46 protein-coding genes, 1 tRNA gene and 6 pseudogenes (2 of these 53 running past the window's edge) are annotated in these 56,940 nt (G+C 59.4%); 28 read left to right on the plus strand and 25 right to left on the minus strand.

The genetic code is table 11. The features are described 5' to 3' along the window. A protein-coding gene (locus QCBJ_RS13585) for a DUF1615 domain-containing protein (RefSeq protein WP_046035917.1) crosses the window boundary here: on the plus strand, positions 1-173 show its final stretch. It extends 913 nt beyond the left edge of the window; 173 of the gene's 1,086 nt are visible here — the last part of the coding sequence; its start codon lies off the left edge, out of view; its stop codon occupies positions 171-173. 125 nt (positions 174-298) lie between these two features. Here QCBJ_RS13585 and QCBJ_RS13590 read toward each other — a convergent pair whose 3' ends face one another. The 4 genes from QCBJ_RS13590 to QCBJ_RS13605 form a co-directional block, all read right to left on the minus strand. Then, positions 299-1,153, minus strand: a complete 855-nt coding sequence (locus QCBJ_RS13590; protein ID WP_102061019.1) for a DUF4349 domain-containing protein — start codon at positions 1,151-1,153, stop codon at positions 299-301. A 281-nt stretch (positions 1,154-1,434) separates the two neighbouring features. Continuing rightward, complete coding sequence (locus QCBJ_RS13595) at positions 1,435-2,616, minus strand: acetyl-CoA C-acetyltransferase (RefSeq protein ID WP_102061020.1); 1,182 nt, start codon at positions 2,614-2,616, stop codon at positions 1,435-1,437. 11 nt (positions 2,617-2,627) lie between these two features. Further along, entirely contained in the window at positions 2,628-3,287 is a 660-nt protein-coding gene (locus tag QCBJ_RS13600; protein ID WP_032886654.1) for a CoA transferase subunit B, read from the minus strand. Between the two features lie 34 nt (positions 3,288-3,321). Then, positions 3,322-4,020, minus strand: coding sequence for a CoA transferase subunit A (locus QCBJ_RS13605; RefSeq protein WP_010211319.1), 699 nt, complete (start codon positions 4,018-4,020; stop codon positions 3,322-3,324). 134 nt (positions 4,021-4,154) lie between these two features. On the opposite strand from QCBJ_RS13605, the gene QCBJ_RS13610 reads away from it, so the two are divergent. Continuing rightward, positions 4,155-5,054, plus strand: a complete 900-nt coding sequence (locus QCBJ_RS13610; RefSeq protein ID WP_102061021.1) for a LysR family transcriptional regulator — start codon at positions 4,155-4,157, stop codon at positions 5,052-5,054. 100 nt (positions 5,055-5,154) lie between these two features. Here the strand turns inward: QCBJ_RS13610 and QCBJ_RS13615 are convergent, their stop codons facing one another. The 6 genes from QCBJ_RS13615 to QCBJ_RS13640 all read right to left on the minus strand — a co-directional run bounded on the left by QCBJ_RS13615 (position 5,155) and on the right by QCBJ_RS13640 (position 12,876). After that, on the minus strand, positions 5,155-5,484 hold the full coding sequence (locus QCBJ_RS13615) for a hypothetical protein (protein ID WP_012723392.1): 330 nt from the start codon (positions 5,482-5,484) through the stop codon (positions 5,155-5,157). A 505-nt stretch (positions 5,485-5,989) separates the two neighbouring features. Continuing rightward, the gene (locus QCBJ_RS13620) at positions 5,990-6,835 is read right to left on the minus strand and encodes an NAD-dependent protein deacetylase (RefSeq protein WP_102061022.1); all 846 of its coding nucleotides are present in this window, start codon (positions 6,833-6,835) and stop codon (positions 5,990-5,992) included. A gap of 8 nt (positions 6,836-6,843) precedes the next feature. Next, a complete protein-coding gene (locus tag QCBJ_RS13625; RefSeq protein WP_012723394.1) occupies positions 6,844-7,284 on the minus strand; it encodes a CBS domain-containing protein in 441 nt (146 codons plus the stop codon). A gap of 131 nt (positions 7,285-7,415) precedes the next feature. Further along, positions 7,416-9,365 (minus strand): DNA topoisomerase III, encoded by a 1,950-nt coding sequence (locus QCBJ_RS13630; protein WP_102061061.1) that lies wholly within the window; start codon positions 9,363-9,365, stop codon positions 7,416-7,418. Between the two features lie 176 nt (positions 9,366-9,541). Then, positions 9,542-11,164, minus strand: a complete 1,623-nt coding sequence (locus tag QCBJ_RS13635) for an MFS transporter (protein WP_012723397.1) — start codon at positions 11,162-11,164, stop codon at positions 9,542-9,544. Positions 11,165-11,229: 65 nt separating this feature from the next. After that, positions 11,230-12,876 carry a GMC family oxidoreductase gene (locus QCBJ_RS13640; RefSeq protein ID WP_102061023.1) on the minus strand — a complete coding sequence of 549 codons (1,647 nt, stop codon included), beginning with the start codon at positions 12,874-12,876 and terminating at the stop codon, positions 11,230-11,232. Positions 12,877-13,005: 129 nt separating this feature from the next. On the opposite strand from QCBJ_RS13640, the gene QCBJ_RS13645 reads away from it, so the two are divergent. After that, positions 13,006-13,899, plus strand: coding sequence for a LysR family transcriptional regulator (locus tag QCBJ_RS13645; protein WP_046035923.1), 894 nt, complete (start codon positions 13,006-13,008; stop codon positions 13,897-13,899). 56 nt (positions 13,900-13,955) lie between these two features. Here QCBJ_RS13645 and QCBJ_RS13650 read toward each other — a convergent pair whose 3' ends face one another. Genes QCBJ_RS13650 through QCBJ_RS13660 form a run of 3 tightly spaced genes read right to left on the minus strand, consistent with a single transcriptional unit; the run spans position 13,956 to position 16,987 of the window. Then, complete coding sequence (locus QCBJ_RS13650) at positions 13,956-15,053, minus strand: DNA alkylation repair protein (protein ID WP_102061024.1); 1,098 nt, start codon at positions 15,051-15,053, stop codon at positions 13,956-13,958. Between the two features lie 18 nt (positions 15,054-15,071). Continuing rightward, entirely contained in the window at positions 15,072-16,418 is a 1,347-nt protein-coding gene (locus tag QCBJ_RS13655; RefSeq protein WP_102061025.1) for a glutamine synthetase family protein, read from the minus strand. An 11-nt stretch (positions 16,419-16,429) separates the two neighbouring features. Beyond that, complete coding sequence (locus tag QCBJ_RS13660) at positions 16,430-16,987, minus strand: helix-turn-helix domain-containing protein (RefSeq protein ID WP_102061026.1); 558 nt, start codon at positions 16,985-16,987, stop codon at positions 16,430-16,432. Between the two features lie 312 nt (positions 16,988-17,299). Between QCBJ_RS13660 and QCBJ_RS13665 the strand changes: the two genes are divergently transcribed. Both QCBJ_RS13665 and QCBJ_RS13685 read left to right on the plus strand, forming a co-directional pair. After that, positions 17,300-17,758: a transposase gene (locus tag QCBJ_RS13665; RefSeq protein ID WP_102061027.1), complete on the plus strand. Its 459-nt coding sequence runs from the start codon at positions 17,300-17,302 to the stop codon at positions 17,756-17,758. 911 nt (positions 17,759-18,669) lie between these two features. Further along, on the plus strand, positions 18,670-18,978 hold the full coding sequence (locus tag QCBJ_RS13685; RefSeq protein ID WP_012723404.1) for an RcnB family protein: 309 nt from the start codon (positions 18,670-18,672) through the stop codon (positions 18,976-18,978). Positions 18,979-19,096: 118 nt separating this feature from the next. Here QCBJ_RS13685 and QCBJ_RS13690 read toward each other — a convergent pair whose 3' ends face one another. Continuing rightward, on the minus strand, positions 19,097-19,369 hold the full coding sequence (locus QCBJ_RS13690; protein WP_012723405.1) for a DUF1652 domain-containing protein: 273 nt from the start codon (positions 19,367-19,369) through the stop codon (positions 19,097-19,099). Positions 19,370-19,478: 109 nt separating this feature from the next. After that, positions 19,479-20,969 carry a helix-turn-helix transcriptional regulator gene (locus QCBJ_RS13695; RefSeq protein ID WP_064055491.1) on the minus strand — a complete coding sequence of 497 codons (1,491 nt, stop codon included), beginning with the start codon at positions 20,967-20,969 and terminating at the stop codon, positions 19,479-19,481. Positions 20,970-21,165: 196 nt separating this feature from the next. Here QCBJ_RS13695 and QCBJ_RS13700 point away from each other — a divergent pair, with 196 nt between their 5' ends. Both QCBJ_RS13700 and QCBJ_RS13705 read left to right on the plus strand, forming a co-directional pair. Then, positions 21,166-22,134, plus strand: coding sequence for a hypothetical protein (locus QCBJ_RS13700; RefSeq protein ID WP_102061028.1), 969 nt, complete (start codon positions 21,166-21,168; stop codon positions 22,132-22,134). A 111-nt stretch (positions 22,135-22,245) separates the two neighbouring features. Next, positions 22,246-22,866 carry a hypothetical protein gene (locus QCBJ_RS13705; RefSeq protein ID WP_012723408.1) on the plus strand — a complete coding sequence of 207 codons (621 nt, stop codon included), beginning with the start codon at positions 22,246-22,248 and terminating at the stop codon, positions 22,864-22,866. 52 nt (positions 22,867-22,918) lie between these two features. Here the strand turns inward: QCBJ_RS13705 and QCBJ_RS13710 are convergent, their stop codons facing one another. The 5 genes and pseudogenes from QCBJ_RS13710 to QCBJ_RS13730 all read right to left on the minus strand — a co-directional run bounded on the left by QCBJ_RS13710 (position 22,919) and on the right by QCBJ_RS13730 (position 27,475). Beyond that, entirely contained in the window at positions 22,919-24,091 is a 1,173-nt protein-coding gene (locus QCBJ_RS13710) for a hypothetical protein (protein WP_177410662.1), read from the minus strand. A 14-nt stretch (positions 24,092-24,105) separates the two neighbouring features. Further along, the gene (locus QCBJ_RS13715; protein WP_102061029.1) at positions 24,106-24,993 is read right to left on the minus strand and encodes a nitrilase family protein; all 888 of its coding nucleotides are present in this window, start codon (positions 24,991-24,993) and stop codon (positions 24,106-24,108) included. A 112-nt stretch (positions 24,994-25,105) separates the two neighbouring features. Continuing rightward, a pseudogene (locus QCBJ_RS13720) lies at positions 25,106-25,525 on the minus strand (FAD-dependent oxidoreductase); the annotation flags it as partial. 355 nt (positions 25,526-25,880) lie between these two features. Continuing rightward, positions 25,881-26,756, minus strand: coding sequence for a DUF2971 domain-containing protein (locus QCBJ_RS13725; RefSeq protein ID WP_102061030.1), 876 nt, complete (start codon positions 26,754-26,756; stop codon positions 25,881-25,883). A 59-nt stretch (positions 26,757-26,815) separates the two neighbouring features. Continuing rightward, complete coding sequence (locus QCBJ_RS13730; protein WP_102061031.1) at positions 26,816-27,475, minus strand: hypothetical protein; 660 nt, start codon at positions 27,473-27,475, stop codon at positions 26,816-26,818. A 126-nt stretch (positions 27,476-27,601) separates the two neighbouring features. On the opposite strand from QCBJ_RS13730, the pseudogene QCBJ_RS13735 reads away from it, so the two are divergent. The 7 genes and pseudogenes from QCBJ_RS13735 to QCBJ_RS13765 all read left to right on the plus strand — a co-directional run. Then, a pseudogene (locus QCBJ_RS13735) lies at positions 27,602-27,769 on the plus strand (FKBP-type peptidyl-prolyl cis-trans isomerase); the annotation flags it as partial. Positions 27,770-27,781: 12 nt separating this feature from the next. After that, complete coding sequence (locus QCBJ_RS13740) at positions 27,782-28,387, plus strand: GNAT family N-acetyltransferase (RefSeq protein ID WP_102061063.1); 606 nt, start codon at positions 27,782-27,784, stop codon at positions 28,385-28,387. A gap of 497 nt (positions 28,388-28,884) precedes the next feature. After that, positions 28,885-31,590, plus strand: coding sequence for a magnesium-translocating P-type ATPase (gene mgtA / locus QCBJ_RS13745; RefSeq protein ID WP_102061032.1), 2,706 nt, complete (start codon positions 28,885-28,887; stop codon positions 31,588-31,590). Positions 31,591-31,606: 16 nt separating this feature from the next. Next, positions 31,607-32,323, plus strand: coding sequence for an MgtC/SapB family protein (locus QCBJ_RS13750; RefSeq protein ID WP_012723416.1), 717 nt, complete (start codon positions 31,607-31,609; stop codon positions 32,321-32,323). A gap of 290 nt (positions 32,324-32,613) precedes the next feature. Next, positions 32,614-33,240, plus strand: a complete 627-nt coding sequence (locus QCBJ_RS13755; RefSeq protein ID WP_012723417.1) for a response regulator transcription factor — start codon at positions 32,614-32,616, stop codon at positions 33,238-33,240. Positions 33,241-33,246: 6 nt separating this feature from the next. Next, entirely contained in the window at positions 33,247-36,867 is a 3,621-nt protein-coding gene (locus tag QCBJ_RS13760; protein WP_102061033.1) for a transporter substrate-binding domain-containing protein, read from the plus strand. Between the two features lie 124 nt (positions 36,868-36,991). Next, a complete protein-coding gene (locus tag QCBJ_RS13765) occupies positions 36,992-37,414 on the plus strand; it encodes a chemotaxis protein CheY (protein WP_043206182.1) in 423 nt (140 codons plus the stop codon). Here QCBJ_RS13765 and dkgB read toward each other — a convergent pair. Further along, a complete protein-coding gene (gene dkgB, locus QCBJ_RS13770) occupies positions 37,411-38,229 on the minus strand; it encodes a 2,5-didehydrogluconate reductase DkgB (RefSeq protein ID WP_102061034.1) in 819 nt (272 codons plus the stop codon). The genes QCBJ_RS13765 and dkgB overlap by 4 nt on opposite strands. Positions 38,230-38,474: 245 nt before the next feature. After that, positions 38,475-39,557: a 3-deoxy-7-phosphoheptulonate synthase gene (locus QCBJ_RS13775; protein WP_102061035.1), complete on the minus strand. Its 1,083-nt coding sequence runs from the start codon at positions 39,555-39,557 to the stop codon at positions 38,475-38,477. A gap of 607 nt (positions 39,558-40,164) precedes the next feature. Between QCBJ_RS13775 and QCBJ_RS13780 the strand changes: the two genes are divergently transcribed. Both QCBJ_RS13780 and QCBJ_RS13785 read left to right on the plus strand, forming a co-directional pair. Then, positions 40,165-40,914, plus strand: a complete 750-nt coding sequence (locus QCBJ_RS13780; protein ID WP_102061036.1) for a carbon-nitrogen hydrolase family protein — start codon at positions 40,165-40,167, stop codon at positions 40,912-40,914. Next, positions 40,915-41,340 carry a GNAT family N-acetyltransferase gene (locus QCBJ_RS13785; protein WP_102061037.1) on the plus strand — a complete coding sequence of 142 codons (426 nt, stop codon included), beginning with the start codon at positions 40,915-40,917 and terminating at the stop codon, positions 41,338-41,340. It begins immediately after the preceding gene. 41 nt (positions 41,341-41,381) lie between these two features. Here QCBJ_RS13785 and QCBJ_RS13790 read toward each other — a convergent pair whose 3' ends face one another. Continuing rightward, complete coding sequence (locus QCBJ_RS13790) at positions 41,382-41,621, minus strand: DNA-binding protein (protein WP_080567175.1); 240 nt, start codon at positions 41,619-41,621, stop codon at positions 41,382-41,384. Positions 41,622-41,703: 82 nt separating this feature from the next. Here QCBJ_RS13790 and QCBJ_RS13795 point away from each other — a divergent pair, with 82 nt between their 5' ends. From QCBJ_RS13795 to QCBJ_RS13815, 5 genes are all read left to right on the plus strand, one after another. Continuing rightward, positions 41,704-42,069: a helix-turn-helix domain-containing protein gene (locus tag QCBJ_RS13795; RefSeq protein ID WP_012723425.1), complete on the plus strand. Its 366-nt coding sequence runs from the start codon at positions 41,704-41,706 to the stop codon at positions 42,067-42,069. A 152-nt stretch (positions 42,070-42,221) separates the two neighbouring features. Continuing rightward, positions 42,222-42,863, plus strand: a complete 642-nt coding sequence (uvrY, locus tag QCBJ_RS13800) for a UvrY/SirA/GacA family response regulator transcription factor (protein ID WP_003190387.1) — start codon at positions 42,222-42,224, stop codon at positions 42,861-42,863. 1 nt (position 42,864) lies between these two features. Continuing rightward, a complete protein-coding gene (uvrC, locus tag QCBJ_RS13805) occupies positions 42,865-44,688 on the plus strand; it encodes an excinuclease ABC subunit UvrC (protein ID WP_093545044.1) in 1,824 nt (607 codons plus the stop codon). Positions 44,689-44,720: 32 nt separating this feature from the next. Next, positions 44,721-45,281, plus strand: a complete 561-nt coding sequence (pgsA, locus tag QCBJ_RS13810) for a CDP-diacylglycerol--glycerol-3-phosphate 3-phosphatidyltransferase (RefSeq protein ID WP_012723427.1) — start codon at positions 44,721-44,723, stop codon at positions 45,279-45,281. 63 nt (positions 45,282-45,344) lie between these two features. Continuing rightward, positions 45,345-45,420, plus strand: a tRNA-Gly gene (locus QCBJ_RS13815). A 922-nt stretch (positions 45,421-46,342) separates the two neighbouring features. On the opposite strand, the pseudogene QCBJ_RS13825 reads toward QCBJ_RS13815, so the two are convergent. Next, positions 46,343-46,747: pseudogene (locus QCBJ_RS13825) on the minus strand (NUDIX domain-containing protein); the annotation flags it as partial. A gap of 255 nt (positions 46,748-47,002) precedes the next feature. Between QCBJ_RS13825 and QCBJ_RS13830 the strand changes: the two are divergent. The 7 genes and pseudogenes from QCBJ_RS13830 to QCBJ_RS30730 all read left to right on the plus strand — a co-directional run. Next, positions 47,003-47,449 (plus strand): NUDIX hydrolase, encoded by a 447-nt coding sequence (locus QCBJ_RS13830; RefSeq protein WP_012723492.1) that lies wholly within the window; start codon positions 47,003-47,005, stop codon positions 47,447-47,449. A 267-nt stretch (positions 47,450-47,716) separates the two neighbouring features. After that, positions 47,717-49,126, plus strand: a complete 1,410-nt coding sequence (gabP, locus tag QCBJ_RS13835) for a GABA permease (protein ID WP_012723493.1) — start codon at positions 47,717-47,719, stop codon at positions 49,124-49,126. Next, positions 49,123-50,199 (plus strand): GlxA family transcriptional regulator, encoded by a 1,077-nt coding sequence (locus QCBJ_RS13840; protein ID WP_102061038.1) that lies wholly within the window; start codon positions 49,123-49,125, stop codon positions 50,197-50,199. Before gabP ends, QCBJ_RS13840 begins: the two co-directional genes overlap by 4 nt. A 457-nt stretch (positions 50,200-50,656) precedes the next feature. Then, on the plus strand, positions 50,657-51,742 hold the full coding sequence (locus QCBJ_RS13845; protein ID WP_102061039.1) for an ABC transporter substrate-binding protein: 1,086 nt from the start codon (positions 50,657-50,659) through the stop codon (positions 51,740-51,742). Between the two features lie 1,287 nt (positions 51,743-53,029). Further along, positions 53,030-54,079: pseudogene (locus QCBJ_RS30720) on the plus strand (sensor histidine kinase); the annotation flags it as partial. A 213-nt stretch (positions 54,080-54,292) separates the two neighbouring features. Beyond that, positions 54,293-54,628, plus strand: a pseudogene (locus tag QCBJ_RS30725) (response regulator transcription factor); the annotation flags it as partial. 519 nt (positions 54,629-55,147) lie between these two features. Then, a pseudogene (locus QCBJ_RS30730) lies at positions 55,148-55,498 on the plus strand (ATP-binding protein); the annotation flags it as partial. Between the two features lie 27 nt (positions 55,499-55,525). Here the strand turns inward: QCBJ_RS30730 and QCBJ_RS13855 are convergent. Next, positions 55,526-56,940, minus strand: the 3' portion of a protein-coding gene (locus QCBJ_RS13855) for a rhamnogalacturonan lyase B N-terminal domain-containing protein (protein WP_102061041.1). Its footprint extends 169 nt past the window's final position; 1,415 of the gene's 1,584 nt are visible here — the last part of the coding sequence; the start codon falls outside the window, past its right edge; the stop codon is at positions 55,526-55,528.

Genomic DNA, 56,940 nt, shown 5'->3' on the forward strand with positions numbered 1-56,940 from the left:
CCACGCTCTACAAGCGCGTGTTTGCCCTGGCTGACAAGGCCGCGGGCAAACCGATGCCACGGGCGATCCTGCCAGGCATCGTGCTCAAGAGCCCCAAGATCACCCGCAACCTCACCACCGCATGGTTCGCCAAGCGCGTGGATGAGCGGTATCAGCGTTGCATGAAACGCTGATCAACTGTGTGGTGAGCGGGCTCCTGTGGTAAGCGGGCTTGCTGTGATGAGCGGGCTTCCTGTGGTGAGCAGGCTTGCCCCGCGCTGGGGTGCGTAGCGCCCCCCATCAAGTACGATGCGGTCTATCAGGCATCACTCGGCGGCTCACTCTGCGCCTGCTTCGCACTCCCGCGCGGGGCAAGCCCGTTCACCCCAGGACGGTTCCTCACCACAAAGCGTCGCCACAACCACACCCACAACCACACGACCGGAAACGCCAGGATCACGAACGGCAACACATAGCTTGACCGTTCCAGGGCGTCGGCTGTGCCTTCCACCAGGTTGTCGCCCAGGTTGCTGAACATGCGGCTGAAGCGTGACTGCTGATTGGCGCCGTCAGAGGAGCGGAAATTCAGCGTCACACGGTTGGTGTCGAGACGGCGTTGCTGGCCGGCGGCAACCTGGGCCAGCTCCTGGAGTTCGTTTTCGACAGCGGCCTGTTCCTTGCTCAAGACGATCAGGTCACTGACGGTGATGTCCTTGCGTTTGGCCAACTCATCCAGGCGTTGTTGTTGGGCTTGCAGGCGGTCCTGGCGGCGGCGTACGTCGGCGACGGCATCGGCCAGGTCCTCGGCGGTGGTTATGCGCTGGCCGAGTTTGCCGCCTTCTGCGGCCATCGCAACGATCGGCTCCACACCGGTCGGCGCAATGCGCAGAATGATCTGGCCGCCGCTGCTGTCTTCGGTGATGCCGAGGATATTGCAGGCACCGAAGCGTGCCGTTTCGCAGGCCTCGCGGGTGGCCTGCATACGAGGGGCGAGCAGGGCGCCGGGCAGGGCCAGGCTCAGCTCGTGCTCGTACGCCAGTTGTGCCCCGGCCCGGCCCTGTTCGCCGTTGATCACCGTGGCGCGGGAGTGGTCCTTGGGCGAACAGCCTGCAACGGCCAACGCTGCCAGCAGGAGCAACAGGTAGGGTTTTGGTTTGCCGTCCAAGTGGCGCATTGCTGTTCCTTGGGATCAGGGGGGATTTGACGGCGATTAAAGCGGGTCTGGCGGATTAACGCAAAGCATCGTGGGGCAGAAGTGAGTGGCGCGGGCGCGTTCGGTGTTTGCCGTGCCACGCAGTCGCCCGCTCCCATAGATGGACTGCGTTTTTTCAAGAATCCCACATAAAGAAAAGGCCTGGTTTTCGTGGAACCAGGCCTTTTCCGTGTTGCTCTTTAGTGCAGGGGGCTGCTGCGCAGCCCAGCGGGAGCAAGCTCCCTCGCCACATGCTCCTTGAATCAGCTGCGTTCGAGGGCGAGGGCCACGCCTTGGCCGCCACCGATGCACAGGGTCGCCAGGCCTTTCTTGGCATCGCGTTTGATCATTTCATGCAGCAGGGTCACCAGTACGCGGCAGCCTGAGGCGCCGATCGGATGGCCGATGGCGATGGCGCCACCGTTGACGTTGACCTTGTCGGTGTCCCATTCCAGCTCTTTGCCCACGGCCAGGGATTGGGCGGCGAAGGCTTCGTTGGCCTCGATCAGGTCCAGGTCGCCCAGGCTCCAACCGGCTTTGTCCAAGCAACGGCGAGTGGCCGAAACCGGACCGATGCCCATGATGGCTGGGTCGACGCCGGCATTGGCGTAGCTGGCGATGCGCGCGAGTACCGGCAGGCCGAGGGCCTTGGCCTTGTCGGCACTCATCAGCAGCACCGCAGCGGCGCCATCGTTGAGGCTGGAGGCGTTGCCGGCGGTGACGCTGCCGTCTTTCTTGAAGGCCGGTTTCAGCTTGGCCAGGGACTCGGCGGTGGTGCCGGCGCGCGGCTGTTCATCCACGGCGAAGGCCACCGGGTCGCCTTTGCGCTGGGGAATCAGGATCGGTGTGATTTCGTCGGCAAACCGCCCGGCCTCAATGGCGGCGACGGCTTTTTGCTGGGAAGCCGCGGCGAACGCGTCCTGGGCTTCTCGGCTGATGCCGTATTTGTCGACCAGGTTCTCGGCGGTGATGCCCATGTGGTAATCGTTGAACGCATCCCACAGGCCGTCGGTGATCATGCTGTCGATCATCTTGGCGTGGCCCATGCGTAACCCGGTGCGCGCGGCGGGCAGTACGTAGGGGGCCAGGCTCATGTTTTCCATGCCGCCGGCGATGATCACGTCGGCGTCACCGCAACGAATGGCCTGGGCGCCCAGGTGCAGGGCCTTGAGGCCGGAGCCGCAGACTTTGTTCAAGGTCAGGCTGGGCACGGCGTGGGGCAGGCCGGCAAGGATCGAAGCCTGGCGCGCCGGGTTCTGGCCGCTGCCGGCGGTGAGCACCTGGCCGAGGATTACTTCATCCACTTCGGCCGGGTCCAGGCCGGTCTGTTCCAATAAGCGACGGATCACGGCGGCGCCCAGTTCGGGGGCCGGGATATTCGCCAGCGAACCCTGGAAGCTGCCCACGGCGGTGCGGGTGGCAGCAACAATCACGACGTCTTGCATGGGATCTGTCCTCACTGGAAGTGCATTTCTGGAACGTGGTCCGGGACGATCAGTTTACCGGCGGTCTTGCTCACAATCTCTTCAACGCTGACGCCAGGTGCGCGTTCCTTGAGGACAAAAGCGCCATTTTCGATTTCCAGGTATGCCAGGTCCGTCAGCACACGCTTGATGCAGTTCGCACCGGTCAGCGGCAGGCTGCATTGGCTGAGCAGCTTGGATTCACCGTCCTTGGAGGCGTGGGTCATGATCACGATGATGTTTTCTGCACCGGCCACCAGGTCCATGGCGCCGCCCATGCCTTTGACCAGCTTGCCGGGGATCATCCACGAGGCGATGTTGCCGTGTACGTCGACTTCAAACGCACCAAGCACGGTGAGATCGACGTGGCCGCCACGGATCATTGCAAAGGACTCGGCCGAGGAGAAAATCGACGCACCGATGCGCGCGGTCACGGTCTGTTTGCCGGCATTGATCATGTCGGCATCAATGGTTTCTTCAGTCGGGAACGGTCCCATGCCGAGCAGGCCGTTTTCCGATTGCAGCATGACTTCCATGCCTTCGGGGATGTAGTTGGCAACCAGGGTCGGAATGCCGATGCCCAGGTTCACGTAGAAACCGTCCTGCATTTCGCGGGCGACGCGTTGAGCCATTTGTTCGCGGGTAAGAGCCATTTTATGAGTCCTTATTGTTCGGGCTGGGGGCGGATTATTTGCGCACGGTGCGCTGTTCGATGCGCTTCTCGAACGTGCCGCAGATGATCCGGTCGACGTAGATGCCAGGGGTGTGGATCTGCGCCGGGTCCAGCTCGCCCGGTTCGACGATTTCTTCGACTTCGACCACGGTGATCTTGCCGGCGGTGGCGGCCAGCGGGTTGAAGTTCTGAGCGGTGTGGCGATAGATGACATTGCCGAAGTGGTCGGCTTTCCAGCCTTTGACGATGGCGAAGTCACCGGTGATGGATTCTTCCATCAGGTACGGGCGGCCGTTGAATTCGCGGGTTTCCTTGCCTTCGGCGACCGGGGTGCCGACGCCGGTAGCGGTGAAGAAAGCGGGAATGCCGGCACCGCCTGCGCGCATTTTCTCGGCCAGGGTGCCTTGGGGGGTCAGCACCACTTCGATTTCGCCGCTGAGCAATTGCTTCTCGAACAGTGCGTTTTCGCCGACGTAGGAGGCGATCACCTTGCTGATCTGCTTTTCTTCCAGCAGCACGCCCAGGCCAAAACCGTCGACGCCGCAGTTGTTGGACACCACGGTCAGGTCGCGGGTGCCTTTGCGCTTGATCTCGGCGATGAGGTTTTCCGGAATGCCGCACAGGCCAAAACCACCGGAGAGCACGGTCATGCCGTCTTCCAGGCCTGCCAGCGCTTCTTCATAGGACGCCACGCGTTTATCGAAACCTGCCATATGCACCTCTTTTTCTTGTGTGTGGGCCAGCCAATGAACCGAGTGTTGCTCCGACGGATTGATTTGTTAAGTTGTTTTTTAAGGTTGATTGATTTAGAAAACAGCATAGTCGACCCGCCGCCCGGAGCAACCTCATGACCGTCAAACAGATGCGCGCGTTTCTCGCCGTGGCCCAGAGCCTGAGTTTTGCTGCCGCCTGCGAGCGCCTGCACCTTTCCCAGTCGGCGCTGAGCCTGACCATCAAGGGCCTTGAAGAAGGCCTGGGTGGGCGCCTGTTCAGCCGCAATACGCGCAATGTAGCGCTGACACCCGAAGGCGAATCCCTGCTTCCGCTGGCACGCCGGCTGATTGCCGATTGGGACAACGCCGAGGATGAGCTGCGCCAACGGTTCACGCTGCAGCGTGGGCGAGTCACGGTCGCGGCGATGCCGTCGTTTGCGGGCAACTTGTTACCGCCGATCCTGAAGATATTCCGCGCACGTTACCCGCAGGTGAACGTGACGGTGCATGACTTGATCAACGAGCAGGTGCTGGAGATGGTGCGTGACCGCCAGGTGGAGTTGGGCGTGGCGTTCGAGCCGTCAGAAGGGTCGTCGCTGGCGTTCACGCCGTTGTACCTGGACCGCTTCATCGCTGTGGTGCCCGGTGATTCGCCGTTGGCGGGGTGTGCCGAAATCGATTGGAATACCTTGCTGGAGCAGCCGTTCATCACCTTGCAACGGCCGTCCACGGTACGGGTGATGCTGGAAGAACACTTGGGCGCTCTAAAGATGAAGCTGCCGGTCGCACTGGAAAGCCATCAATTGGCGACGGTGGGCAAGATGGTTGCCAGCGGGCTTGGCGTCAGCGCGGTACCCGCGTTGTGCGCACGGCAGATGGAAGAGGCGGGTGCTCATTGCATCACTTTGACCGACCCGGTGATCGAGCGACCGATTGGGGTATTGACCAAGCCGGGGCATGAGCTGTCAGCGGCGGCGCAGGCGTTGTTTGATATTTTTCAGGATGAGGCCGCGAAAGGCCGGTTTCCGCTCTGATCACTGCAGGCGCCGGCTGTTGTTGATAACAGAATAACGATGGCAATAAAAAAGTCCGCTCGGCTTACCGGGCGGACTTAATGTGTTAATTAGTTTCTTATCAGCAGTATCTATCAATTACCTTAACGTGCGATTGGCCCTTGAGGTTCTGCCATTCGGTGTTAAGTGTGTGGAAGACTTGCTCGATAAAATTACGATCGGCTGCCGCTTTCTTACCAACATAACCCTGGCCGCGACGGTAAACCTTCAGGCGCGCTGCCAGTTCGCGGTGATTGCGGTCGAACTCGGCCTCTTCGGTATTGGGCTCCAGGCAGTCAAGTTGCACTTCGCCCGATTTGCCAATCCACAGGATATGGTCGTCGAGTGTGTCTTTCTGCGCTGCGAACATCTCAGCCAATTCATCGATAGTTGGTTGGTTGTTCAGATTCATGTGTAAGCCCCTTGACCAGTTGGCGATCTATCAGTTGGTTCGTTAAAACTTCGTTAGTTGTCTCCGGTTGCGAAAACCGGGCGTCAGCAACGGTCTGCCGAATACGGGCAGGGTCTTGAACCTGATGCATGTAGTCTTGCTGATGAGCTGCTACGCAATGCTTTCATAACGAAGACAAGCCGCATTTGAGCGCCTTGTACCAAGCCCTTTGGGCCGGTCAGCTTCATCAATCCGCCTTGTGGGCAGTGCACATCCGGAAAAAACAGCTCGGCGGTCAGACGAGCTTGTTCAAAACGCTGGTTGCCAATGCTCCCGATCCGGGAGACGTCTCGATAATGCAAGGACAAAATCGTTACGTCAACGGTTATGTAGTGATTATTTTTGCTCACTACACAAATTGCTGTAGGGACGGGAGAATGCGGGAAAACGTGACTTGAGCGTCATTTTTTGTGCGGTGGGTCGCGAGACTGAGAGGGCAAACTCAACACCGTTCAATGTGGTTGTGCTAGCCGAGTCGATCGACCAACAACGGCAACAACCGCTCGCACGATGCCTCGATTTTCACCTGCAGCAGTTCATCCCCCCGGGTCTTGCCCAGGTTGATGGCAATCACGGGCTTGCCGTGGTCGACCATCGCTTTGCACAAGCGAAACGCCGAATAGGCCATGAGCGATGACCCTACCACCAGCAACCCCTCGGCACGTCCTACCGCAGCCATCGCCCTGGCCGCTGTCGCCGGCGCGACGTTCTCACCAAAAAACACCACATCCGGCTTCAAGCGCTCGCCATTGCAATGGGGACAGTGGGGGACGTGGAAGTGTTCTTCAAAGGCTGGGTCGAGCAAGGTGTCGCCATCCGGGGCCTGCACGGCATGGACTTGCGCCAGATAGGGATTGTCGATTTCCATCTGCCGCTGGATCACACCGCGCTCGCTGCGCTGTTGGCAGTCCAGGCACAGCACCCAATGCAGGCTGCCGTGCAGTTCGATCACATCGTGGCTGCCGGCCTGATCATGCAGGGTGTCGACGTTTTGTGTGATCAGCCCGCTGATGCGCTCGCGCTGCTGCAAGGTTGCCAACGCCAGGTGTGCCTGGTTCGGTTGCGCAATGCGTACCCTTGGCCACCCCAGCATCGCCCGTGCCCAATAACGGCGACGTGCCTGCGGGGTGGCGAGGAACTCCTGGTACATCATCGGTGCCCGGCCTCGGCGCACGCCTTCGCTGTCGCGGTAATCGGGAATGCCCGACGACGTGCTGATCCCCGCACCGGTCAACACCAGAAAACGCCGTTCGGCCATGGCCCGGTGCAGGGTGTCGAGGTGGTCCTCTTGATGTTCCAGCGTGTCAAGCATGGGGTCCCCTATTCGCCGCGGATGTACTGCTCCAGCTGTTTGATCAGGTCAGCCTGGTCGGCGATGGCTTCTTTGACCAAGTCGCCGATGGACAGCAGGCCCAGCAGTTTGCCGTCTTCGACCACCGGCAGGTGACGCAGGTGACTGTCGGTCATGATGTTCATGCACTCATCGACCTTTTTATGGGAGTCGACGGTGATCACCGGAGAACTCATGACTTCATCGACCCGAGTGGTGACCGACGACAGGCCTTTGAGGATGAGTTTACGTGCGTAATCACGTTCGCTGATGATCCCTACCACCACGCCTTCCTTGATGACCGGCAAGGCCCCGACGTTTTTCTCCGACATCCGGACCAGTGCTTCAAACACGGTGTGGTCGTGTTTGATGGTATGGACCTCCTGGTTTTTCTGGTCCTTGCTTTTGAGCACTTGTGCAACGGTTTTCATGGCGGCCACTCCGGTGTTGTTGTTAGTTAGTCAGGGTCCCCTTACAGAATCCTAGACGGCCCACGCCGAGGCAAGGTCCAAAGCGGCGTTAAACCCGTCGAAAAGCGTCATTCGCCGGTTTTTTTCAGTATTCACCCAGCATTTGTCGGCTTTTTTGCCCGCTTGGGGCTGGCTGTCGTCTTGCGTGGCGCGCTCTTGCGTTTGTTTTTCCACGGCGTGGCGCCTCGACCTGCCGGGCTGGCCGGGCCGGTGATGGTCATGCGCATGCCATTGCAGCGCGCTACCTGCTTGCTCATCCAGGCCGCCTGTTTGGCGACGAATTCTTCCAGGCTCATTTCGCCGCTTTGTACCATGTCCAGCGCCTGCTCCCAGATCGCGGTAGTGCCAGGGTCGGCGATGGCGCGGGGCACCGCGTCGATCAGGCTGAACGCCGCCGGTGTCGCCGACAGCGCCTTGCCGTTCTTCACCAGGTAACCTCGGTCGAGCAACCCTTGGATAATCCCGGCACGGGTGGCTTCGGTGCCGATGCCGGTGGTGTCCTTGAGCTTTTGCTTGAGCAGCGGGTCTTCCACCAGCTTGGCGACGTTTTTCATCGCCTTGATCAGGTCGCCTTCGGTGAAGGGCTTGGGTGGTTGGGTCCAGAGGTCCTTGAGGTTGACCTTGGCCACCGCGTAATCCTGGCCCTGCACCAATGTCGGCAATGCCTGCGGCACAGGCGCTTCACGGCCCTTGGTCGGCGCGAGCGCTTCGGGCAGGGCGCGTTTCCAACCCGGCTCGATCACCACTTTGCCCACCGCACGCAATGCTTGGCCCGCACAGTCGAAATCCGCTTGGGTGCGATCGTATTCATGGTTGGGCAGGAACTGCGCCAGGTAGCGCGCGCGAATCAATGTGTACACCGCACGATGCTTACCGGTCAGTTGCCCGACCTCCTTGCCGGCACCGGTCGGGATGATGCCGTGGTGGGCGCTGACCTTGGCGTCGTTCCACGCCCGCGAGCGACGCTGGGGATCGATATACGGCATCAATGCGTTTACCGCTGCATCAGCGCGTCCCAGCGCAGCCAGAATTTTCGGCGCTTCGCTGTGCTGACTGACCGGCAGGTAGCCGCAATCGCTGCGGGGGTAGGTGATGACTTTGTGGGTTTCATACAGCGACTGGGCAATATCCAGGGTTTCCTGCGCGCCGAGGCCGAGTTTCTTGGAGCAGATTTCCTGCAGGGTGCCGAGGTCGAAGGGCAGGGGCGCGACCTCACGCATGCGTTCGGTGCGTAGCTTCACCAGTCGCGCCGTGGCGGCATTGGCCATGGCATCGGCGGCGTCACGCGCCAGTTGCGGGTTGAGGCAGCGGCCCTGGTCATCACAGGCCTCCTCGGCCGCGCGCCATTGGGCGGTGAAGGTCATGCGCTCGTGGTGCAGGTCGACATCGATGGCCCAGTAAGCCACCGGCACGAAATCCGCAATGCTGCGGTCGCGGTCCACCACCAGGCGCAGGGTCGGCGTTTGCACCCGACCTACGGGCAATACGCCCTGGTAACCGGACTGGCGCCCGAGCAGCGTGAACAGGCGGCTCATGTTCATGCCGATCAACCAGTCGGCGCGGGAGCGGCCCAGGGCCGAGTGATACAGGCTGAAGGTCTCGGCGCCGGGTTTGAGGGCCGCCAGGGCCTTGCGAATCGAGGCATCGTCGAGCGCCGACAGCCACAGCCGTTGGATCGGCCCGCGATAGCGGCAATGCTCCACCAACTCGCGCGCGATCATCTCGCCTTCACGGTCGGCGTCGGTGGCGATCACCAATTCCTGGGCTTCGCCCAGCAGGCGCTTGACCACCTTGAATTGGCTGGCGGTCTTGGGTTTGACCAGCATCTTCCATTTTTCCGGGACGATGGGCAGGTCGGCCAGCACCCAGCGTTTGTACTTGGCATCGTACGCATCGGGCGGGGCGGTTTCCAACAGGTGGCCGATGCACCAGGTGACTGTGACCCCATTGCCCAGCCAGCAACCGTCGCCCCGGCGGCTGGCGCCGAGCACGGCCGCAATATCCTTGGCCTGGGAGGGTTTTTCACAGAGGTACAGCCGCATGGTCATCACATCAGATGGGGTTGATGCCTTGCAGGATGCTTAGTCTGAGGGATTTGAGCAACTGTTATCTGTATGGATGTACAGCAATTTATGTAGGCGCTGGGGAATAAAAGTGGGAGGGGGGCAAACCCCCTCCCACAGGCGGTCTTCAGTGGTTGAAAATCCGCTGTTACGGGTCAGTTGTTATCGATATCCACATGCCGCGTTTCTTTCAGGCAGACCATCCCCACAATCAGGCTCACCCCTGTCACGACCACCGGGTACCACAGGCCGTAGAAGATATCGCCGGTGTACACCACCAGGGCAAACGACACGGTCGGCAGGAACCCGCCAAACCAGCCGTTGCCGATGTGGTAGGGCAGGGACATCGAGGTGTAGCGGATGCGCGTCGGGAACAGTTCCACCATCAGCGCTGCCAGCGGGCCGTAGCACATGGCGGCGATCAGGATCAGCGCCACGATCAGCACCACCACCATGGTCTTGTTGACCTGGGCCACATCCGCCGAAGACGGGTAGCCGGCCAGGGTCACGGCGCCACGCAGGGCTTTTTCGTCAAAGCCGTCGATACGCACGTCACCCACGCTCACCTGCACCGGGCTGCCGGCAGGTGCCACGGCGCTGCTGTAGGGCAGGCCTTGCTTGACCAGGAAGGTCTTGACCTTGTCGCATGGGCTGTCAAATTTCGCCTTGCCCACCGGGTCGAACTGGAAGGTACAGGTCGCCGGATCGGCCAGTACGGTGATCGGTGCCTGGCGACTGGCCTGGTCCATCGCCGGGTTGGTGTAGTGCGCCAGGCTCTTGAAGATCGGGAAGTACAGCACGGTGGCCAGCAGCAGGCCGAGCATCAGCACCGGCTTGCGGCCCACTTTGTCCGACAGCCAGCCAAAGAAGATAAAGAACGGTGCGCCGATCACCACGCTGATGATCAACAACATGTTGGCCAGGGCCGGGTCCATTTTCAGGAACTGCGTGAGGAAGAACAGCACGTAGAATTGCGCCGCGTAGAAGGTCACCGCCTGGCCGCCGTTGATGCTGAACAGGGCGATCAGCACGATCTTGAGGTTCTCCCATTTGCCGAAGGACTCGCGGATCGGCGCCTTGCTGACCTTGCCTTCCTCTTTCATTTTCAGGAACGCCGGCGACTCATGCAGGCTCATGCGGATCCAGGTGGAAATGCCCAGCAGCACGATGGAAAACAGGAACGGAATGCGCCAGCCCCACACTTCGAACTGGTCACCGGTGAAGTAACGGCAGGCCAGCACCACCAGCAGTGAGAGCAACAGGCCGAGGGTCGCGGTGGATTGAATCCAGCTGGTGTGAAACCCGCGCTTGCCCGCAGGCGCATGCTCGGCCACATAGGTCGCCGCGCCGCCGTATTCGCCGCCCAGGGCCAGGCCTTGAAGCATGCGCAGCACGATCAGGATGATCGGCGCCGCAATGCCGATGCTGGCGTAGGTCGGCAACAGCCCGACGCAGAAGGTCGCCACGCCCATCAAAATAATGGTGACGAGGAAGGTGTATTTACGCCCGATCATGTCGCCCAACCGGCCAAACACCAGTGCCCCGAACGGTCGCACCACAAAGCCGGCCGCGAAGGCCATCAAGGCGAAGATAAACGCCGTGGTGTCGTTGACCCCGGCAAAGAACTGCTTGCTGATCACCGCCGCCAGGGCGCCGTAGAGGAAAAAGTCATACCACTCGAACACCGTCCCCAGGGACGAGGCGAAGATGACCTTTCTCGATTCGTTGCCGGTGCTGGCGGTAACCGCCGAGCCCAGGGGTTGAGCATGTTCTGACATCGGGTAGCCCTCACAGTGATTATTTATTGTTGTTCCACTGTCGGCGCCAGGTTTGGCGCCGCTATTCAGATTGCATGAACCAGTTCTTTCTCCGGGGCGAGACTCCTTGTAGGCGGCGAAAGGATCAGCTGCGCGGCTTTCTCCGCGATCATCAGCGTCGGTGAACAGGTGTTGCCGGAGGTAATGCGCGGCATGATCGACGCATCGGCGATGCGCAACCCAGGGACGCCATGCACCCGCAGTTGCGCATCGACCACCGCCTCTTTATCGCTGCCCATGCGGCAGGTACCGACCGGGTGGAAGATGGTCGTACCGATGCGCGCGGCGGCTTCGTGCAGTTCCTCTTCGGTCTGCAGCGAGTCGCCCGGCAGATATTCCACCGGCTTGAACTGGCTCAGGGCCGGTGCGGCAACGATGCGGCGGGTCAGGCGGATCGCATCGGCGGCCACACGCAAGTCTTCCGGATGGCTGAGGTAGTTGGGACGGATCAGCGGTGCATCCGCCGGGTTGGCCGAGCGAATGTCGATGCGCCCGCGACTTTGCGGGCGCAAGTCGCAGACCGAGGCGGTAAACGCCGGGAACGCATGCAGCGGTTCGCCAAAGCGCTCCAGGGACAGCGGTTGCACATGGTATTCAAGGTTGGCCGAGGCCTGTTCCGGGCCCGAGCGGGCAAATGCGCCGAGCTGACTGGGCGCCATCGACAGCGGGCCGCTGCGGTCGTACAGGTAGCGCAGGCCCATGCCCATCTTGCCCCATACGGTGCCGGCGATCTGGTTGAGCGTGCGGGCGTTTTCCAGCTTGTAGATCAGCCGCAGTTGCAGGTGATCCTGCAGGTTGCCGCCCACGCCCGGTAACTCGTGCAGTACCTCGATGCCCAATGGCTTTAGCACGTTGGAGGGACCTATCCCGGAGCGTTGCAGGATGCCCGGTGAACCCACGGAGCCGGCGCACAGCACAATCTCCTTGCGCGCTTTCCAACTGACCTGCTGGCCGTGCTCGCGCGCGACCACCTGGGAGGCGCGGCCGTTTTCCAGCAGCACGCGATCCACGTCCACGTCGGTCAGCACTGTGAGGTTGGGGCGTTGGCGGACCGGCTTGAGAAACGCCTTGGCTGCGTTCCAGCGCACCCCGGCTTTCTGGTTGACCTGGAAGTAGCCGCAGCCTTCGTTGTCGCCCTGGTTGAAATCGTTGAGGTTGGCAATGCCGCTCTGCGCCGCTGCGTCACGGAACGCATCGAGGATCGGCCAGTGCAGGCGCTGTTGCTCGACCCGCCATTCACCGCCGTCGCTATGGAACTCCGAGCTGCCGGCAAAGTGGTTTTCGCTTTGCTTGAACAGCGGCAGCACGTCTTTCCAGGCCCAGCCTGCGTTGCCTTCTGCCGCCCAGCCGTCGTAGTCCAGGGCCTGGCCGCGCATGTAGATCATGCCGTTGATGGACGAACAGCCGCCCAGCACCTTGCCGCGTGGATAACTCAGCGCACGGCCTTGCAGGCCTTCCTGGGCTTCGGTCTTGAAGCACCAATCGGTGCGCGGGTTGCCGATGCAGAACAGGTAGCCGACGGGGATATGGATCCAGGGGTAATTGTCGCGGCCGCCGGCTTCCAGCAGCAGCACGCTATGGGCGGGGTTGGCGGACAGTCGATTGGCGAGCAGGCAGCCCGCGGGGCCGGCGCCTACTACGATGTAATCGTATTCAGCAGTTGCAAAGGGCATCTGAGGCCTCGCTTGTTTTTCTTATTGGTTCCATCCTAGTTGTTAGTTTTCGTCTTAAAAATGTTAGTTTTTACCCAGCTGCTGTGCGTTTTTAAACAGCGTAGCCGAGGCTCATTCAATGGAGGCGTCATGTTCGACTGGAACGACCTGCGGTACTTTCTTGAGTTGCAGCGCAGCGGCCGCCTGCTTACCGCCGCGCAACGCCTGAAAACCACGCATGCCACCGTGGCCCGGCATATCGAGGCGATCGAGAAAAGCCTCGGCACCGCACTGTTCGTGCAGCATGCCCAGGGCTACGAACTGACCCCCGCCGGCGAAGCCCTGCTCAAGCACGCTGAAGCCATGGAAAACGTCGCGCTGCTGGCCGAAGACGAACTCACCCACTCCGCCGCGCCCCTGGGCAAGATCCGCCTCGGGGTGGCCGAAGGGTTGGGCGTGATGTTCCTGGCCAGCCGCATGGGCGGCCTGTTCGACCGCTACCCCGGCCTGGAAGTGGAACTGGTGGCGGTGCCGCGCTTTGTCAGCATCCTCAACCGCGAAGCGGAAATCAGCATCCACCTCGAACGCCCGAGCGTCGATCAACTGGTCACACGCAAACTCACCGACTACCGCCTGGCCCTCTACGCCAGCCGTGCCTATCTGGACCGCAACCCGCCGATCGAAAAACGCGAAGACCTCGCGGCGCATGCGTGGATCGATTACGTGGACGACCTGCTGTTCAGCCAGGAGCTCAAATTCCTCAGCAGCTTCTGCCGCAACCCCAAGGTGGTGTTCCACAGCACCAGCGTGATCGCCCAGCACCAGGCGGCGCGCTCCGGATTGGGGATCGCGGTGTTGCCGTGCTTCATGGCAGCCGGCGACCCGGAGCTGGTGCCGTTGCTGCCGGGGGAGGGGATCCAGCGCAGTTACTGGATCAGCTCGCGCCGGGAGTTGCATAAGTCGGTGCGGCTGCGGGTGTTGTGGGACTACGTGGTGGAGTTGTGCGCGCGTGAGCAAGGCTTGTTGCTGGGCGAAACCAACTGAAGAAACCGGATCAATACTGCTCCCACATTGGATTTGTGTGGAATCACTGAACCCGGTCAGGCGCGCAACTCAAACTCGGCACTCCCCAGCCTTTCCCCATTCACCAGCACATGCACCACATGCCGGCCAGGGTAATGCTTGCGGGTGGTCATGTCGCGAATGTGCTGTTCGCGCCGAATGTGCTGCTGCTCTCCGGCACCCAGACTGAATGCCTTGAGCTTGAACACCTTCGCCGCGCCGTGGCCGGTGCTCTTCACGTAGTCGATGGCGTAATCCACCACCAACTTCTGTGGGGCCGGGGCCGTGGATTCCAGGGTGAAGGACAGGTTGATGCGTTCGCCGAGGTTGATCACCGCTGGCGTGACCATGAGATGGTGGATCTTCACTTCGGCCTTGGCGCCTGCACCCATCAGGGTCAATGCACGCGTATTGCCTTGCTTGATCAGGCTGCGCAGGGCATGGCGGGCGATCCAGGCGGTGTGAGGGTTCTCCAGGTTCCAGCCTTCGATCAGGCTGAGCACCCACTCCGGGTGGTCCTTGGTGATGTCGTTGAGGTGGTTGGCCACGGACTTGCGCACGTACAGGCTGTTGTCGGCCTTGAGGTGGTCGAGGATCGACGCGCACAGCTCAGGGTCAGCCTGGACTTCGGCCAAGCGAAACGACCAGGGCAAGCGCGGCCGCGACCCTTCGCTGGCCAGGCGGCGCACGTGTTCGTTGTCATCCTGCGACCACGCCTGCATCACCGCCAATGTGCGCTGGAAGTCGTGCAGCAGAAAGTGGCGGATGGCGAATTCGGCGGAGCCAAACGTTGTGAAGTATTTAAGGGCGGCCATGGAGCGCTTGAAGTCATCCCGCCCATAGCTCGCCACGTAGTGCGGCAAAAACAGGCTGACAAACCCACTGTTCAGGCGTGGCGCCAAGGCGTAGAGCAGCGTGAGGGTTTGCGGGTAGTCCAGCGGGATCACCGCATGCAGGCTCTCGCTGACCCGCGCCATGCGCTGCATCACCGATAACTCGGCCAGCCCGGCCTTGGCGTGCTTGAGGAAGCCCTTGGCGTCGAACGCCGGGTACACCGCCGTCATCTCACTGGCAATGTGTTGCAGGCGTTCGACGTTGAAAATTTCCTTCAGCGCCGGGGCAGCTTGGTCGGTCATCGATGATTCCAGGGGCGGTTAAAGAAACCAGCGGTATTCCCGCGCATTGATCTCTTGTTGAAAGGCCAGGTGATCCTGGCGTTTGTTCTCGCAGTACACGTCGACAAATTCGGCGCCCAGCTTATCGCGCAACACCGCTTGATGCTGCATGGCGCGTACGGCTTCGAGCATTTCCAGGGGGAAGTCGCTGCCGCTGCTACGGTCCTCGTTCAGCGGGGCGATGGGTTCGCGCTTGGCGTCGAGGCCATGCTCCAGGCCCACCAGGATCGCCGCCAGTACCAGGTACGGGTTGGCATCGGCACTGGCCAGGCGATGCTCGACGCGCAGGTTGCGTGGGTCGGACTCGGGAATGCGCACACACGCGTCGCGGTCTTCAAAGCCCCAGCTGGCGCGGGTGGCGGCATTCACCGTGCCGCCCAGGCGGCGGAAGGCGTTGTGGTTGGGCGAGAAGATCGGCATGCAGTGCGGCAACAATTCCAGGCACCCGGCCACGGCGTGGCGCAGGGGCTGCTGCTGATGGGCTGCGAGCACATTGTTGCCCGCGCCGTCATACAGGCTGACATGCACGTGCATGCCGCTGCCCGGGAATTGCAGGTAAGGCTTGGCCATGAAACTGGCGCGGTACCCCTGCTTGAGCGCCACGCCACGGGTGCTGCGGCAGAACAGGGCGGCCCAGTCGGCGGCGCGCAGGCCGTCGTCGAGGTGGCCGAAGTTGATCTCGAACTGGCCGGGGCCGAGTTCGGCGGTGATCACCGTGATATCGATGCCCTGGTCCTTGGCGGTTTGCGCCATGTCATCCAGCACGCCGCTGAAGCGTGACAGCCGTTCGATGTGCAAGTTGGGCTGGTCGTCGGCATCGCCGCTGAGCGGGTCGCGGGCGAATTGCGGCAGGCCGTTATCCAACGTTTTGTCGAACAGGTAGAACTCCAGCTCAAACGCCACCACTGGGTGGATGCCCTTGTGCTGCAGGCGCTCCAGCACCTTGGCCAGGACTTCGCGGGGCTCGAATTCGATGGGCGCGTCGGTGCCATCGGAGGTCATCAGCATCTGGCCCAACGGCTGTGATTCCCAGCTCACCGGCTTGAGCGTGCCCGGCACCAGGCGGCGGTTGGCGTCCGGGTCACCGTCGTTGAAGCAGTAGTCGCCAATCTTGAACAACCCGCCCTGAGCCCCCAGCAACACGGCATTCTGCGGCAGCTTCAACGGGCTGCCGGCGGCAACTTTTTCCAGCATCTCGATGGGGTAGCGCTTGCCGTAGAAATGCCCGGGAATGTCCAGGGCGATCAGGTCGACATAACGTACATCGGGATGGTTCTGGCGAAAGGTCCGTACTTCGGCCAGTAACGTGGAGGCATGGCTTTTCACGGGTGTTGCTCCTAGTTGTAAACCCACAACACGCGGGCGGGCAGGTCGGTGAGGTTGGCGTAGCGGCAATGGGCGAAGCTGGCCAGGTGAAAGCTGTCGCCGGGGGCAAGGGTGACCGGATCGGCCTCACCTTCTACCCACAGCGTCAATTCGCCCTCCAGCACAAAACCGGCCTGCTCGGCGCGATCGCTCATGGTTTGTTCGCCGCTGTTGGCGCCAGGGGCCAACAGGCTGTCGAGCATCGAGAACGCGCCGTTCATGCTCGGTGAGACGAGGATGTCGGTGATGCCATTGGCGTAATACACGGTGCGCCGCTCGTTGGGGCGGGTGATCCAGTCCACGGCCTTGGGTTTGGGCTGGCTGTAGAAGTAGGTGGTGGGCACGTCGAGTGCGTGGCTGATGGCGGTCAAATCGGCCACCGTCGGTCGCGACAGGCCGCGCTCGACTTGGGACAGGAAACCCACGGAACGCTCAATTTTTTGCGCGAGCTGGGCGAGGGTGAGCTTCTTGTGCTTGCGCAGATCGTGGATCAACGCCGCGAGAGTGGCGAGTTCTTCTTGTTGGTTCATGAAATTTATTTCGATTAATTTCATGAAAAATTACAGGATTTATTTCATGCGGGCAATGGGGGCTGCAGGATGAGGGGGTTCCTGTGGCGAGGGAGCTTGCTCCCGCTGGGCTGCGAAGCGGCCCCAACTCGTACGCCGCGTTCGTTCAGGAGGTATACGGTTTAGCTTTTTGGGGCTGCTGCGCAACCCAGCGGGAGCAAGCTCCCTCGCCACAGGGGGGGAAGGAAATATGAGGAAATTGAATTGAGCAGGGCGATGGGCGCGGACTGCTAGGTTGAGTTGATCAGATTATCAATCGCCAGGAGCATTGAGTTGCTTCAGAAGCCCAGCTCTCATTTGTTACGTCGTGGTCGTTACTCAGAAACAGGTCGTGCCTACTTGGTGACCGCGGTGGTTTATCAACGGCGGCCCGTATTTACCCACTTTTACCTGGGGCGGTTGCTGGTTGCGGAACTCAAGCAGGCCCATGACCTCGGCCTGGTTGAATCACTCGCATGGGTCATCATGCCGGATCATTTCCATTGGTTGTTTGAATTGCAGGACGCGTCGCTGCCCCAGGTTATGCAGCGGGTGAAATCGAGGAGTACGCTGACGATCAATCGAGCCTGCGGCACACAGGGCGCTTTTTGGCAAAGCGGATACCATGATCGAGCCGCGCGTGCCGAAGAAGACCTTATCCAAATCGCGCGCTACATCATCGGTAATCCCCTGCGAGCAGGCTTGGTGGAGCAAGTGGGTGACTACCCTCTATGGGACGCTGCCTGGTTATGAAAGCATGTCACCTGTGGCGAGGGAGCTTGCTCCCGCTGGGCTGCGAAGCGGCCCCAACTCCTACGCCACGTTCGTTCAGGAGGTATACGGTTCTGCTTTTTGGGGCTGCTGCGCAACCCAGCGGGAGCAAGCTCCCTCGCCACGGGGGGTGGTGCGCTACATCATCGGTAATGCCCTGCGAGCAGGCTTGGTGGGTGACTACCCTCTATGGGACGCTACCTGGCTATGAAGGCATGTCACCTGTGGCGAGGGAGCTTGCTCCCGCTGGGCTGCGAAGCGGCCCCAACTCCTACGCCGCGTTCGTTCAGGAGGTATACGGTTCTGCTTTTTGGGGCTGCTGCGCAACCCAGCGGGAGCAAGCTCCCTCGCCACGGGGGGTGGTGCGCTACATCATCGGTAATGCCCTGCGAGCAGGCTTGGTGGGTGACTACCCTCTATGGGACGCTACCTGGCTATGAAGGCATGTCACCTGTGGCGAGGGAGCTTGCTCCCGCTGGGCTGCGAAGCGGCCCCAACTCCTACGCCGCGTTCGTTCAGGAGGTATACGGTTCTGCTTTTTGGGGCTGCTGCGCAACCCAGCGGGAGCAAGCTCCCTCGCCACGGGGGGTGGTGCGCTACATCATCGGTAATGCCCTGCGAGCAGGCTTGGTGGGTGACTACCCTCTATGGGACGCTGCCTGGTTATGAAAGCATGTCACCTGTGGCGAGGGAGCTTGCTCCCGCTGGGCTGCGAAGCGGCCCCAATTCATACGCCGCGTCTGTTCAGGGAGTACACGGTTCTGCTTTTTGGGGCTGCTGCGCAACCCAGCGGGAGCAAGCTCCCTCGCCACAGGTGGCGTGTTGCTTGATTGAATGATCGCGCGTGGCAGCGGTCCGAACCTGGGTACGCATCATTCATTGACGGAGCACCCATGAAATCCAAATCCCTGATCGCTTGCCTGCTGGTCGCCACGAGCCTGTCCACCGCCAGCTTTATCGTGCAGGCCGGTGATACCCCTCAGGAAACCGTGCAACCTTCGAATATCAACGCCCGTGACTTGAAAGAAGGTGATCGCGCGCCGGATATGCTGATGCGCAAGGAATCGGCCGTCAGCGACTGGAAAAAACGCGGTCTCAAGCAGCCTGAAGAAGACAGCCAATGGACGCGGGTAGGCGATAAGTTCGTACTGCTCAAGACCACCAACGGCACCATCCTGGAGATCACCCCCGTCAAGAAGTGACGGTGGTTATCGTAGCGGCTCCGGGTTGAGGTAACCGGCTTCAAAAACCGCGTTACCTTCCCAGCGAAGAAAGCAGGGGCTGCCTACTCCACTAAGAAGCTACCCCCGCACGCTGAGCTTATTGTTGCGTCGCTGAAGGCAAATCATCCAGCGTGAGCTTACCCACGTTGTTGCATTGCAATTCGTAGCGCAGCTCTTCGACCATCTTTTCAACTTCTTGCGGGGTCTGCAGCCGGTTCGTGCTGATCCCGGTCACCACCAAATCCACGCGGCCGGTTTCAGCGTCGTAGACCTTGAGCGTCAGGGACGCATCCCGGCACAACGTGAATTCACACGTCAGCGGCGACAGGCCTTCTTCGATGCAATTTCGCAATTGAGAGAGGGTAAACATGCTGTTTCCTTCAAGGCATAAGTTTCGACCCTTGAAGGTTAAGGACTGGCCCCTGGCGCCATAAGGCGAATTCGCACTAGGTGCACTAGTGCATTTGCACTTAAAGGGTTTACTTTTTTAGACGCAACTCGCCCGCAAACAGCCCGCGTTCACGGGCCCAGACGATGGCTGCGCTGCGGCTGTGCACCCCCAGTTTCGAGTACACCGTGGCGACATGATTGCGCACCGTATTGGGCGCCAGTTTCAGCCGCGAGGCGATCTCCTTGTCGGCCAGGCCTTCGCAAATCAAGCCCAGCACATCGCGCTCGCGGGCCGTGAGGTCGGTAAAGCTGATATTGGGTTGGTTGGGACTGTTGACGCTCTTGGCGTTGGCCAGTTTTTCGATGAGGGTCTGGCTGAACCAGGAGGCGTCCTGCATCACCTCTTCGATGGCGGCCACCAGTTCCAGTTCCGAGCGTTTGCGTTCGGTGATGTTCATCATCACCAGCAAGTAGCAGGGCACGTCCTGGATGATCACGGTGTCGGCAGAGACCACACAGTCGATCACCTCATTGCCTTTTTTACGCACCTTGAGGTCCTGGCCGTCGAGATTGCCGGCTTTTTCCAGGCTGGTGAACAACTGCGCACCCGCTTGGGGGCTGTCGATGAAGTCGATGTCTTCGACGGACTTGCCGATCAGTTCCTCGCTGGTATAGCCGGTGAGACTCATGAACGCTTCGTTGATGTCCACCACCTGGCGGTTGGCGGCGCTGCACACCAGGGTGGGCACCGGGGTCAGGCGGAAAGACTTGGCGAAGCGTTCCTCACTCTGGCGCAGGGCGATTTCCGCTTTGCGTCGCGGCTCCAGGTCCATGAAGGAAAACAGCATGCAGTCCTCTTCGTTCATGTCCAGCGGCTGGCCGGCGACGATCACCAGTTTGCTGCCACCTTCGGGCAGTCTCAGTTCGGCCTGCATTTGCGGGATGGTCGCGCCTTCGCCCAGGCGCTGGATGGCCAGGTCCTTGCGTTCGGCCTGTTCCAGTACGTCCAGTTCATACACGGATTTGCCGATGACTTGGTCGCGGTTGTAGCCGGTCATTTCCAGAAAACCCTGGTTCACCTTGATGTAACGCAGGTCGCTCAAGCGGCAGATCACCGCGGGCGCCGGATTGGCGTTGAAGGTTTTCTCGAACCGCTGCTCGGCGCTCGCCCATTCGGTGGCGTCGCTGAGGATCAGCACCAGCAATTCCGGTTCGCCGTGCGAGTCCGTGATGATCAGGCTGCGCAGGCGATGGACCCAGGTCTTATCGGCGTCAGCGATGGGGGTGCATTCGACCACCACATCACTGAACTCTTCGCCTGCGGCTACGCGGGCGAGGGGGTAGTTTTCCAGTAGCACCGGATGATTGTTGCGATAGCGCAGGGCGAAGTGTTCGGCGTAGGCCTGGGTATTGGCACCCAGTGCCGTGACGTCATCAATGCCGTGCATGTTCAGTGCGGCTTCATTGGCCCAGAGGATGGTCTGGTCGACCTCAGCGAGGATGATCCCGTCGGACACACCGGAGATTATTTGCTGCAGTTGGCGACGGTTGGTTTCTTTGGCGAGAACATCCTGGGTCATAGAATCTCCGGGTTTTGGGTGCATGAAAGTACGACACCCGGGTATCAGGATAGTGCAGAGAAAGTGCAGGGAGGGGAGTGCGAATGCACCAGGCCACCTGGTGCATTTGGGCCACGACTGAACGTATGTCGTTTCGCCACACTCACACCCATCAAGGCATTTCGCCTTGCTCCCATAACGTGTGAAGGACCTCTGTATGACCACTGTCTATGAAACCAATCGCTCGCTGTTTCGTGTGTCCTGGAGCTCGGTGCTCGCCGGTAGTGCAATTGGCCTGGTGACCTATCTGGTACTCAGTGTGCTGGGCACGGCCATCGGTGCCAGCGCGGTCAACCCCATGGAAGCCGGTAACCCGCTGAGCGGTTTCGGCACCGGGGCAGGGATCTGGCTGTTCGTCTCCACGCTGGTTGCCATCGGCGTTGGCGCGTTTGTCGCCGGCCGCACGGCACCGGATCGCGGCGGCCTGCACGGCGTGCTGACCTGGACCGTCACCACCTTGCTCACCACCTGGCTGCTGGCTGGCTTGGCCGCCAGTGTCGTCGGCACTGCCGGCAATGTGGTCGGTAAAGGCCTGTCGGCTGCAGGCAGTGGTATCGCCGCGGCGGCGCCAGGCATTGGTGACAGCATCAAGCAACAACTGAACGAGCAGGGTATCCAGTTGGATTGGAACAGCCTGCAAGGCGAACTCGATACCTTGCTCAAGCAGAGCGGCAAGCCTGAACTGGACCCGGCTAACGTCGAGCAGAAGACCGACCAGGCCGCCGCCGATGGCAAACAGTCCGCCACCGCCGCAGCGACCGACCCTGCCCAGGCCGGCGATGCGCTGAAGCAATGGTTCGAGCGCGTCAAAGCCTCCGGTGAGCCTGCGCTGAACGCGGCCGATAAAGAAGCCCTAGTCAACATCGTGGCTGCCCGTACCGGCAAGAGCAAGGAAGAAGCCACGCAGATCGTCGACAACTACGCCCAGGCCTATCAACAGGCCATGCAGAAGGTCGATGAGCTGAAACAACAGGCTGAACAAAAAGCCCGTGAAGCCGCCGAAGTGGCCGCCAAGCAACTGTCCCGCGCTGCCTGGAGCACTTTGGCCATGCTGTTGCTGGGTGCGGCCTTGAGCTTTTTTGTGGGTCGCCTGGCGCTGACCAACCGTCGCGTGCCGTTGGCTTAAACCTTTGGGGCGAGTGGCAAGGACGCCGCTTTTCCCGTCACGACAGCGCTGTACTTGAGTGTGATACGCGTAAACTGGCGGCCTTTTACGCGTATGACACACAGGTGCCCCTTGAGCGCAGGCAAAGCCGTCGGACTGTTACTCCTCTCTTCTCTGTTGGCGGCGTGCGGTACTTCACCGCCACGCAACCCCAACGATCTCTGCAGCATCTTCCGTGAAAAGGACGACTGGTACGACGCCGCTAAAGTCACGCAAAAGCGTTGGGGCGTGCCGATCCAGGTGCCGTTCGCCATCATGTACCAAGAGTCGGGTTTCCATCAGGACGCCTTGGCCCCACGCAAATACCTGCTGTGGATCATCCCCTGGGGCCGCGTCTCTACCGCCGCGGGTTACGCCCAGGCCAAGGATGAGGTGTGGAACGACTACCGCAAAAGCACCGGCCGCAGCGGCGCCAGTCGCCATGACTTCGACGACGCCATCGACTTTGTCGGCTGGTACATGGACAAGACCTACAGCGTCAACGGCGTGTACAAATACGACGCCTACGGCCAGTACCTGAACTACCACGAAGGCTGGGGCGGCTACCGCCAGCGCACCTACGCCAGCAAAGCCTGGTTGCCGCCGGTGGCCAGCAAGGTACAGGCGCGCTCGCAGATGTATGCGCAGCAATATGCGGGGTGTAAGGATGATTTGGGGCGGGGATTCTGGAGTCGGTTTTGGCGGTGGTTGTGAGAGACCAAAAGCTGTTCCCACGCTGCAGGAGGCACGCAGCGTGGGAAGGCTCTTACGCTTGAACTAACCAACCTACCAGCGGCACTATCATCAATGTACTCAACGCCATTGAAGTGACATTACCTATATACGGGTGAACGTGTGCGGGCACGCGCGCTGCAATCGCACAGGCCAATGGCGGCGCGATCAGCGCCCCGAGCAGTGCACTCGAAGCAATGACTGTCCAACTACCACCATGGGTCAATACAGCCGCAGGCACGACGGATACCAGTGGAACGTAGGTTGGGTACCAGCCTCGTTTGATCCACTGTTTTCGCCAGATCACGACACCTGACAACGATGTCAGCGCCTGGGCGCCCAGCAGCGGCAAGACCAGGCCTGATCCATACGCCGGGCTGACGGGGTTCAGGGCGTATGCCAATAACACGCCTGCCAGCAACCCGAGACTGGCGAGTTCGTTCCCAAAAAACGGCGCTTCGGAAAAGTCTGCCAGCACCCGCCGAAGGCTCCAGGCTATCCCGTAAGTAGGCGGTTTTGCAGGCGCCGGTCTGGCGGGGGCGATGTAGTCGGAACGCACCAGCAAGGGCACTCTACGACACAGTACAAACGCTATGACACTGCCGACGGCCATGCCCACCACGTTGCCGATAACCACTGGAAGACCTAGCGGTACGCACACGAAGTTCACGATCAACAAGCACATAGGCGTCACCAGCAATGCGCCCAGCACCGCACCGTTTATCGCAACTTTCCAGCCGCCACCGAACATCAGCACCATCGCCGCCGGTAATGAGACGAACGCCGCGAACGTCGGTTGCCACGTCTGTGCGGTGACGCTCCAGCCCCACAGTAGATTGCTCAGCAGTAGCCCCAACAGTGAACTGGTTATCAGCCAAGGCCACAGTCCCGTTCCGTAGGAAATGGAAAATCCCTGCCAGGTTTTACCGTGCTTGCTTGCCCACCAAGCCATGTAAGCGCCGCCCAGCAAGCCGAGTGATGCAAGTTCATGCTTGTAGAAGGCTACTTCACTGATATCCCCCAGTATCCACCGTAGCCACGCAACCGGATGGGGCAGGCTCGCGACCATCTCGGCGTAGCCCGGCCATGAGCCTTGAGTGCTCAGCGCTACCCAAAGCACCAGCAGTACGCTACTCAACCCCAGCATCAGGACGGTGATGTCCATCCAGGAACAGCCGGATCTCGTTTCGGTAATGAGTGTTTTCATGCTGTGCCCTCCGATCAACGTGGAAGGGCAGGGTGGTGGGAGTAACCGAGCATTTGATCGTAGAGATCATTACGTCGATCACGTTGCAGGTCATTGAGGCTGTTCCAGATCGGAGCACTGCGGGCGCTGGTGACATCAATGTCCGCGAACAGGATTTCCTGGCGATTGGCCGAAGCTACCGCGCCAATCGGCCAGCCGTTGGTGCCGGCAATCAACGAGCATCCGAGGTAGCGCGCTCCACGCTCTTCGCCAATGCGGCTGGCGGCGGCGATAAACTCATTATTGACGTGGGCGGCGGTCATCGTCAGGTATGACGCCATGCATTTGCCTGCCTCATCGAATAGCGGCGGTGGCGTCCACACCCAGTTATTCAGGCTGCAAATAATATCGGCACCTTGCTGGCCAAGAATGCGGGGCACCTCCGGGAACCAGATATCCCAACAAATCAGCAAGCCAATACGGCCGATCGGCGTTTCAAACACTGGAAAGCCCGTATTGCCAGGGGTGAACCAAAGCTTTTCCAGGTTCCACAAATGCGCTTTGCGGTATTTGCCGATAAACCCGTCAGGACCTAGCAGCACGGCCGTATTGAACAACTGCATACCGTCTATTTCGCACAGGCCAGCCACCAGATAAACCTGATGCCTGCAGGCAAAATCTATCCACGCCTGCACACTGGTGCCGTCTGGAACCAGTTCGGCGTGATCAAAAGCATCCTGGCGACTGCTGAAAAAATACCCGCAATTGGTGAGCTCAGGCAGCACGATCAGGTTGGCTCCGCCGTTTGCGGCTTCGGTTGCCAGTGCAAGACTTTGATGCAAGTTATTGGCTCGGTTATTCATGCCAACCTGTGGATCAAGTTGTATGACCGCTACGCGTGCAGGGCTTGCTGGTTCGCTCATGGAGATGACCTCTTATTGTTATACAACCGGAAATCGGTTGGGTGTTTATAAGAGGCGAGCAAATGTTTAATTGAAAGTCGGGCGATTCCCGTTGCGTTGTAGTCTCTTTCTTTTACGGTTCGGCTTTGTAGGTGGGATAGTCATGCATAGTAAAACCTCCGTTGAATGTTGCACGGGTTTTGTTGCAAATGTTTATCACGGTATCCACTGCTCCTCTGAAACAGGGTTCCGTCCAGCCTGCATCGACGGAGAAAGACTCCCCGCAGAGGTAAAGGCCTGACTTATGAGAGAAGTTACGATTATATTGCAGTAGTTTCATAGCGTTGTAGTAAGTGCCTGCACGGTAAAGCTTTGCGCAACCCAGTGCGTTTTTATCGTTCATCCAGCGTTGCACGACCGCTTGTTTACGTCCGATGTAGGGTGATATTTTTTCTTTTATGTTTGTGGATTTCAACAGGATTCGGTCAAGGTCTTCGATGCATTTGTCTACAAGCTCTTCATCGCTGAACACCGATAACTGCCGAAGCAAACCCCGAGCCGTATATACTCACCGGACGTGCTTAACAATTGAGGGAACAATCTATGAGCGACAATGACCCGTACAACGATCCTGATAACTGGAACGAATGGGGCTATATCCCTGCTCAACGTGAGGAGCCGATGTCTGAGGAGGACGATGACAACTGATCCGCCCGGAAGAAAAAATCCCGCCCTTGCGGGATTTTCATCTCAATGAGGTCTGTCATTCACGCTTCTACAACATCCTCTGTAGAAGCTTAGAAGGCCACAGGCATGAGGTTGTTTCCAAATCACGCAGTATTTCCAGTGACGAGCGGCGGGTTAAATACCGAATATAACGACCCTCTGTCGTCAATTTTTCCCTTAGATTATTTAATATCTGTCACTGGAATTGTCTTGAACATCATGCTTTGTGCAGAAGCAGTAATTTCACCGTGGTGGAATGTCCATTGGGCTAGCTCTACCTGGGGGTAGTTCATATGAAGCTCCTGCATTATAGGTCCCCATTGAGCACCATCGGTTCGCATAAAGTGGACGCGCTTAAGAACCGACTTGAGTAATGGGCGAGCACCTGCCTTACCCGAAAGTAACCTTATCTCCCTCTCATGTGCCCAATCTGTATGTTTGACCGACGTTACTCGTGCAGTGGAAAGAATACCCATCCTACGGCGAAACTGCTCTTCAAGTGAGAGTTCGTAAAGTTCTTGAAGGCTCAAGCTAGGGTTCTTTTCCGCTAGGTCAAGAAAGACCGTACGCCAATCTTCTGCGCGGTTGTGCTGACGAGCGACCCTGCTGTACGTAACGTCTACCGGCAACAATTGGCTCTCTTGCACAATTGAGGCTGACCACTCCAATTCAAAGCAAACGCCTTGGCAGTTTTCAGCGTAGTACGCCCACATAGCCTGATCGTTTGGGCGGCGTGCGGCTGAAAATATACCTATATTGTCGCAGGACTGCCTGAATCGTTCGTTTTCCTCGGTGTTTATCGCAATAAAATCAGGAGGGCACGGATAACCGGATGATAAGCGAGGGCCACCACGGTTCTGACTTACTTCCGAGATCGTGTCGAGATAGATTCTACTGAATGCTTCGGGTTGCGCGTGATCGAACTTGGTTTCAAGTATGTCGTTCAGTTCCACCGGCTTTGCGAAGTAAAGCGTCCCATCTACAAGGCACCTGAGGGCGCTCACGCCGCTGCGGTATTTGAAACAGCTCAGTGTCTGCTTAGGATCATCTTTAGCCATGCTGGTATACCTTACGCAATTGATGTATTGAGGTTAGCCATATTGGCGAGCTTTTCTTTTTAGGAAAATTTCTTGTAGAAGAAGGCGCCAAGTGCAATAAAGGCCAATAGGTATGGTGCCACGAGATCCAGAGTCTCCCTTTGTGCCACCCAAGCACTCGCTCTGTACCTCAGCTCAATCCAGAGAAGAAGCAAAAAGTCTTTGCGTTTCCATCTGCTGTCGTACTTGTTGAGGTTTATATATCTCTTGAAGTAAATAAGTCCGTGCTCCGGATCTTCTTGTTTTGTTGGATAGGCAATAACTCTTCTTAATAAGCCTATTCTCCTGTACTCCGGCTCTAATAACCCCGGCTCATCACCACCCCAAACGTCCACGGCCTTTTCCACTAAGCCCTTAACCTCCTCTTTTTGCTGGTCATAGAAGTATACTGTGGGGTCGTTGATAAGTTTTTTAGACCATATCCTGAAAAGCTCATTGCGGTAAATTTCCGAGTATGCGTAGTAGCGTACAATGCTATAAACAATACCTGCAATCAAAAGCCATTGTAAGTTCTCATGATTTGTAAACTCAATTTTAAAAATTAGACTGCTGGCCTCTTTGATATTTGCACCGCTAACTACAATTGCAAGTAGTAGCAAGGAAAGTAAGAATAAATTTCTTCTTTTACTCTTCAGTCCGTCATCAGCATCTATTGCTTTCCTAAAGTCTTCTGTATTCATAGCATCCGTACTGACTCGTCGCGATTCGTGAAAGGTGAGTATTGGGCATAACGCCATCAGTATCTCACACCCGGACAACCTGAGTTGGCTGCTGAGCCTGCTAAGACTTTGAGGTGTAATATACGAAAAAGCTGGGACCAGGGCTTGATGGGCATGCAGGTGGGCGGTGTGCGCAGCTTGTTCGTGCCGGCGCATTTGGCTTATGGCGAGCGGTCGATGGGCGCACATATCAAGCCCAACAGTCATCTGCGCTTTGAGATCGAGTTGTTGGAAGTCCTGACGCGGGACGATTGAGGGCGGATGAATATGGACGTGGATGCGCACCTGTTGCCGGGGGGCTCCGTTGCGGGCATTCGGGTCACTGAGCTGGGCGGTGGGGATGAGGCCGAGTTGCAGCGGTTTTTTGAACGCGCACCGGATTACTTCGTCGCCGTGAATGGCGAGCCGGCCACGCCGACTGAAGCGCATGAGGAGTTGCTGGGGCAGTTGCCGGTAGGGTGGACATGCCGGCGGATGTATTGGCTGGGTTACCGCGATCAGGACAATGAGCTGGTGGCGGTGGTGAACATTGCGGCGGATGTGTTGGCGGTCGGCGTCTGGCATATCGGTCTGTTGCTGGTGGATGCACGGTTGCACGGCACCGGGCTGGCGCACCAGCTGCATGCGGATCTTGAAGCGTGGGTGGTTCGCAATGACGGCCAATGGTTGCGGTTGACGGTGGTCATCGGCAACACCCGTGCTGAACGTTTCTGGCCAAAACTCGGTTATGTGCAGGTGCGTACCCGTGAGGGAGTCACGATGGGGCGGCAGGTGAACAGGGTGTCGATTCAGGTCAAGGCATTGGGCGGTGGGCAGGTGGATGATTACCTGGCATTGGTGGCAAGGGACCGACCGGACACCGCGTCACAGTAAATGTACACCCAACCCTATGGGCGGGCGCTTGCTTCCTCCCACATTTGATCCTCAGTGGGCCCAGGAAAAGGCGTACCTGAACCCTCCCTGAAGAATCTTCTTATTCATCATTCGGAAGCTTTCCTACGGTTTACTCTCCTAGTATCGGGGCGTAAGCTTCGCGCGTTTTCATCAATTGCGGAGACCCTCAGTGGGTACTTGTTCGAGTGACAGTAGTCGGCCGGTTTCGTTGACCGGCATAGACTTGGCAAGGTAACGCGCATTCTCCAGATGCCGTTGTCTCGCCAATAAAGCGAGAAGCGGCATCGCGGCAGTGACCAGTCCTGGCTCCTGTCCGATTCCCTCTCATCGACGCTGACCAGCACCTGATTAACCTCGGGATGCGACGGACGCGCCTGCCTTTTACGGCGGGCGGGCCAAGCCGGCTGTGCCTTTAAAACGGGCGCGGTGCGCGAGGCGGTACCTGCACGAGTGTTTCCTCGCGCAGGAGTAACACCATGAACTTCACACTGTTGAAAGAGTTCTTCGCCGGCTTCCTGCGGACCCGGCATATCGCCCGGCATTTCCGCCGCTTGGCGATGCTCGACACCGTGGCCGACGCCAGCGTCAGCCGCGAAGTGCCGCCGACCCTGGCGCAAACCCTGGTGATTTCGGCCAACAGCAGTGCCGTGCAATTGCTCGGCACGCTGGGCAGCCACTCCGAAGGCTTGAACACCCAGGAAGCCGACGCCCTGCGCGTGCAATACGGCCTCAACGAAGTCGAGCACGAGCAGCCGCTGCCGTGGTGGGTGCACCTGTGGCATTGCTACAAAAACCCCTTCAACCTGCTGCTGACTTTGCTGGCGGTGATCTCCTGGCTGACCGAGGACATGAAGGCGGCCACGGTGATTTTCTCCATGGTGGTGCTCTCGACACTGCTGCGCTTCTGGCAGGAGGCCAAGTCGAACAAGGCGGCCGACGCCCTCAAGGCGATGGTGAGCAACACGGCGACCGTGCTGCGTCGGGATGAAACCAAGCGCATCGAGCTGCCGATCAAACACTTGGTGCCGGGTGACCTGATCGTACTGTCGGCCGGTGACATGATCCCCGCCGACTGCCGTGTCATCAGTGCCAAGGACCTGTTCGTGAGCCAGGCGGCGATGACCGGCGAATCGATGCCGGTGGAGAAGTTCGCCCAGCAGCAAGATGCCAACACCCGTAACCCGCTGGACCTGGAAAACATCCTGTTCATGGGCACCAACGTGGTGTCCGGCGCGGCGACGGCGGTGATCCTGACCACCGGCAACAGCACCTATTTCGGTGCGTTGGCCCAGCGCGTAACCGCTACCGACCGCGCGACCACCTCGTTCCAGCAAGGCGTCAACAAGGTCAGTTGGTTGCTCATCCGCTTCATGTTCGTGATGGCGCCACTGGTGCTATTCATCAACGGGTTCACCAAGGGTGACTGGACTGAAGCGCTGTTGTTCGCGCTGTCGATTGCCGTGGGCCTGACCCCGGAAATGCTGCCGATGATCGTCACCTCGACCCTGGCCAAAGGCGCGGTGTTTCTCTCGCGTAAAAAAGTCATCGTCAAGCGTCTGGACGCGATCCAGAACTTCGGCGCCATGGACGTGCTATGCACCGACAAGACCGGCACCCTGACCCAGGACAAGATTTTCCTCGCGCGCCATGTGGACGTGTGGGGGGAAGAGTCCGATGACGTGTTGGAAATGGCCTACCTCAACAGCTACTACCAGACGGGCCTGAAAAACCTGTTGGACGTGGCGGTGTTGGAGCATGTGGAGGTGCATCGCGAGTTGAAGGTGGGTACGGCGTTCCAGAAAGTCGATGAGATCCCGTTCGACTTCAATCGTCGCCGCATGTCCGTCGTGGTCGCCGAGCAAGGCCAGCCACACCTGTTGATCTGCAAGGGGGCGGTCGAAGAGATTCTGTCGGTGTGCAACAACGTGCGCCATGGCGACGTCAACGAAGCGCTGACCGATGACCTGCTGGCGCGCATTCGCCAGGTCACCGCCGCGTTCAACGAAGAAGGCCTGCGCGTGGTGGCCGTGGCCGCGCAACCGATGGCGCCGGGGCGCGACACCTACAGCCTGGCGGATGAACAAAACCTCACGCTGATCGGTTATGTGGCTTTTCTCGACCCACCGAAGGAAAGCACCGCGCCTGCGCTCAAGGCTCTCAAAGCCCACGGCGTCGCCGTGAAAGTGCTGACAGGTGACAACGAACTGGTCACCGCTAAAATCTGCCGCGAAGTGGGCCTGGAGCAGCAGGGCCTGCTGATGGGCAATGACATCGAGGACATGACCGACGCCGAGCTGGCCAAGGCCGTGGAAACCACCAATGTGTTCGCCAAGCTGACGCCGTCCCACAAGGAGCGCATCGTGCGCCTGCTCAAGGCTAACGGGCATGTGGTGGGCTTTATGGGTGATGGCATCAACGACGCGCCGGCGCTGCGTACTGCCGATATCGGGATTTCGGTCGACAGTGCGGTGGATATCGCCAAGGAAGCCGCCGACATCATCCTGTTGGAAAAGAGCCTGATGATTCTGGAGGAGGGCGTGCTGGAAGGCCGGCGTACCTTCGCCAACATGCTCAAGTACATCAAGATGACCGCCAGTTCCAACTTCGGCAACGTGTTTTCGGTGCTGGTGGCCAGTGCGTTTATTCCGTTCCTGCCGATGCTGCCGATGCACCTGCTGGTGCAAAACCTGCTGTATGACATTTCGCAGATCGCGATTCCGTTCGATAACGTCGACGCCGAGATGCTCGCCAAGCCGCAACGCTGGCAGCCCGGCGATGTGGGGCGGTTCATGCTGTTTTTTGGGCCGATCAGTTCGATCTTTGACATCACCACGTTCGCGCTCATGTGGTATGTCTTCGATGCCAACACCCCGGACCACCAGACGCTGTTCCAGTCCGGCTGGTTCGTGGTGGGGCTGCTGACCCAGACGCTGATCGTGCACATGATCCGCACCCCGAAAATCCCGTTCCTGCAGAGCCGCGCGGCGATGCCGTTGATGGTGATGACCGGTGTGATCATGGCCGTGGGGATTTTCCTGCCGATGGGGCCGCTGGCGCACTACTTCAAATTGCAGGCGCTGCCGTCGCTGTACTTTGTGTTCCTGCCGGTGATCCTGCTGGCGTACATGGCGCTGACCCAGGCGGTGAAGGGCTACTACATCCGTAAGTTCGGCTGGCAATAAACAGGGAAGATCTTCTATGCAAGCAATCGACAACATCAACCTCAACTCCCTGGTTGATACGCTGGTCAGCCTCACCGCGGCCTTCATCCTCGGTGGCCTGATCGGTTTCGAGCGCCAGTACCGACAGCGCACGGCAGGTCTGCGGACCAACGTGCTGGTGGCGGTGGGCGCGGCGATCTTCGTCGACATGGCCAACCGTCTCGGCGGTGCGGAAGGCGCGGTGCGGGTGGTGGCGTATGTGGTCTCGGGCATCGGCTTTCTCGGCGCCGGCGTGATCATGCGCGAGGAAGGCAACGTGCGTGGGCTCAACACGGCCGCCACCCTCTGGGCGTCGGCGGCGGTGGGTGCCTGCGCGGGTGCCGACCTGATCCTGGAAGCGCTGCTGGGCACCCTGTTTGTGCTGGCGGCCAACACCTTGCTGCGGCCGATCGTCAATAACATCAACCGTCAGCCGTTGGACGTGGTGTCGGCGGAGGTCACTAATATCCTGTATGTCATTGCACGGCGTACTCAGCAGAAAGCCGTATTGGCGTTGCTGGAAGCCGAGCTGGCGCGTTGTAACTATCCCGCCAGCGATGTCGACGTGCGCCCCTTCGGCACGGAGGAGGTGGAAATAGAAGCCACCCTGGCCGTGACGTCGGTAGACGGTGACGAACTGGATGCGCTGGTGGCGCGAATTTCGATGTCTACCCTTGTCGTGCAGGCGTTCTGGAGCCCCAGTACTACCGAGTAGTCCCCGGCTGTCAGGCATTGTCCCGTGCAACGCGGGTCATGCTATCGCGAGGAAAAGTCCTACAATAATTCGAGACTATCCCTTCATTTGATAAGACACGCTGTTGTTAAGGTTTCCCGCTTGCGCCTCAGGAACCAGGGCGTGGCTCTATGTGTTTACCGTGTTTTATCAAAAGGAGGGGTCTGTACTGCCTGCCGAGTAATCAGCGCCGTTTGTCGGAACTGTTACTTTTCACAGGTAGATAGGTCCCGCGTGATATGTAAGCGTACTGATCCTCTCGGGGGAGTCTTATGAGCAAAGCTTTAATTGTGGATGATCACCCTTTTATACGCGCCACTGTGAAACATCTGTTGAAACAGGAAGGCTTCGTAGAAATCCTGGAAGCGGGCAACGGTGCCGACGCTATGCAGATTGCGCGGGTGCATCGTCCGGACTTGGTCATCCTCGATCTGGCAATGCCCAAGCTCGGCGGGTTGGAGGTGATCAGCCGGATCAAGGCGCTCGAACTGCCTTGCAAGATCCTGGTGCTGACCTCTTATCTGGCGGTGTTCTTCTCCACACGCTGCATGCGCGCCGGTGCCATGGGCTTTGTGGCCAAGACGGGTGAGCTTGATGAGTTGCAAAAGGCAATCAGGGCGATCCGGTCTGGTTACAGTTGCTTCCCCAGCCTGCCCACCAGTTCAGTCCGCCGCGACGATTTGCAGACCACCGAGCAGGAATTGGTGGACGCACTGTCGGACCGCGAGCTGACCGTGTTGCAAAAGTTGGCGCTGGGCCTGGGCAACAAGGAAATCGCTGAGGACATGCTGTTGAGCCATAAGACTATCAGCACCTACAAGACGCGACTCAAGGAGAAGCTGCGCATGTCATCGGTGGTGCACCTGTCCAAGTTTGCGCAGCGCAACCACCTGATCTGATCTGAAATGACCACCTTCCGGCTGGTGAAATTCACGGCCATCCTGCTGTTGGGGCTGTTGCCCTACTCGGCGATGGCCCTGGACGAACCCCATACCCTGCGGCTCCTCGGCCATTCTTCCCTTGAACACCCCAGTGTTGAGCTTGATGAAAGCGACTGGCGCTGGCTGCGCGAGCGGCGCACGTTAGTGATGGGGGTGTCCGCGCCCGACTACGCCCCTTTCGACTTGAGCAACGATAATGATTTTGAAGGGATCACTGCTGACTATACGTGGCTGATCAGCCTTATTTTGAATGTACCTATCGAGGTTAGACGCTACGACACCCGCGATGAAGTGATCGAGGCACTCAAGCTGGGCAACGTGGATCTAGTCGGGTCGGCCAACGGCTATGAGGCGGCCGACAAAGCGCTGGTATTGTCCCGTTCCTACGCCAATGATCAACCCGTATTGGTGACCCGCGCGGGGGACAGTCATTCATTGAGCGTCGACCTGGCCGGCAAACGTGTCGCGATGCTCTACCACTATATGCAGCCCGACGCTGTCCAGGCCTTTTATCCCCAGGCGCAATTGTTGTTATATGGCTCGACCCACCAGGCCATCGGTTCCGTAGCGTTCGGCCAGGCCGATGTTTACCTCGGCGATGCCATCAGCACCCGCTACCTGATCAACAAGAATCACCTGAATAACGTGCGCATGGCTGATTTTTCCGCGCTGGAGGTCAACCCGTTCGGGTTCGCTTTCACCGGGGACAATATCCGCCTGTTGAAGATCGTCAATGCCGCGCTGGCTGTCATCCCGGCCGGCCAGCAGATGGAAATTCTGCGGCGCTGGAGTGCGGGCGGTAGCGGCTTTCTGGAGGCTGACCGGTTGCGCTTGAGTGACAGTGAACAGCGCTGGCTGGAGAAGCATCCACGCGTGAAAGTCGCGGCGCTCGACAAGTTTATGCCGCTGTCATTTTTCAATGAGCAAGGGGAGTTCATCGGCTTGAGTGACGAGGTGTTGTCGCGGATCAGCTTGCGCACAGGCTTGAAATTCGAGGTGGTGCAGGGCAGTTCGTTGCCTCGGCAAGTGGACGAGGTCAGCGCTGGCCAAGTGGAGATGATGGCGGTGATCACGCCCAGCGTCGAGCGCTCCGAGAAAGTCCGTTTTACCCGGCCTTACTTGTCCAACCCCTATGTGCTGGTGGCGCGCGCCAGCGATGAGCACCTGCTTACCCTGGAAGACATGCCCGGCAAACGCCTGGCGTTTATCGGCGGCAACAGCCTCGCCGTGCAAGTGGCGCGGGATTATCCTGGTATCGTCTTTGTGGCGGTCGAGAACCCTGAGCAAGCCATGGAGTTGGTCGCCAAAGGCGGTGTCGATGCGACGGTTGTGTCGCTGATCAGTGCCCGTTACATGATCGCGCGCCATTACCGTGATCGCCTGCGTATCACCAGTACGGTGGGTACGGAACCGGCGCGGATTGCCTTCGGCGTCAATCGCAGCCAGCTGGAACTGTATTCAATCCTCGAGAAGGCGCTGTTGAGTATCACGCCCGAGGAAATGGACGAACTGACCAACCATTGGCGCAGTGAGATCATCATCGAGGACAGCTACTGGATCAGCCATCGCAACGTGATTATCCAAGGGTTCGGCCTGGCAGCCGTGCTGTTGTTGGTCACGTTGGGTTGGGTGCTCTACCTGCGTAACCTGATTCACAAGCGTGCCCAGGCCGAACGGGCCTTGAGCGACCAGATGCGGTTTATGAGCGTGCTGATCGACGGCACGCCCCACCCGATTTATGTACGTGACCGCCAGGGCCGCTTGATGGCGTGTAATAACGCTTACCTTGATGTGTTCGGCTTCAAGTTGGAGGACGTGATCGGCAAGACGGTGGTGGAAACCGACACCGGCAACCCGCCCCAGGCCCAATCTTTCCATGCTGACTATTTGAGCTTGATGGAGCGTGGGGAGCCGCAGATTCACGACCGGGTGCTCAAGGTGCCCGGCGGTGGCGTGCTGACGATTTACCAATGGATGCTGCCGTACCGTGATAGCAACGGCAACGTGGTGGGCATGATTGCTGGCTGGGTGGATGTCAGCGAACGCCAGCGCCTGCTGGGCCAGTTGCAGGAAGCCAAGGAGGAGGCCGACGCCGCCAATCGCGCCAAGACCACCTTCCTGGCGACCATGAGTCATGAGATCCGAACGCCCATGAACGCGGTGATCGGCATGATCGAATTGGCTCAGAAGAACGCCGAGCAGGGCCGCGTCGATCAGGATGCCCTCGAAGTGGCATCGATGGCGTCCCGCAGCATGCTGGAGCTGATCGGCGATATCTTGGACATTGCGCGGATCGAAACCGGTCACCTGTCCCTGACCCTGGCACCTGCCAATCTCCATGAAATGTTGGCTTCCGTGGCGCGGGTTTTCGAGGGGCTGGCGCGGGATAAGGGGCTGTTGCTGCACGTGGCGCTCGACCCGATGATCGACCGGTTAGTGTTGATCGACCCTATGCGCTTCAAACAAGTGGTGTCCAATCTGCTGGGCAATGCCATCAAGTTTACCGCGACCGGCCAGGTACGCCTGGGCGCCCAGTGCACACCGGCAGTGGCGAGCGACCCTCTGAACCTTCGGCTGTATGTGGAGGACACGGGGATTGGCATCAGTGCCGAGGATCAACAACGTTTGTTCAACCCTTTTATCCAGGGCAGCAATAACGATCAATCAGCACGCAGTGGTTCGGGGTTGGGCTTGGTGATCAGTCGCAATCTGTGCGAGATGATGGGCGGCCAACTGCATTTGAGCAGTGTGCTGGGCAAGGGGACTCGGGTGGATGTGACCCTGGCGCTGGAGTTGGCCACCGCTGCACCGCTTTCTTCATCGGCTCCGCCTGTGCCACCGGCTCATGCATTGAGCCTCCTGGTGGTGGATGACTACCCGGCCAACCGCCTGTTGCTGACTCGGCAATTGAGCTTCCTGGGGCATCGCATCGTCACGGCCGAAGATGGCGCCGAGGGGTTCGCACTGTGGCAGGCCGGGCATTTTGATGGCGTGATCACCGATAGCAATATGCCTGTTATGGACGGTTACACGTTGGCCCGTGATATCCGTGCACAAGAGCGTCGGCTCGGCCTGGTTCCGTGCCTGTTGCTGGGGTTCACCGCCAACGCCCAACCGGAGGAAACCGAGCGCTGCAGGCAGGCGGGCATGGATGGTTGTCTATTCAAACCGACCGGTCTTGATGATTTGCGTGTGGCGCTGGCATCACGCACTGCCAGTGCCGCCGTGGAGGACGCCGAACCGACGTTTGATTTGAGCGCATTGGTCATGCTGACGGGGGGCGACGGTGCCGTACTTGATGAGTTGCTGCTGCCATTGCTCAATAGCCTCGCAGAGGACCGCCTGTTGCTGCCGGCGCTGCAACAGCACGCGGATTTCGCCAAGCTGCATGACCTGGCTCATCGTATAAAAGGCGGTGCCCGGATGGTCAGGGCCCAGGCGTTGGTCGCCGGTTGCGAAACCTTGGAGGAGGCGTGTCAAAGGCGTGACCGTGATGCATTGTCGGCAGCGGTGGAGGCGGTTGGCATGGCCGTCGATGGCTTGCATCAGCGCCTGAGCCTGCACCTGCACAGCAAGCACGCCTGATAGCCATTCGGTGGATTTGGGACAACTCCTACATTGAACGGGAATAAGCCTGATTTTGTCGTCAGTGTATGTCTGGAGAATGGGCCTCGCTCACTGACGAGCGATGCCTGCCCAGGGATTCGCCATGCCAAACAAAGCACTGACCATCCTGATTGCCGATGAACAACACCTACAGCGGCTGTACATCGAGAAAATGCTTAACCAGTTGGGGTATCACCGGATCGTACCGGTGCAAACCTTTGAAGAGGTCCAACTCCTCACCGCCATCCCGGCACAGCCCTTTGATGTGCTGATCATCAACGCGGGGCTCGCGATCCACACGTGCCAGCCTCAACCCCAGGCGCATCACGTGCTGGTCTACGATCACCTGGACCTGGGAACAACTCCCGAGGCGACGCCGACGGTGCTGGTCCGGTTGCCCGGTGTGCCGGACAGCGTCAACCTCGAACACTTCATGGACATTATCGACCCTCCCGCGTCCAGCACCGGCCTGCGTGTGCTGCCCTGGCTGCGGGAATTATCCCGCACGCCTGCGGCAGGGGTTTAGTCCCATTGTGGGGCGATACCCTTGGGGCTGGTCAGGCGATGGCCGCGTTCCAACTCGGCAATCTGCGCCATGTCGGCAGCACTCAAGGTCAGTTGCAGGGCCTTGAGGTTGCTTTCCAGGTTGGCGCGTTTGGTCGATGACGGGATGACCGCATAGCCCAGTTGCATCGCCCAAGCCAGCGCCACTTGCGCGGGAGTAGCCTGATGGCGTTCGGCGATTTGCTCGATCACTGGGTCTTTGAGCACATCGCCGTAGGCCAGGGTCATGTAGGACGTGATCTGGATACCGTTAGCGGTGGCGAAGTCCACGACCTTGCGGTTTTGCAGGTAGGGATGCAGTTCGATCTGGTTGGTGGCGATGTTCTCCGCGCCAACGGCTGCAATCGCTTGCTTCATCAAGTCGACGGTGAAGTTGGAGATGCCGATCTGGCGGGTCAGGCCCAGGCGTTTGGCTTCCAGCAACTGGCCCATGAACTCGGCGACAGGCACCTGATCTTCGGGTGAAGGCCAGTGAATCAAGGTGAGGTCCAGATAGTCGGTTTTCAGTTTGCGCAGGCTTTCACGCAGGCTCGGAATCAACTGGCCTTCGGCGAAGTTAGCGATCCAGATTTTGCTGGTGATAAATAGCTCATCGCGCGGCACGCCACTGTCGGCGATGGCTTGGCCGACGTCTGCTTCATTCTCGTAGATCTGCGCGGTGTCGATCACGCGGTAGCCCAGTTCCAGGCCGGCGGCGACGGAATCGATCACCACCTGACCTTGCAGACGGAAGGTGCCAAGGCCGAAGGCCGGAACGTTTTGCGTAGCGATAGACATCAGTAACTCCTGAAGGGGGGTGAACAATGGAGTCGAGTATCCGCCCGTCGTTCCTTCGGAAAAACCGCCGAATCCGAAAAGGACTCTTTACCGCAGGTCACGAATAGTTTGAACGCTGCGCCAACTTACTGAGCCGAACACTGAGCAAATGTGGGTGCTGGTTTGCCTGCGATGGGGCGTGTCAGGCTACAACTCGCTCGCTGATATACCGCTATCGCAGGCCAGCTCCCACATTCTGATCTTCATCAGTCAATGATGGTGTGTTGTTGGCGCAACCGCTCAGCCGCGTTGCGCAACAACTGCTCGGTGCCGCTCCAGCCCAGGCAGCCGTCTGTCACCGACACGCCGTATTTCATCGACGCGCTCAACGCTTGGCAGCCTTCGAACAGGTGGCTTTCGAGCATCATGCCGATCAGCGAGGTGTCGCCTTGCAGGCGCTGTTCCAGCACGTCGTTGAATACCGCCGGTTGACGCAGCGGGTCCTTGCCACTGTTGGCGTGGCTGCAATCGACCATGATCCTCGCCGTCACCTTTGACTTGGCCAAATCTTGCTTCACCTGTGCCACATTCTGCGCATCGTAGTTCGGCCCTCGGTGGCCGCCGCGCAGCACCAAGTGGGTGTCGGGGTTGCCGGGGGTCTGAATGATCGCCGGGTGGCCCTGGCTGTCGACACCGAAGTGGCGGTGCGGATGGGAGGCCGAGCGCATGGCGTCACACGCAATCGCAACGCCGCCGTCGGTGCCGTTCTTGAAGCCCACGGGCATGCCCAGGCCGCTGGCCATTTCACGGTGGATCTGCGATTCGGTGGTGCGCGCGCCAATCGCGACCCAGCTGAGCAGGTCATCGAAGTAGCCGGCGGCCATGGGTTGCAGCAGTTCGGTGGCGACCGGCAAGCCAAGGCGCAGCATTTCGCGCATCAGTTGGCGGGACAGGGTGAGGCCGGCGGCCATGTCATCACTGCCGTCCAGGTGCGGGTCGTAAGCCAAGCCTTTCCAGCCGACGGTGGTGCGCGGTTTTTCGACGTAGGCACGGATCACCAGCAGCATCTGGTCGCTGACGTCCAGCGCGAGCTTCTTGAGGTTGCGTGCGTATTCCATGGCTGACTCAGGGTCATGGATCGAGCACGGGCCGACGATCACCAGCAAACGTGAATCTTCGCCATTGAGGATGGCGCGCACGGCTTGGCGATGGGCGTGGACTTGCTCGTTGAGGAACGGGCTGAGAGGCAATTGGTGCTTGAGCTCAAGAGAGCTGGGCAGGCGCTGGGTCAGGGCTTCATTGGCGCTGGTCAGGGCAGAGACGGGCAAAGCGGCGGTGGCAGAGTTCATATTAAGGCTTCCTGGGCAAGCGGCGGGCTGTTCCCGCGCGCTGGCCCTACTGGGGTGTTCGACAATTGGCCGTATTGGCTACGTGTGTTGGCTTGCCACCAATAGGTGACCGATCGGAGGCGGCAGGCTGTCCCGAGCGGAGCTGGCTAAATCGCCATGCGGTGGAAGTGTCGTAGCGGTAATAAGTGGCGTAGTTCATGTCGTGTGTCCTTTAAGTGTTCTGCGAAATATAGAGGGGCCTGAAAAAACAAAACCCCCGGTCGGGGAGCCGACCGGGGGTTAGATTTCTCTGGTAGGCGACCCCTTGAGTAGTGGCCGCCGATTTCAGGTATCAGGCGCGCCAGTGGCTAAACCAATACCCAAAATAAAAACTTACCGGTGCGCTCGAACCGCTCACACGGGTAGCCGATACCAAGCGCTGGGCGCTGGCAGCAGGGCAAACCTGAGTATGGGTAAGTGGCAACATGGTGAGTCTCCAAATGATGTGGCGAGCTTACTAGAGGCGGGCAGGAGGACTCAATCATTAATTTCTATTGCACGTGGATACCAACGGCTATAGGTCGAGATATGCTGATCCCACGTTGATACCGATTGCTTGGACGCGACCATGACTGCTTTGACCCTTGCTGCTGCTCAATCCATTTCCATCGCCGGAGACCTTGCGGCCAATATCGAACGGCACTTGACGTTCATGGGCGCGGCGGCCCGGCACGGCGTGCAATGGCTGGTGTTTCCGGAGCTGTCGCTGACCGGGTATGAACCTTCATTGGCGGCCGGGTTGGCGATTGCGCCAGACGACCCTGTCTTGGCGCCGCTGCGGGAGATGGCCCAGGCGCTACGGCTGACAGCAGTGGTGGGGATGCCCATCCGCCTGGCGCCGCAGGCCGGTGTGTTGATCGGCGCGCTGGTGTTGGGGGCGGATGGCTCAATGGCGGTCTACACCAAACAGCATTTGCATCCTGGCGAAGAACGGGCATTTGTCGCAGGGCAGGGCGGTGCGCTCCTCGAATGGCGGAGCGAGCGTATCGCGTTGGCGGTGTGCGCGGACTTCTCCCATGCCAGCCATCCGCGCCTGGCGGCTGAGGCTGGAGCCACGGTATACGCCGCCGGCGTGTTGATCAGCGAAGGTGGCTATGCCACTGACAGCGCGTTGCTCCAGGGCTATGCGGCCGAACATGGCTTGCTGGTGCTGATGGCCAACCATGGTGGCCCGTCGGGTGGCTATGTGTGCGCCGGCCGCAGCGCGATCTGGGCGGTTGATGGCAGCTTACTGGCCGCGGCGCCCGGTATTGGCGATGCGCTGGTGATTGCCCGTCGCGATGGCGGGCCATGGACTGGCCAAGTGGTAGCCGTCTGAATGGCGTTCAATCTGCGCGCGGCAACAGACCAGGACCTTCCCTTTGCTCGAAGCCTGACCTTTGCGGCCATGAGCCGTTATTACCTGCAATACGAGCTGGTGTGGTCCAACCAGGGCTTCGACGTCGCTTGGGCCGGGCGTGAGAACTGGCTGATCTGCAACGATGACACCGTGATGGGCTTTATCAGCCTGAGCGCCGATAGGCGGGCACTCTATATCCGTGAGTTGCATATGCTTGAGGCGTATCGCGGGCTGGGTGCGGGCAGTTGGGTGTTGGAACAGATGGCGCTCAAGGCGCAGGCGACGGGTTTATTGCGCTTGACCGTGTTTAAGAACAACCCGGCCAAGAGGCTCTATCAGCGCAGTGGGATGAGCATCGTGGGTGAAGAAGACTGCTTCTGGCGGATGGAGCGTGTTTGCCGTTGAACCTAAACCATGCAGTTGATGCTAATAAGCGCATACTGGCTTCAGGAAACGACTTCCTGAACGTTGTGTTGGCCATCAGCCTCAGCAAGGATGATCCCTTCTTTCATGCCCAAAAGGACCGCCACCTTATGGGCCTCTCCACGCCGTCCCTTTTTACGCCCAGCGAGCACTTGATACGTGGTAGCCGGATCAACGCCGTGCTCGCGGGCGAACGCTTGAACTGACTTTCCTTGATGTTCCAGCCAGGCCTTGGCTTGTGCAGCAGTGCGGATTCCGGGCATAGTTCAAAACCGTTCAAGTTTGTTTAACTAAGAGATGAGCGTGTCACCTCTTGGGGTGTGCCAAATAGGATCATACATCCAAATGAGTGGAATCGGTTCGCGTTTGAGGCAAGAAAGAGAGCGACTTGGCCTGTCGCAAAAAGTTTTCGGTGAAATAGGAGGCGTTGAAGCCAACGCACAAGGCAAATATGAAAGTGGAGGGCGTGCGCCCAAGGCCGATTATTTGTCCCGAGTCGCCGCAAAAGGTGTAGATGTACTTTACGTGTTGACCGGAACTGCTACGCCGATTCAGCTGGAAAACCTCAGCGAGATTGAGGAGAAAGTGTTGGGTAATTATCGCGCGATGTTCAAGGAAGACCAAGCGGCGATCCGCCGCTTGACGTCAACCTTGGCCGAACACTCCGTTTCATTTAATGGAAAAGCCAAGCAGCAGCCTCAAGAATCCTGACCTGTTGCCCAGCAAAATAGAGCCGTCCGCCTCTCGGCGGGCGGCCCCCGTGTATTCAAACTCTATATATATGACGCTTGCAGCTAGGTCTGCGCCTTGGTTTTTTGCTAAGGTGTTCAGCAACCTATAAGACCATATCGCGAGGTGTCTGCTTGATTAGGGTGCTAGTAGTCGATGACCATGATCTCGTTCGTACAGGCATTACACGAATGCTGGCTGACATCGATGGCCTGCAAGTAGTCGGCCAGGCCGAGTCAGGGGAAGAGTCCTTGATCAAGGCTCGGGAGTTGAAGCCCGATGTGGTGCTGATGGACGTCAAGATGCCCGGTATCGGCGGTCTCGGCGCCACGACCAAGTTGTTGCGCAGCCATCCGGATATCAAAGTCGTCGTGGTGACGGTGTGTGAAGAAGACCCGTTTCCGACACGCCTGTTGCAGGCCGGAGCGGCCGGTTACCTGACCAAGGGCGCTGGGCTGGCCGAGATGGTGCAAGCCATTCGCCTGGTATTTGCCGGGCAGCGTTACATCAGCCCGCAGATCGCCCAGCAATTGGCCATCAAGTCTTTCCAGCCCACTAGCGACTCGCCATTCGATGCGTTGTCGGAGCGGGAAATCCAGATCGCCTTGATGATCGTCGGTTGCCAGAAGGTGCAGACGATCTCCGACAAGCTGTGCCTGTCGCCCAAGACCGTCAACACCTACCGCTATCGCATTTTCGAGAAGCTCGCCATCAGCAGTGATGTTGAATTGACCCTGCTCGCAGTGCGCCACGGCATGGTGGACGCCAGCGCCTGACATGACTACACCGTTTGATCCAAGTGCCTTCCTCTCGACCTGCAGTGGCCGCCCCGGCGTGTACCGCATGTTCGACAGCGAGGCACGCCTGCTGTATGTCGGCAAGGCCAAGAACCTGAAGAACCGCCTGGCGAGCTATTTTCGCAAGAGCGGGCTCGCGCCCAAGACTGCTGCGCTGGTGGCGCGTATCGCCCAGGTCGAAACCACCATCACCGCCAATGAAACCGAAGCGCTGTTGCTCGAGCAGACGCTGATCAAGGAATGGCGGCCGCCCTATAACATCCTGCTGCGTGATGATAAATCCTACCCCTACGTGTTTTTATCCGACGGCAACTTCCCACGCCTGAGCATTCACCGGGGGGCGAAGAAGCAGAAGGGCAAGTATTTCGGGCCCTATCCCAGCGCCGGTGCGATCCGCGAAAGCCTGAGCCTGCTGCAAAAGACCTTTTTTGTGCGTCAGTGCGAAGACAGCTTCTACAAGAACCGCACGCGGCCATGCCTGCAATACCAGATCAAACGCTGCAAAGCGCCTTGCGTGGGCCTGGTGGACCCGGCCGAGTACGCCGAGGACGTGCGCCATTCGGTGATGTTCCTCGAAGGGCGCAGCAATGCCCTCACCGACGAACTCTCCGGCGCCATGGAGCAGGCCGCCAGCACCCTGGATTTCGAACGCGCCGCCGAGTTACGTGACCAGATCTCCTTGCTGCGGCGCGTGCAGGATCAGCAGAGCATGGAAGGCGGCACCGGCGACGTGGACGTCATCGCGGCCTTCGTCAATCCGGGCGGCGCCTGTGTGCACCTGATCAGCGTGCGGGGCGGGCGGGTGTTGGGCAGCAAGAATTTCTTTCCGCAGACCGGTATTGACGAAGAAGTGGCCGAAGTCATGGCCGCGTTCCTCGGCCAGTATTACGTCAGCAGCCCCGAGCGCGACTTGCCGTCGGAACTGATCGTCAACGTGGTGCACGAAGACTTTCCCACGCTGATCGAGGCGATCCACGAGCTGCGCGGCCGCGAGCTGGACATCAGCCACCGCGTACGCGGCACCCGCGCGCGTTGGCAGCAACTGGCAGTGACCAATGCCGAACAGGCCCTGGGCGCACGTCTGGCAAATCGACAGCACGTCGCCGCACGCTTTGACGCCCTGGCCGAAGTCCTCAACCTGGACGAACCGCCCCAGCGCCTGGAGTGCTACGACATCAGTCACTCCAGCGGCGAGGCCACCGTGGCGTCCTGCGTGGTGTTCGGGCCGGAAGGGCCGATCAAATCCGATTACCGGCGCTATAACATCGAAGGCGTCACTGCCGGCGATGACTATGCCGCCATGCACCAGGCCCTGACGCGGCGCTTCAGCAAGCTGAAGGACGGCGAAGGCAAGTTGCCGGATATCCTGTTGGTGGACGGCGGCAAGGGCCAGCTGTCCATGGCCCGCGACGTGCTCAACGAACTGGCGGTGCCCGACCTGATCCTGCTAGGCGTGGCCAAGGGCGCCACGCGCAAGGCCGGTTTCGAGACGTTGTACTTGAATGATGCCGCCCATGAGTTCACCTTGAAGGGCGACTCACCGGCGCTGCACCTGATCCAACAGATCCGCGATGAAGCCCACCGTTTCGCAATTACCGGCCACCGTGCCCGGCGCGGCAAAACCCGGCGAACCTCAACCCTGGAAGGGGTGGCGGGCGTTGGGCCGACACGGCGTCGCGACTTGCTTAAACATTTTGGTGGCTTGCAGGAGCTGTCCCGTGCCAGCATTGACGAAATAGCCAAAGCACCCGGTATCAGTAAAAAGCTCGCTGAGTTGATTTATGCGAATCTGCATAGCGAATAGAATGCCTTTCCACCTCGTAGCCAGTTGTGCCGATGAATATCCCTAATCTGATCACCGTTCTACGCGTCCTGCTTATTCCGATTTTTATTCTGTTGTTTTATTTGCCGTACGAATGGAGCTATATGGCTTCCAGTTCGGTGTTCGCGTTTGCGGCCGCCACCGACTGGCTCGACGGCTACCTGGCCCGCCGCCTGGAACAGAGCACGCCCTTCGGCGCGTTCCTCGACCCGGTGGCCGACAAACTCATGGTGGCCGTTGCGCTGGTCCTGCTGGTGCAGGAACACGGCAACCTGTGGCTGACCCTGCCGGCCGCCGTGATCATCGGCCGTGAGATAGTGGTTTCGGCCCTGCGCGAATGGATGGCCGAAATCGGTGCCCGCGCCCACGTCGCCGTCTCCAACATGGGCAAATGGAAAACCGCCGCGCAGATGCTCGCGTTGGTCATCCTGCTGGCCAACCCGTCGGACTTCACCTTCTGGGTCCTGCTGGGCTACGCCCTGCTGCTCATCGCCGCCGGCCTGACCTTGTGGTCCATGCTCCAGTATCTGCGCGCCGCCTGGCCGCATCTGCGCACCACCGTTGAAAAGAAATAAAACTTTTTTGAATCAAGGGGTTGACGGGTTCTGATAATTCTATAGAATGCGCATCACCAAGACGCGGGAATAGCTCAGTTGGTAGAGCACGACCTTGCCAAGGTCGGGGTCGCGAGTTCGAGTCTCGTTTCCCGCTCCAAACACAAAGAAAAAGCCACTCTAGCGAGTGGCTTTTTTTTGCCTGGGATTTATGAAATAGACGCTTAGGCGTCTTTTTTCGTTTCTGCGGAAAACCACTGGAAATCAGGGTGATCCAGTACGTATAAGTAGTTTCATAAGTGGTTTTTACGGAACCACTAGAAAACGTATTTTGGCAGGATCACTTGAGGTTGTCGGACGCACGTCGGCGGGGCTGCTGGCGCCTCCGGCCAGTATGTGTCATGAGTCATCAAGTTTCGCCTCGGTGTCCTTCCGTGATCGATGAAGCCATTCTTAAGGGCTCTTCGCTATTTGCCAAGCTTTGCCTGTGAGCCATATTTTTACTTCTTTTGTACGGCGATGCGTGACGGGTTGCAATGTCCTGAAGTAAGCCTGTAGCCCGTACAGTGTTTTAGCTTGCCCGCGTACGGTATGTTTGCCAGACGCTTACAGGTAGACCCTCTAGATTTCAATGGGTCGAACGCTAGATACATGCCCCATTTCCCGCTCTAAACACAAAGAAAAAGCCACTCTAACAAGTGGCTTTTTTTGCCAACCCGCCTCGACCAGCTGGCGGTTCTCAGCACCATCGAGCAACGCAAAGCCTTCACCACGGCTGAAAGTTTGGCGGGGAGGTCGCGGGAGCAGGTGAGTCGGGAAATTAAGGCTGGGCGGTTGTTAGCGATCAGTCAGGGTAATCGTGGGTTGCGCGTTCTGGATTGGCATCTGGTTTCTGTGCGGCTTGCACAAACGCAGATGGTCTTGGCTACAGGCAGCGCAATGGTTTCTTGGGATGTTTTTTGGTAGATCTCAAATCAGCTAGCGATTCAATGATTGCACGTCAATTTGATCGCGAGGTTGGTGTGTCGCACCTTGGGTGCCTTATTGAACTGGCTCAAGACGAGTTGAACCCACACTTGGGCTTCAGCGAGGGTAATCCGGAGAAAGCTTAAAGCATCCTTGAAAACCTGATGCCATCTTTCAGAAGGCTCACTCATCAGCGGATGCCAGAAAAATCTGAATTCATGACCTCCATCATCTTCTGCAAAATGCACCCATGTATCGGGAAGGTCTTGGGCAACATGACACTCATGAAACGCCCATATATGCCCCGTTACAATGGAACGCCACTCACCCAAATCTCGCCTTGCCGTGGATTGAATCCCAGCTTCTTCTATCAACTCTCGCACCGCAGCCAAGTCGGTTGACTCGCCGGGTTCGACACTGCCTTTGACCAATTGCAGGCCCGCCAATGGATGCTCAAACGCCAAGATCTCCAACGTTTCGCGGGCTCGCAGAACCACAGGACAAGATTTATCTGCTGTCATACCGCCACACCTTTTTTAATCATCCTTATGTGAGTCGAGCAGCATAAGGGGAGCAAGCATAGCCCCTGGTACTGATTGTCATTTTTTTGGGTCGCTTACCTCCCAGGATCATTCATCAAGCCTATGCATTGAAGTCCAGTAGGCATAAATGTCAGTTCACACATGGTGTATCATGCGTGCCGTCTGACAGCTACTGAGCCTTGCGCTGACGTACACAGTACCTACTGCTCGACAATCCAAAAGGGCGTTTTATTCATGTCAGAGTCATACATTCGGCCTCTTGCTCTTTGCATTTTTCATAATCGCGGAAAAATACTGGTCAACCAATTCTATGACGCCTGTGACGGGCAGACTCTTTTTCGCCCTATTGGTGGAGGCATTGAGTTTGGTGAAAGGGGTATCGATGCCATCGCCCGAGAAGTGCGGGAGGAGCTGGGCCTATCGATCAGCGACATTCGGCTGATTGGCACTTTGGAAAGCATTTTCATCTACGCGGGGAAGCCAGGACACGAGATTGTCCAAATTTACGATGCAAGGTTTGACGACGTAACGGTCTATGAGCAGCCTTGGCTAGACGGTTGTGAAAGTGACGGTGCAGCGTTCAAAGCCATTTGGCATAACAGCTCCAGTTTCACCGCGACGTCCCGCTTAGTACCTGAAGGGCTATCCGATCTGCTCAAGAACGCTTCGCTGTTAGATTGAATACCGACTCAGTTAAAAAAGGATCAGACCGCGTTTCTGAAAAAAGGGCTCGCCCTCTTTTTTACATCGCTTGCCGACATTGACGCAATGGGTCAGACAGACAGATGAGCCGCTTTGGCCCATGTCGATATCAGGCGCTTGTGTGCCGCTATGAGGCTATTTTCGCGGCGGGAATGCCGCGTACTGTGACCCGTCATTAAAAAAAGATGATCACCTGACCCTTCAGTCAGTGCGTCCTGGCGTCGATCACAGAGAATAAAAACAACGATGAATAGCCTGAGTTCCAAGGATTCAAACGGCCAGCTGGCGCAGGGCTTCAAGCCGCGTCATGTCACCATGCTCTCCATCGCAGGCATTATCGGTGCGGGATTGTTTGTCGGCTCCGGGCATGCCATTGCGGCGGCGGGGCCGGCCGTGATGCTGGCGTATCTGTTTTCCGGGCTGTTGGTGGTGCTGGTCATGCGTATGTTGGGGGAGATGGCGGTGGCCAACCCGGACACCGGCTCTTTCTCAACCTACGCCGACCAAGCCATCGGGCGCTGGGCCGGGTTTACGATCGGCTGGCTGTACTGGTGGTTCTGGGTGCTGGTGATTCCCATCGAGGCGCTGGCTGCCGGGCATATCCTGAACCAGTGGTTCCCGCAGATCGACGCTTGGCTGTTTGCCTTGTTGTCGATCTTTTTGTTGGTGGTCACCAATTTGTTCAGCGTCTCCAAGTACGGCGAATTCGAGTTCTGGTTTGCCATGGCCAAGGTGGTGGCGATCATTGGTTTCATCGGTCTGGGGGGCGCGGTATTGATGGGCTGGATCCCGGAGCGGGAGGCCAGCGGCTTGAGTCGACTGATGGAAGAGCACGGCGGGTTCGCACCGAATGGCTTGTCTGCGGTGGTCGGGGCATTCATTACCATCATGTTCAGCTTTATCGGCACGGAAGCCGTCACCATTGCGGCCGCAGAGTCCAATAACCCGGCGCAGAATATCGCCCGGGCTACGCGTTCGGTGATGTGGCGCATCGGGGTGTTTTACGTGCTGTCGATCTTTGTGGTTATTTCCGTTGTGCCTTGGAATGACCCGCTGTTGGCGTCGGTCGGTTCTTATCAGCGCGCACTGGAGTTGATGAACATTCCCCATGCCAAGCTACTGGTGGACGTGGTGGTGTTGATCGCCGTGGCCAGTTGCATGAACTCGTCCATCTACATTGCGTCGCGCATGTTGTACTCCCTGGGCAAGCGGGGGGATGCGCCCACGCTGATGAAAAAGACATCGGCAGCGAGCGTGCCGAGGGCCGCAGTCATCGCCAGTACGGTACTGGGGGCTGGCGTGACCTTGCTCAGTTACTTCATGCCCGCGGGGCTGTTCCAGTTTCTACTGGCCAGCTCGGGTGCCATCGCCTTGCTGGTGTACTTGGTGATCGCGGTTTCACAACTGCGCATGCGCAAGGTCCTGCAACGCCGCAACGTCACGCTGACGTTCAAAATGTGGCTGTTTCCCTGGTTGACCTGGTTGGTCATCGCCTTCATTTGCACCGCATTGGCGGTGATGCTGTTGACGCCTGAGCATCGCTTTGAGGTGTCTTCGACTATCGGGTTGGCCTTGTTGATTTCCCTGGTCGGCGTCATCACGGCGCGGCAACCCGACAGCGCGCAGAAGCCGATGCCCGTCGCTTCGCGCCCATGAACGCCCGGCCTGTTACCCGTCTGGTTTTCTTGCTGCTGGACCAGTTCACCTTGATCTCCTTGGCGTCTGCGGTCGAGCCGCTACGCATGGCCAACCAGCTGTCGGGTCAGGAGCTTTATCGTTGGCACACCGCAAGTGTCGACGGTAATCCCGTATGGGCCAGCGATGGCATGCCCATCACACCTGACTGTTCGGCAGGCACTGCGCCGGCTGCCGATATCGTGTTGGTGTGCGGCGGTACGAGCATTCAGAACACGGTGACCGGCGAGCTCGTGAAGTGGCTGCGCACCCAGGCGCGTTATTCGACGCGCCTGGGCGGTATTTGTACCGGCAGTTGGGTGTTGGCTCGCGCGGGGTTGCTCGACGGATTTGAATGCAGTGTGCATTGGGAATGGTTGGCGGCCATGCAGGAAGCCTTCCCACGGGTGACCCTCAGTGCCAGCGTGTTCACGCTCGACAGGGATCGCCTCACCAGTTCGGGGGGCACCGCGCCGATGGATATGATGCTGCATCTGATTGGTCATGATCATGGTCACGAGCTGTCGGCGGCGATTTCGGACATGTTTGTGTACGAGCGCATGCGCAATGAGCAAGACCACCAGCGCGTGCCGCTCAAGCATATGCTGGGCACCCAGCAACCGAAGTTGCAGGAAGTCGTCACGCTGATGGAGGCCAACCTGGAAGAGCCGATCAACCTGGATCAACTGGCGGAGTATGTGGCCTTGTCGCGCCGGCAGCTTGAGCGAATGTTCCAGAAGTATCTGCACTGTTCACCCTCGCGGTACTACCTTCGGTTGCGGCTGATTCGCGCGCGCCAGTTGCTCAAGCAAACTCCCATCTCGATCGTGGAGCTGGCCTTGCTCTGTGGGTTTGTGTCCACGCCGCACTTCTCCAAATGCTATCGGGAGTACTTTGGCGTGCCGCCCAGTGATGAGAGGCTGGTGACGTCCAGTGAGCGAGCCAGCGTGCTGAAACCGATTCTTCAGGTCGTTCCGGTGTCCATCCCGATGAACACCTTGGAGCAGGCACGGGGGGAGTTGACGTTTGCCAGCGTTAAAAACCTGAAATCGTAGGCTCACGTGACGACACTCGTTTGAGTGGCCTTGCTAAACCCGAGGGCTATTTTTTCGCCCAAAGAAACCTCTTCTTTGGCTTTCACCGCGCGCCCCCACCCAAGTGTCGTCGTCGGTGTTACCTTGTGGGACGCTCAGTGGGCCGAAACCCGCCATGGCCGCGCGCGAATAGGGCACTTTGATACTATGCTCATGCCAGTGCAGGCATTATCGCAGTGGCTTTCGTCGGCACTGCTGTGATCTGGGCTTGCTGCGACCCATTCTGCCTCATCAGTTTCGCCCGCGATGTTCGCATTGGTTTGAGCGTCGATGGCGTGCAAACCCAGGAGCAACCAGAGAGGCAAGCGCCTTCCCGACTATGAGCGACTGCTCCAACCAGACCAAGCAGTCGATCCAGGCTGTCGCCGGGTGCTGGTGGATTACTTTTTGGTAAATCCCATGCACGATGGAGAACAGCATGAACGCTAAATCAATTCACAGAATCTTATGGCGCTTCGCCGGCTGCGTGACCGGGCTGGTGATGGTGGTTGCCAATCCAGCCCACGCCGCCGGCGACTCAACCGCCAGTCATAGCATTGCCTTCAGCAACTCCTATGCGGGCAGCGATTTTCGCAAGGTGATGGTGCGCAACTGGCAGGAGATTGCGCTCCAAGCGCAAAAGGATGGCGTGATCCGAGAGGCCCCAGTGGTCAGCGCCAATAACTCGGCGTCGGAACAAGCAGCCCAGATCCAGGACATGATCGTCAAGGGCGTCAACGCGATCGTCATCCTGGCCGCGTCCGACACAGCCCTCAACGGAGTGATCCGCGATGCCTGCAATGCCGGCATCGTGGTGGTCGTCATGGCCAGCCTGGTCACCGAACCTTGCGTCTATACCGTGGACTACAATTGGTCCGCCATGGGCCGCGTGGAAATGGACTATATCGCCGAGCGCCTCAAGGGCAGCGGAACGCTGTTAGAGATCCGCGGTATTGCCGGCGATGCCACCGATAAAAATATCAGCGACGGCATTCGCAAGGCCGCCAGCGATTACCCTGGCCTGAAGTTCGCCAAGACCGTGTACGGGAACTGGACGGCGTCCGTCGCACGCAAGGAGGTGGCGCTGGCGCTGGCGTCGCTGCCCCGCATTGATGCCGTCGCTACTCAAGGGGGCGACGGTTATGGCGCCGCCATGGCGTTCAAGGCGGCGGGACGCCCGTTGCCGATCATTGTGATGGGGAACCGTCAAGACGAACTCGCCCTGTGGCAACAGGAACGCGATGCCAACGGCTACGAGACCGTCTCGGTCTCCGCCTCCCCGAGCGTCTCCCAAGTGGGTTTCTGGGTGGCCCAGCAGATTCTGGCGGGCAAGCAGGTGCCGAAGTTCGTCGAGGTACCGCTGGTGCGCATCAATGCGAAAGACCTGGACGCCTGGCTCGCCACTATGCCCGTGGGCGGCGCTGCCAATCCGCTCTACAGCCAGGCGTCCGTTGTGGGGATGATCGACGCGGCCATCAACAATACGGTGGCGCCCGCGCCTTTGCCAGAGGTGATCAAGCCGTAGCGGCGGGCGGGGATGCGAGGTGCCATGTTGACATTCAAACCCTTCAGGGACAGGCCCATTGCCGTCAAAATTGGCCTGGCGGTCGCTGCACTGGTGTTCCTGATGCTGGCGGTATCGCTGGTGAACCTCTACGGCCTGCGAGGCATGGTACGTGCAGTGGATTCTGCCAGCCATTCTGCGGAAATCCTGGCGTCGGTCAACGCGGCTACTGGTCGAGTGGAAAATTTTATCGCCACCCGCGACCAGGAAAGCCTGATCCAGGCCGAAGGCATGGTGGCCACGGCTATCGTCGGCCTCACTGCCATTCCGGTGGCAGAGGCGCAATCGCTCAAGGGCAGTCTGCAGAGGCTTGCCGCGGCGATCGCTACCTTGCGGGCGGCGACCCTGACCATGGATGGCGAAACGGAGAACATGACCGCCCACTACGGCCGGATGCGAGAGGCGACGATCCTTGTCGAACAGGGCATCGCCGACGGGCTGAAGGAGATTGCTGCCCGTGCCGCCGACCATCAGGTGCGGGTGAGCAACCTCGAAAGCGCCCACCGCATCCTGGATATCCTGCGAAACAGCGAACGGATCATCACCGCCAATCTGGCCAAGATGCTGGTGACCGGTGATCGTGCGGCCGGCATCGCGGCGCGGAACTCCTGCGCGGCACTGCCGCCCGTGGTCGAGCAATTGCGCGAGGTGATGGCGGCGCCGCAGGAGGTTGAGGCCCTGGATCAGTTGGCGACGGCGGTTGCTGCTGCCTGCCTGGCGGTCGAGCACCTTGGCGAGGCGCCCAAGCTCCGGGGAGGCGAGGCGTTGCGGCATCTCGCCGTCCTTGGGGATGTGGCCGAGCGCCTTGAAGCGATGTTGGGTGAACTGGACGAGCACGTTACCCATGACGCCAATGACATTCAGGCCGCCACGGGTTTGCTGCAAAATGCAGCCGCGCTGTCCAAGCGTTTCGCCGAGCGTGTTGCCACCCTTGAGGCGCAGACCTTGTCGTTTCGCTTGTCACCGTCGCCCGAGGTCGCCAGCGCGGTCGGCGCCATCCTGGACGAACTCTCCCGTCTCTCGCGCGTTCTCCCTTCGTCCGTAGGGTTGCAAACCAAGGCTACGGCCCTGACGGTCTACGATCAGATCGCCGGTTACCGGACGGCATTCGCCAGGTTCCATCAGGCGAGCAACTCCTTGAGCGGCGCGCGCGACCAGGTTCGCAATGAGGCACGGAGCGCCGGGCTGTTGGTTGCGCGCTTCGCGGGTGAAGCGCGCTCCGAGGCCTTGGTTCACAATGATCGCGGAATGCTTGCGACGGTGGTCGCGGGTACTGTTGCCATCCTGCTCGCAAGCGCCATCGCCTGGAGCACGTCGCGGTTTGTCGCGCAGCCCATCGTGGCGTTGGCCTCGGCCATGCGCCGGCTTGCGGCCGGCGACCTGAACGCCGCGATTGCCAGCGCAGGACGCGGCGACGAGATAGGGATCATGACCCGCGCCGTACGGGTGTTCCAGGAGAATGCCCTGCGTATTCGGGTACTGGAGGCCGAGGCCGAAGCCGAACGACAGCAAGTCCAGGCCTCTTTGGAAAGAATGGTCGCCGAACGCACCGACACGCTGCACCAACAGACCGAGGTGCTGGAGGCGCAGGCCGTCGAGCTGATTCAGGCGCGCAACCAGGCCGAGACGGCTAACCAGGCAAAGAGCGATTTTGTAGCCACGGTCAGCCACGAACTGCGCACCCCCCTGACCCTCATTCTTGCTCCACTGGAGCAGCTCTCGGCGGCGACCCTCCCGCCGGCGGACTGGCGTGTGCAAATCGACCGCGCCCAACGCAACGCGCTGCGCTTGATGAACCGGGTGAACGACATCCTCGATTTCTCCAAGGCCGAAGCGGGCAAGTTTGAGTTGTGTCCGGCGCCCATTGACCTGAACAAGATGGTGGGGGTGCTGGCGGAGGATGCCGCCATGGTGGCCGAGGGCAAAGGCTGCACCTTGACCTGCAGCATCGATCCCGCCCTCGGTACGGTGTTCCTGGACCCCCGACACTTCGAGAAGATTCTCCTCAACCTGGTAAGCAATGCCATCAAGTTCACGCCCGCTGGCGGCACCGTGCACCTGGCAGTCACTGCGCTTGATGGCGAGCGATTTGAACTCGCGGTGCAAGACTCGGGCATTGGCATTGCGCCAGACAAACTGCCGCTGCTGTTCCAGCGTTTTTCCCAGATCGACAATTCCGCCACGCGCCACTACAGCGGCACGGGCATCGGTCTTGCCCTGGTCAAGTATCTGGTCGAACTGATGGGGGGCGAAGTCGGCGTCAACAGTGAGCCCGGACAAGGCTCGTGCTTCTTCGTTCGACTTCCGCTGGGGGATGAGCAAGACACCTTGCCGACCGAAGCCAGCGATATGCACGAGCGATCACTGGCGAGCACAACGAGCACCACCGAGCAGCGCCACCTGCGTTTTGACCACGGTCGCCAAGGCAGCGGCAACGACCGCGTTTCGATGCAAGGCGAAGATGACGAGCAGCACTTGGAACACGCCTCGCAGTCCAGGGTGCTCGTGGTCGACGACAGTCCGGAAATGCTGAGCTACCTCAGCGAGCTTTTGCACGACGATTACATCGTCGCCACCGCAGCTGATGGCGAGCAGGCCTGGGCACTCCTGCAGCGTCGGCCCATCGATGTCGTCCTTTCGGATGTAATGATGCCGGAGCTCGACGGCTTTGGCCTGACAGCCAGAATCAAAGCCAGCGCTGGCTTCGCCCATTTACCCGTGATCTTGTTAACCGCCCGCGGCGGCAGCGAGGCCTGCGTCTCCGGGCTGGAGAGTGGCGCCGACGACTATATCGCCAAACCGTTCTCGCCGCTGGAGCTCAAGGCGCGTGTACGTGCGGCGCTACGCATGAGCCAAGTGCAAACCGAACTGCAGGCAAAATCCCGTCAGGCGGGCATGGCCGAAATTGCCACGACGGTGCTGCACAACGTCGGCAACGTCCTCAACAGCGTGAACGTATCGGCGGAACTGGTCAGCAGCCAGATGCGCACCTCCAAAGCCCAAGGGCTGGGCAAGGTGGCTCAGATGATGAACGAACATGTCGATGACCTGAGCGATTTTCTCTCCAGCGATCCCAAAGGAAAGATGCTGCCCGGCTACCTGCTCAAGCTGGCGGAAGTGGTGACGGCGGAGCAACAGGGCATCATCGAAGAACTCGAGCAACTCACCAAGGGCATTGACCACATCAAAGCCATTGTCGCCGCCCAGCAGTCCTATGCCGTTGCCGTCAGTGTCGTCGAAACCGTCTCGGTGCCAGCGTTAATCGAGGATGCCTTGCGCCTGAGCGCTGGATCACTGGCGCGCCAGGAGGTGGCGGTGGTCAAGGAGATTGCCGACTTGCCCCTGCTGTCTCTGGACCGGCACCGGGTGCTGCTGATTCTGGTGAACCTGATCGGCAACGCCAGGCAGGCGATGGACGGCGTGGTCGATCGCAACCCGTGCATCACCCTCGATGCGTCCCTCGTTGACGGGTCAGTGTTGCGAATGTCGGTGGCCGACAACGGCAACGGGATTGCGCCTGAGCACCTGGCGCGTATCTTTTCGCATGGCTTCACTACGCGCAAAGACGGTCACGGTTTTGGCCTGCACAGCTGCGCGCTCGCCGCGCAGGAAATGGGTGGCCGCTTGACCATGCACAGCGACGGGGCTGGACAGGGCGCAACTTTCACCCTCGATATCCCGCTTGATACGCCGCAGAACACGCCTTTGCTGATGTGAAATGGACTGACCGAGTGCCAGTGATCATTACTGTACCCACTGCACGCTATCGAACACAAAACCCGGGCTCAGAAAGCCTTTACCGGTGTTGCCCGATGCAACACCGATCTCCAGTGTGTTCGCGCCAACCTGCAACGCGCTGGCGGGGATGCTGACCTCAAACACCACGTTATTACCCCGATAAGTCCCACGGGTGATGCCCCGGCTGTCCGGCTGTTTCGACGCCGGTGGCGCGGGCGCCTGCCAGCGCTGATTGACGCTCACCTGTGGGCGCCCACCGGCTTGAGCCAGGGAAATGAACAGGCGCAGGCGAGCGTCGCGCACTTGGTGGGCGGCCAGCATGAAGGTGATGCGCGTGGGGGTGTTGATGTCACGCCATTGTGCAGCGGGAAACTCGTTGGGGCGGCTGGTGCCGAGGGTGTAGGTGACCGGCTTCCACGGTGCCATGCGTGAGTCGCTGGGATGAGCGGAGGCGAGCAGGTGCGCGTTAAGAAACCCTGCCGGAGTGCCATCAGGTGTGCCGATTTGCCATTTCACTTGGCCTGTCGACGGTTGCGCCTGCAGGCGCGTCTGCGTGGTGGCACCCGCGTTGATATCAACGCTGCGCTGCGCCACCTCCAACTCATTCTGATAGAGCGTTACCCGGTACTGCCCTGGACGTATCCCCGTCAACTGGAACCGGCCGCTGTCGTCGGCACGGGCCCAATATTCGGCGCCGGCATTGCTCAAGCCGATTACCGCCGGCAATGCACTGGCCACGCCCGAAACCTGACCGGCCAGCGCACCTCGTCCTGTGCTGCCCAGGAAGCCGGCAAGGCCGAGGTTATCGTTGACGAAGCTCAGGTCTTTCAAGGTGTCGGAGGGCGCGCCACCGTCGGTAAACAACAGCCCGTACACCCCGTGCAAGCCGCCGCGATAGGCTTCGGTCTGGGTGTGATTGGAGAACATGTAGTTGTACAGCTCATGGGTGATCGGCGTTTTCTGGGTGGCGATATCTTTGAAAAACGGCCCTCCAGCACTGAGTTCACGGTTGCCCATCAACATGTAGACCGCCACGCCCGGGCCTTTGACCGCGTGCAGGGGGTCGTCGATCATCGCGTGTGCCGAATAGAACTTGGAGCTGGTGCGCCCGTCGGGCAGCAGAAACACATCCTTGCCTTCGATCGCCGTGCCGACGTTGGAGTCGGTGCCGCGATCGGCCTTGGGCAGCTTGCTGACGTTGAGCCGCGCAACAAAGCGCAGCTCGCCCACCGGTAGCAGCGTTGGGGCATAGGTCGCCATGTAAATAGCTGCGCGTCCTTTTTTCGCCAGGTAGTAGTGGATCACATTGCCCGCGCGAGCACTGATGACAATCACATCCGCCACCGTGCGCGCGTCCACTTGCGCGCTGCCCAGGCCGGATGCAAGCTGCGAGGCTTTGGGCTCGGTGGTCTGCAATTCAC

Source organism: Pseudomonas sp. QC2 (assembly GCF_002859085.1).
Classification (GTDB): Bacteria; Pseudomonadota; Gammaproteobacteria; order Pseudomonadales; family Pseudomonadaceae; genus Aquipseudomonas; species Aquipseudomonas petroselini.

What these genes read in the sequence shown, in the direction of transcription:
- QCBJ_RS13610 (WP_102061021.1), top strand. Translation starts at nt 4,155, where the DNA reads ATGACCGTCAAACAGATGCGCGCGTTTCTCGCCGTGGCCCAGAGCCTG.
- QCBJ_RS13615 (WP_012723392.1), bottom strand. Translation starts at nt 5,484, where the DNA reads ATGAATCTGAACAACCAACCAACTATCGATGAATTGGCTGAGATGTTC.
- QCBJ_RS13620 (WP_102061022.1), bottom strand. Translation starts at nt 6,835, where the DNA reads ATGCTTGACACGCTGGAACATCAAGAGGACCACCTCGACACCCTGCAC.
- QCBJ_RS13790 (WP_080567175.1), bottom strand. Translation starts at nt 41,621, where the DNA reads ATGCCCGGAATCCGCACTGCTGCACAAGCCAAGGCCTGGCTGGAACAT.
- QCBJ_RS13600 (WP_032886654.1), bottom strand. Translation starts at nt 3,287, where the DNA reads ATGGCTCTTACCCGCGAACAAATGGCTCAACGCGTCGCCCGCGAAATG.
- QCBJ_RS13690 (WP_012723405.1), bottom strand. Translation starts at nt 19,369, where the DNA reads ATGTTTACCCTCTCTCAATTGCGAAATTGCATCGAAGAAGGCCTGTCG.
- QCBJ_RS13715 (WP_102061029.1), bottom strand. Translation starts at nt 24,993, where the DNA reads ATGAGCGAACCAGCAAGCCCTGCACGCGTAGCGGTCATACAACTTGAT.
- QCBJ_RS13645 (WP_046035923.1), top strand. Translation starts at nt 13,006, where the DNA reads ATGTTCGACTGGAACGACCTGCGGTACTTTCTTGAGTTGCAGCGCAGC.
- QCBJ_RS13755 (WP_012723417.1), top strand. Translation starts at nt 32,614, where the DNA reads ATGAGCAAAGCTTTAATTGTGGATGATCACCCTTTTATACGCGCCACT.
- QCBJ_RS13785 (WP_102061037.1), top strand. Translation starts at nt 40,915, where the DNA reads ATGGCGTTCAATCTGCGCGCGGCAACAGACCAGGACCTTCCCTTTGCT.
- QCBJ_RS13765 (WP_043206182.1), top strand. Translation starts at nt 36,992, where the DNA reads ATGCCAAACAAAGCACTGACCATCCTGATTGCCGATGAACAACACCTA.
- QCBJ_RS13760 (WP_102061033.1), top strand. Translation starts at nt 33,247, where the DNA reads ATGACCACCTTCCGGCTGGTGAAATTCACGGCCATCCTGCTGTTGGGG.
- QCBJ_RS13695 (WP_064055491.1), bottom strand. Translation starts at nt 20,969, where the DNA reads ATGACCCAGGATGTTCTCGCCAAAGAAACCAACCGTCGCCAACTGCAG.
- QCBJ_RS13775 (WP_102061035.1), bottom strand. Translation starts at nt 39,557, where the DNA reads ATGAACTCTGCCACCGCCGCTTTGCCCGTCTCTGCCCTGACCAGCGCC.
- dkgB (WP_102061034.1), bottom strand. Translation starts at nt 38,229, where the DNA reads ATGTCTATCGCTACGCAAAACGTTCCGGCCTTCGGCCTTGGCACCTTC.
- QCBJ_RS13840 (WP_102061038.1), top strand. Translation starts at nt 49,123, where the DNA reads ATGAACGCCCGGCCTGTTACCCGTCTGGTTTTCTTGCTGCTGGACCAG.
- QCBJ_RS13830 (WP_012723492.1), top strand. Translation starts at nt 47,003, where the DNA reads ATGTCAGAGTCATACATTCGGCCTCTTGCTCTTTGCATTTTTCATAAT.
- QCBJ_RS13700 (WP_102061028.1), top strand. Translation starts at nt 21,166, where the DNA reads ATGACCACTGTCTATGAAACCAATCGCTCGCTGTTTCGTGTGTCCTGG.
- QCBJ_RS13650 (WP_102061024.1), bottom strand. Translation starts at nt 15,053, where the DNA reads ATGACCGACCAAGCTGCCCCGGCGCTGAAGGAAATTTTCAACGTCGAA.
- gabP (WP_012723493.1), top strand. Translation starts at nt 47,717, where the DNA reads ATGAATAGCCTGAGTTCCAAGGATTCAAACGGCCAGCTGGCGCAGGGC.
- QCBJ_RS13590 (WP_102061019.1), bottom strand. Translation starts at nt 1,153, where the DNA reads ATGCGCCACTTGGACGGCAAACCAAAACCCTACCTGTTGCTCCTGCTG.
- QCBJ_RS13640 (WP_102061023.1), bottom strand. Translation starts at nt 12,876, where the DNA reads ATGCCCTTTGCAACTGCTGAATACGATTACATCGTAGTAGGCGCCGGC.
- pgsA (WP_012723427.1), top strand. Translation starts at nt 44,721, where the DNA reads ATGAATATCCCTAATCTGATCACCGTTCTACGCGTCCTGCTTATTCCG.
- QCBJ_RS13685 (WP_012723404.1), top strand. Translation starts at nt 18,670, where the DNA reads ATGAAATCCAAATCCCTGATCGCTTGCCTGCTGGTCGCCACGAGCCTG.
- QCBJ_RS13625 (WP_012723394.1), bottom strand. Translation starts at nt 7,284, where the DNA reads ATGAAAACCGTTGCACAAGTGCTCAAAAGCAAGGACCAGAAAAACCAG.
- mgtA (WP_102061032.1), top strand. Translation starts at nt 28,885, where the DNA reads ATGAACTTCACACTGTTGAAAGAGTTCTTCGCCGGCTTCCTGCGGACC.
- QCBJ_RS13635 (WP_012723397.1), bottom strand. Translation starts at nt 11,164, where the DNA reads ATGTCAGAACATGCTCAACCCCTGGGCTCGGCGGTTACCGCCAGCACC.
- uvrC (WP_093545044.1), top strand. Translation starts at nt 42,865, where the DNA reads ATGACTACACCGTTTGATCCAAGTGCCTTCCTCTCGACCTGCAGTGGC.
- QCBJ_RS13845 (WP_102061039.1), top strand. Translation starts at nt 50,657, where the DNA reads ATGAACGCTAAATCAATTCACAGAATCTTATGGCGCTTCGCCGGCTGC.
- QCBJ_RS13795 (WP_012723425.1), top strand. Translation starts at nt 41,704, where the DNA reads ATGAGTGGAATCGGTTCGCGTTTGAGGCAAGAAAGAGAGCGACTTGGC.
- QCBJ_RS13630 (WP_102061061.1), bottom strand. Translation starts at nt 9,365, where the DNA reads ATGCGGCTGTACCTCTGTGAAAAACCCTCCCAGGCCAAGGATATTGCG.
- QCBJ_RS13740 (WP_102061063.1), top strand. Translation starts at nt 27,782, where the DNA reads ATGGACGTGGATGCGCACCTGTTGCCGGGGGGCTCCGTTGCGGGCATT.
- QCBJ_RS13595 (WP_102061020.1), bottom strand. Translation starts at nt 2,616, where the DNA reads ATGCAAGACGTCGTGATTGTTGCTGCCACCCGCACCGCCGTGGGCAGC.
- QCBJ_RS13780 (WP_102061036.1), top strand. Translation starts at nt 40,165, where the DNA reads ATGACTGCTTTGACCCTTGCTGCTGCTCAATCCATTTCCATCGCCGGA.
- QCBJ_RS13605 (WP_010211319.1), bottom strand. Translation starts at nt 4,020, where the DNA reads ATGGCAGGTTTCGATAAACGCGTGGCGTCCTATGAAGAAGCGCTGGCA.
- QCBJ_RS13730 (WP_102061031.1), bottom strand. Translation starts at nt 27,475, where the DNA reads ATGAATACAGAAGACTTTAGGAAAGCAATAGATGCTGATGACGGACTG.
- QCBJ_RS13660 (WP_102061026.1), bottom strand. Translation starts at nt 16,987, where the DNA reads ATGAACCAACAAGAAGAACTCGCCACTCTCGCGGCGTTGATCCACGAT.
- QCBJ_RS13725 (WP_102061030.1), bottom strand. Translation starts at nt 26,756, where the DNA reads ATGGCTAAAGATGATCCTAAGCAGACACTGAGCTGTTTCAAATACCGC.
- QCBJ_RS13750 (WP_012723416.1), top strand. Translation starts at nt 31,607, where the DNA reads ATGCAAGCAATCGACAACATCAACCTCAACTCCCTGGTTGATACGCTG.
- QCBJ_RS13710 (WP_177410662.1), bottom strand. Translation starts at nt 24,091, where the DNA reads ATGAAAACACTCATTACCGAAACGAGATCCGGCTGTTCCTGGATGGAC.